The following is a 57,671-nucleotide window of genomic DNA, read 5'->3' on the forward strand; positions in this document are numbered from 1 at the left end:
GTAATAAGCGTTCGGCTAAATTAGACTTTAAAATATGCACCGGTGATAAGTTTAAAGATAGATAAAACCGCGGATTAGCTTTAAATAATGGTGCGAGATCTTCAAGTGCACGGGTCAGCGCTTGTTCGGTTAGTACATCGATTAAACCAGTTTCTTCCGCAATAGGAATAAACACTGCTGGGGATATCAATTCAGCCTGATGCTGCCAACGCATTAAGAGCTCTACACCTTTGATTTTTTTACTTTTATTGTTAACAATTGGCTGGTAATTATTAAAAAACAAATCGTCCTTGTAGGCGTCTTTTAAAGCATTTTCGAGCAGCAGCTTTTGGGTGATTTGGTTATTCATTTGTTCAGTGAAAAACTTAAAGCCGTTGCGGCCCGATTGTTTAGCATGCATCATCGCTATATCGGCATTACGAATAAGCTCATCGGTGGTATCGGCATCAAATGGGTAGAGTGCAACACCGATACTGGCAGAGATATTAATTGCAAAATCGTTGATCACCACCCGTTTTGCAAGCTCTGCAGTTAGGCTACGTACTAAGTTACTTAAACTTTGTGGTGAGTCTAAGTTTTTAATCAATAACAAAAATTCGTCACCACTTTGACGCCCGACAATGGCATTATTATCAAGCATGCTATTCATTCGATGGGTAATATCACATAATAGCTGATCGCCAACCGCATGACCAAACGAGTCATTCACCGGTTTGAATTTATCTAAATCTATAAACAGCAAAGCAACAAGGCTCGCGCGCGTATCGGCATCTTTGATCGCATGCGATATCTTTTGATACATTAATGTTCTGTTTGGCAGCTTAGTTAATGGATCATAGTTTGCCAGATAACGAAGCTCATTTTCAGCACGTTTTTGCTCAGTTAAATCAGAAATAACTACCACATAATAGCTCACCACATTACTGTCTTTTGCCACTGCGGTAATACTGATATGAATGGGGTGCGACGGATTTATCTTAGTTTTTATATATGCGTCACCGCGCCAGTTCTGCTTTGGCTGCAATGATTTTAGAATATTGATGAAGTCGACATATTGTTTTTTACCCAGTGCCGCTAAAAACCTTTTTAGCTCAAGCTTTGCTGGTTTTTTTTGCATTGAGAAGGCTTCAGCAAAGCTATTATTAACAGAAAATGGAATGAGTTGACTGTCTAAAATAAGTAGCCAATCGTTTATTTGACTAAAGGCTTCACCTAATACCGCAGCTTGATGTGCTGTAGCACGCTGCTCTGTAATATTAGTATAAATTCCAGCTAATCTTGTAGGATAGCCTTGCTCATTCGTTTCTATCACTTTACCTATGTCGTGGTACCAAAGCCAGTTTCCATTAGCATGTTGAAGCCGATACGTGACCTGCCATTGTTGAGCATTTTTTTGAGTGATGAATATATGCCAATCATGCAGTATTTTGCGCTTATCATCAGGGTGTATTAATGCGCAAAAATCGTCAAAATTAAACTTCTGAGGCAAAGTTTGATAGCCTAGTTCGTGTTTTAAGCGCTGCTGTTTTATCCAATGTGCGCCAATATCAACTTCCCATACACCGCTTTTACTACTGTTTAAAGCAAGCTCAGTTTGTTGTTGTGATTGCAGTATTTCATCATGAGTATGCTTAATAATGCGCTGACGAGAGCGGTATTGCCAAAAAATAACAAATAGCACTAAAAACGTAAGTAATAGATAAAGACTTATTGCAAGAGGAGAACGCCACGGGGCATAAGCAACGTTAAAGTTAAGCGTTTTTTCATCACCGAGGCCTGAGTCATTTAAGTTATATGCTGCGATTGTAAGTTGGTAATCACCAGCAGGAAGCTTAGTAAAAAAGACTTTATTGTTATTTAGCTTTTCATAGCTTAATTTACTTGGGCCAGTTAATGACACCTTATAGCGTGTTCTATCAACATTTTGAAAATCAAAGTTGGAAAAACTAACTTCTAAACCCATGTCTTCATCAGTCAGTTGTAAAGGCTGGTTGGCGTATTGCAATGGATGATAATTAAGTGAGCGTGAGAGTAACGATATATCGGTGATTTCAGTCACAGTGCTGTCACGATCATTAGGGACGGATAAAAAGTCTTGTGGGGCGAGTGTTAGCACGCCACGTGTGCTGCCAAAGGCTAAGCGGCCATCGTTTAACAGTGTATGTGAGTCGATATTAAATTCATTCACAGTTAAGCCATCTTTAACAGTATATGCATTGAGTTGCATTGAACTTAAATCGAGCCGATAAAGGCCATTTTTACTGCTGATCCATAAAAAGCCAAATTGGTCGATTTGCAAAGCGACAATTGTTTTAGTTTTAATGCCATTACTGAGGTTTATACGGTGTTTTACTTCATAGCTGTTGGCGTCAAGACCAATTAGCCCTTCTTGGGAAGAGGCAAGCCATAGCGTATTGTTATAATCGATCACCCAGTCATCAATAGTGACATAATTTATTGGGTTATAATTTTCAACTTTGTATATTAAGGTGAGTTTTTGGCTAGACTCATTATAACGATATAACGCCCCAGATACGCTGATCAAATAGTCATCGGGTTTATTCGGTAACGGTTTTAAAAAGGTGTGCACGTTGACGGGATCTAACTGCTCTTTGAGTCCTTTAATTACGTTAGTCTGACCACTGTTTCCATCATACAGGAAATAATCATTCTCGCTAAAAAATGCAAAGGTATCAGTCGTGATTTGGTGATAGCCATAAGCTGGGCCGCTGTCGATAATGGCTTGTGTATTGCCTTGCATTGGTAGAGCTATTTTTTGTTCGGTTTTTTTGTCAAATAAAGCAAGACCATCATAAAGTAGTAACCACAAATAACGATCTGGCTCATTTAAGTGTGCCGAGGCAATGCCATACACAGCAAATTGGCCATAAAACGCTTTAGTGTCATTGCTGACTAAGTAAGTTTTCTCTGTTGTCCCATCTTGGCGCATTTTGGCAAGACCATTATCGGTGCCCAGCCAAACGTTATGATTGTCTTGGTAAACAGCAAAGATCACATTACTGTGCAATTTATCATTACTGGTGATTTGAATATTGCCAAAACGCCTTGCTAAAGTTGACCAAGTAAAAACACCTTGTGAGCGCGAGGCAAGCCACATAAGCCCTGTTTTATCGACCATTACATCTAAAATCGTGTTGTCGGTCATGTTGAATTTACTTTGATCAAAACGAAAAAGAAACTCATTGTGATCAGTATGGCGATGGTATTCATACAGACCATCCTCGGTGACTATAAATTCACCATAAGGGGTATTAACGTAGTCCCAAATATTATGTTCTGCAAGCAGCGTTTTTACGTTGTTGAAGTCTAATAACTCATTGTTATTAAATGCAATAGAATAAAAACCTTCGACCGTGCCAACCAGCAGGCCAAGCTGCGAGTCGACGGTTAAAAACTTGATATTATTGTTATCGAGGTTGAGCTTATCCTTGGCAACTAAAGGTATTTTAGTTATATGTTCATCAATTAATGATTTAGAGTACAACCCATCAGTGGTGGCAATATACAAAAAGTCATTATGAACAGTAATTGCGCGGACAAAATTATCATCTTTACTGATTGAAAACTCATGGGTATAGGTATTTTTTTGTGGATCAAAGGCATACACATGTTGGTTAATGGCGTAATAAAACAGCTGCTGATGTTCAGCGATGGCAAAAATAGGAGAAAAGTGTTTATCTTCAGCGTTTAACTTACCTGAATAAACTTTACTGACTTTAAGTGTCACAGGATCTATAAGAAACGCACCAGAATATTCAGTTGATACAAAAATATCGCCATTGCTTGTTTCAAACAACAGAATAATCGAGAGTTGATCCAGTGTGTATTCACCAGAGAATATTTTTACTTCGTAGCCATCAAACCGGTTTAAACCTTGCATCGTTCCGATCCAAATAAACCCTAGTTTATCTTGCAGTGTGCTAGTAACGTGGCCTTGTGATAACCCTTCATCAGTGGACAAGCGTTGTAATTGCTGAGCATAGCTTTGAGCACTGGAATTAACACTAAACAAAGTGCATAAAATACTAAATAAAATGAAAAAAAAGTTATTCAACCGCACTTATGATACAGCTCCCCTGAGGTAAAATAGTTGTTATCCGTTAGTAAATATAGCATAACAACTTACAGTTTAATTAAAGAATTAACTTTATATAACAAATCACTTATGCTGTTAGCTATGTTTAGATTACAGGATGTTCACATTGCCTCATTCATTTAATACTCACACCATGCAAAGTCTGCTGTTAGTTGTCGATATTCAAGACAAATTAAGTCCGGCGATGCCTCGTTATGAACAAGTAAAACAGGTCACAGTGCAATTAGTAAAAGCCGCACAATTGTTGCATATTCCTATCTTAGTCACCGAACAATATAAACAAGGGCTTGGCGAAACTGATCAGCAATTAAAAGCTCAGATTGGGCAGGCTGAATACTTTGATAAAACCCACTTTAGCGCGTGTAAAGAGGACGGTTTTTTAGAGCTTATTGCTAGCTATAAGCGCCCGCAAATCATTGTAGTTGGTATGGAAGCGCATGTATGCGTATTACAAACTTGTTTAGATTTATTGGCGCAAGGTTATCAGGTGTTTTTAGTCATGGATGCGATTAGTTCGCGTAATGATCTGCACCGCGATTTAGCCATCGCTCAGTTAAGACAAGCCGGTGCTGTGATCAGCTGCGCTGAAAGTGTGATTTTTCAATGGACCGAAGTGGCAGCGACACCTGTATTTAAAGAGATTTTAAAGATTGTTAAATAAGCTTGGCAACAAGAAGAGAATAATTCCACTTCAGCATTGTAAATGATAGTGGTTTTTATTATCATGCCGTAAATTATTTTGATTGCTGTATAAATATCAATGAAACCTTCTTTAATAGCATTAGCCCTAAGTTATATTACCATTGCGCCTGTTGTCGTTGCTGCGCAAACAACAGCAGCAGGATTTGCAACTGATGAGTCTACTGTTGTAAAAAACGACATAGAAACCATTTCAGTCGTTGGACGAGCGTTTTCACTGTATCGCCCAACAGAATCAACGTTTGGTACTCGTACCGATACGCCGCTAGAGAAAATTCCACAGTCAATCCAGGTTATTCCGCAAGCGTTAATCAGCGATCAGGCTGCACGTCAAGTAACTGATCTATACAGTAATATCGCGGGTGTTAATGGCTTTAGTTACTCAGGTGTTACGTTTCGTGGTTTTCGCCAAGATGAAATTTTATACGATGGTGTAAAAGGTGACCCATTTAGTGGTTTTGCGGTACCACAGTTGTTTAATATTGAGCAAGTGGCTGTTTTAAAAGGCCCTAGTGGCGCTGTGTACGGCAGTGGTAACCCTGGCGGGATCATTAATTATATGACCAAAAAGCCCAGCTATGATAGTAAAACAACCGTTGCAGTTGAACTGGGTAATGATGATTTTTTTAGTGCCGCAGTCGAATCAACGGGCAGTGCCAATGACGCACAGACCCAAGCCTACCGTGTTGGTGTTTATAAAGATTCAGATAAACCGTTTCGTGAAAATACCAGTGAAGATAATACCATTATTGATTTAGGCTATCGATTTGATTTTAATAACGACACTAATCTGGTATTGCAATATACCCATGTTGATCAAGATTTAGGCGGCGCTAGATTACGTGGCGTGCCAGTGGATAAAAACGGTAACTTCATTGCTGACATTAGCTGGAATCATAATGAAGCAACGGATTATCAAACCGTTATTGCTGACGTGTTTCAAGCAAGTTTTCAGCACCAATTTAATGAGGTATTTCGCAGTGATATCACTGCGCGTTATTTTAGTAACGATGCCAATCAAAACTATCATGAGCCGCGTGGACTAAGTGACACAGATGGCGATGGAGTACTGGATTGGAGCGAGCGCGAATTTCGTGATCAACAACGCGAAAATACCGGGCTTAGTTTTACTGCCAATTTAATTGCTGACACTGAGCTTGCCGCTATGCAACATGTGATGCTGGTGGGTGTAGATTGGTATAAGCATGAGTTTGAATCAGCATATAGAACAGCTGTACAAGCCAGCAAAGGCGGCCCAGTCCCAGGGATCTCAATATTAAATCCTGTGTATGGACTGACTTCAAAAGATGATTATGATTTAGCAAACGTAACACCGCGTTTAGCAAGTACTGAGTCAACACGTATTGGCCTGTATGCACAAGACCAAGTTGATGTTACCGATAAATGGAATGTTACGGTTGGCTTACGGTACGATCGTTTTGAAGACACCGATGTCCTTAATAACACCGAGTTTTCAGACAGCGATGTGACGTATCGTATTGGCACAAGTTATAACTTAAACGATACCTTTTTCCCTTATGCGCTGTATGGCACAGGCTTTATGCCACAGTCGGCTAGTAACCAAAATCAAGATGTAGGCGGGCCATTTAAACCAGAGCACAGCAATATTCGTGAACTTGGTTTACGTACTAAGTTACTTGATGACTCGTTGGCTGTGAACATGGCAACTTATCGCATTATCCGTAACAATATTTTACAAGCCAGCACTGAGTTATCAGACACCGGCGTTGATCAAATGGAAGCGTTAGGCGAAGTTGATAGCCGAGGCTTTGAACTTGAGATTGTTGGCGATGTCACCGAACGTTTAGTGATCACAGCAAGTTACGCATACAACGACACGCGTATTGTTGAGCAAAGTGAAAAATTTTCCGCGCAAGCAAAAGGCAGCGATAAATTTGCCAATGCGCCACAAAATACCGCAGGGTTGTGGACGCGTTATGAGTTACCTCAGTTGCACTCATCAATCGCGGCAGGTCTTGATTATGTTGATGAACAAGTCAGTTTAGACGGTGATAAAGTACAGCCGTATACCGTTTATAACATGGCTTGGAAGACTGAATATCAACAATGGGTTTGGCAGCTCTCAGTTAAAAACGTGTTTGATAAAGAGTATGCATCAAGTGGCTTTATAACTCGTGCTGGGCATTTCCCGGGCGAGCCACGCCGCGTCTATTTGTCGGCTAAGTACACATTCTAAACTGACAATTTCGTACTATGAAAGCAAAGCAGTGGTTTAACTTACATGCTTGGGCAGGGCTCTTGGTTGGCAGCTTGTTATTGATAACGTGTTTATCTGGCACGTTGGCAACCTTGAGCCACGAAATTGAATATCTTAGTGATAGTAAATTTCGTGCCCTCTCGCATTCCCCTAATACTGACTTTGCTGCAATTGAGAATACACTTGCCCAGCGTTATCCTGGCAGCCAAATCATTAGCATATTGCGCCATCAGCAACCTTACTTAGCAACCGAAGTGTCGCTTAAGTGGCAGCAACAGTTTTTGTTTGTGTATGTTGATGGTGCGACGGGGCAATGGCTTGGCGAAGGTCAGTGGGGGCGAGTATCGCGCTTTTTACGTAACTGGCACATGAATCTATCGATGGGTTGGACTGGTAAGTTGATCGTCACGAGTTTAGCCATTCTCTTGGTTATTTTAGTGCTTACTAGTCCGATTGTTTATCGCCAGTGGTGGCGACATTTTTTAAAAAAGCCACGGCAATTAAAAACAACCAATCGTAGCAGCTGGGCTGATTGGCATAAATTACTGGGGCTTTGGAGTTACTGGTTTATTGTGGTCATGGCCATTACTGGCGTGTGGTACTTAGTTGAACACACCCTACAAACAGCCAAAATTAACCATTATATAAAACCCCCCGCAGAGGTTACGGATCTACAAACTGACGCCGCGCATCCGCCAGTGATATGTGCCATGGTAAACGCGGCGCAATCAGCGTTTCCAAGTTTACAGATTCGCGCTATACAATACCCAAGCAAAGCAAATAAACCGGTTGTGGTACTGGGCGATAATGATGACGTTGTAGTACGTTTACGAGCTAATAAAGTGTATTTAGATCCAGCTTCAGCAGATGTACTGGCAATTCAAAAAGCCGCAGATTTACCTATTGTCGCGCGCATTAAAGATACCGCAGATCCTTTGCATTTTGGCAACTTTGCAGGGCTAGGTACGAAGTTAATTTGGGCTGTATTTGGTTGTTTAATGACCTGTATATGTATGGCTGGATTGTATATGAATTGGCTGAGAGTAAAGCGTAAGCAGCGTTCATTATTGCAATGGTTTGGTATCATGGGTGCAGTAAGTGTTTTATTAGTATGTTGTTCGCTACTTCTCACAACGCAAACATTTAGTGTACGCCAAGCACCAGCAAAACTATATTCGCCGGTGCTGTAACGTGCAGATAAAGTTAGCTAGTAACTAGGCCGTAACAACCCAAAGCAACAAACACTATTGCAGCAAGCATTCTTACTTTTGCCATTGGAATACGTTTTAGCAAGGCATTGCCAGCATAAATAACCGGCACATTGGCAAGTAACATACCTACAGTGGTTCCTATGGTTACCCACAACACTGATTGATATTGAGCGCCAAGCAATACTGTTGCTATTTGGGTTTTATCGCCAATTTCGGCAATGAAAAACAGCACCAAGGCAACTAAAAAAGCCCCGTATTGATCGTACTTATTGCTTACTTCTTCATCTTTATCTGGGATCAGAAGCCATAAGCCAACGACAATAAAACAGCCGTTCACAATCCAAGGCAGGTACGAAGAGGTAAAGCTTTGCGATAAATAATCACCCAACCATGCAGATAAACCATGATTGATAATAGTAGCGACTAAAATACCTAAAATAAGTGCAGGTTTATTGGCAAAGCGGGCAGCTAACAGCAGGGATAAAAGTTGCGTTTTATCGCCTATTTCAGCTAAAGCAACGGTGACGGTTGATGTGATAAATGTATCCATTTTACTTCTATAAGGCGGGAACATTAAACCAAGGTAAACGCCTATCTCCCGCCATGAGGATAGTGTTTACCCAGGTCTTGCCGATAATGCTTGCTACATTACAAACTTACCATGCACATGAGGTGCAATTATGTTGATAAGTTTACTTGCTGCGCTTTAAGTTAAAAGGCATCAAGCAGGCTACTCCCCCGAGAAGTGCGCACTTTGCCACATTTCTTTTTTAGAGTAAAGGTACAACAACAGGTTTTGTGGTGCGGCTGAGGGTGAACTCTGTAATTGAATATAAACGTATGCTTAAAACCATGCTTTTACTTTTTGCATATTATTCCTACTTACCAACACTTTATCATCATTGCTCATGAGTAGTGTTGCTTGGCGACCTTTACTTTTTACACTGCGAATATACGCCCGATTGACCCAATAACTACGGTGAGTTTGACTCATTGTATGCTGTTCATCAGCTTCGGCCAAAGCCGATATGGCATCTTTTAAATTAAATAAGATCAGTTTTTCGAAATCATGTGCAACGACTTTTAAATAATGTAGCTCGGCTTTTAAATAGACTATTTCATCTACGCTATTTACAGTAGCGAGCTGTAAAAAGGCGGTAAGCTTTTTTGTTTCTGGTTCTATTACTTCTGTAGCTTTGAGTGGCGCTAAGGGTGGGGATATCGGTATTGTGCGAGCAATTGCTAAAGTTGGCGTGTCGGGCGGCGTTTCTGGTAAAGGTATTCTTCTTTGCAAAGAAAGCCCAGTTAACCAAGGTAGATTTACAACTAACCAAGAAAACATTGCCGTGGGGATCATATCACTGCATTCTTGGACTAAAGCTGCGAGGGTATAATCAGTATCATGTAGCCAATAAACATCAAATAGCAGTGAGACGGGGGCATAAAATAGAGAGGCAATAAATGCGCTCACTAGCAACTTTAAAGCACTGTTAAGTCCTGATAATTGGCTAGTTAAAAATAGGTGAGTGGCGATAAAAAATAATGATCCGCTATGAACTTGAAGCTGCCACTGTAAAAAAACTTCAACAACATGACGTGTTTCATCATCGTTAACGAGGGTAAATAGGCTTGCTAAAATAAACCCCAAGATAAAAAAATATCGCCAAGGATTTATCTCACCTAACGGAAAATGCCCATTCATACAAAAAGCTGCCCATTCGTTCAAAATCAACAAACTTAATTAAAGCAAATTCAATCCATGGCGTAAATTGTTGTCATCACAATTTATACAAGGAATGGATACTATGAATAAAATGACACGATTATTACCTTTAACAATCTGTGCTTTGGCAGTCATTAACGCTCAGGCTAGTGATGAAAAAGAGCTCGAAGAAATAACGGTGATCGCAGTAAAACCAGATGGTTTAAAGATCAGTTCAGATAAGCTCTTATCATTACCAGGCACCGGGAATGATCCATTAAAGGGCTTAGAAGCACTGCCGGGGGTTGTACTTGCAACTCCCGCCACCGGAGGCCCGGTTGCGCAGCCTGCAATACGTGGTAGCTCGAGCAATGACAACTTATATCTTACCGATGGCTTGGAGATGGGGTATGTTTTTCATAATGACGGGTTAAGTGTTTATAACCCACTTCTCGTTGAGAGTTTTGAGTTAAAAACGGGGTCTTGGAGCAGTCAATACGCAAATGCGAATGGCGGAGTGATATTAACCAATTTAAGAGATCCCAATGGTGTGGAGCCGGCACGAGTGATCGACTTAAGCTTTTTTAGAAGTGGGTTTTTATATGAACAGGCCTTATCAAGCAACGCAGCGTTCTATGTTTCTTTTCGAGAAAGCTTAGTTCATACTTATGTTGATAATTTTATAGAAGACGAAGACTTTTCTTTCGCGGTACCACCGAGAAATCGAGACTATCAGGCAAAATTTATTTGGGATTTTGACGCAAACAATATTATTCGATTCTCCGCCAGTGGCGCAAAAGATTATATCGAAATAGCGTTTGATCAAGACGGTAGAGATATTGCTAAAAATCCTGATCTAGCCAGCGGCGAAAGATATCAAACTTACTACCACAGTCAAGCGGTGAGTTTGCAACATTTTGGCGATGTAATAGAGGCTAATTTTAGTGTTAATTTATTGACTCAAAATCAGCAAGAGCGTGAAGGGGAGGTTTTTAGATGGGATGCAGATATCACAAAATTGATTTTCAAAACTGAAAACCAATACGTAGCAGAATCCTTTACGTTAAATTTTGGTGCCACCTATAGAGACACGTCGGTAGACTATCTAGCCAGTGGCCGGTTGATGCCGTGTAATACCGAATTTGAAATGTGCCCACCTAGCTACTTTAGTCCTAAATTTAATGAGCAAGGGACTTTAACTATTTCAGATTATCATGCTTACACCCATCTTACGGGGCAAATCACTGCTAAACTTGATTATCAAATCGGCATTGCTGTTGTTGGCACAGACAATAACAGCCAAAGTTATGTTGAACCAAGATTAGGGATTGGCTTCGACCTCGATGACAATCACACGCTCAGACTAAACTACGGGATCCATCATACCTTTATAGATGACTATCAATTTTTAACCGCTCAATATGGAGAGCCAAGCCTTGAGGCGAGTAATTCATCGCAATGGGTTTTAGGCCTTGATTCACAATTAGCTGATGGAATAGCTCTACGAACAGAGCTTTTTTACAAAGAATTGAAAAACCTCGTTGTTGCAAACCCGCAAGCACAAGCTCGCAGCGAAAACGATGTAGCACTCAGTGATCTGCTTTTTGATGATGTTGCCAGTGGCGAAGCGTATGGGATTGAAATACTTGTAAATAAGCAACTGTCGAACGACTGGTTTGGCTGGGCAAGTATTGCTTATAGTAAAACAGAGCGAAAGAACCCATTAACAGCAGAGGCGTTTAATTCTGAATTTGACCTGCCTTGGGTTGCAAACTTGGTTTTAGATTATAAATGGAATGATCACTGGCAAGTCGGTGCAAAATGGCGATTTCAAAGTGGCAGGCGCTATACGCCAGTATTATCTGCACAGCCTTATAAAGAAACTGGCAGTCAAAATGCGCTCTTTTATATTCCAAAATACAGTGAATTTAACAGTTCACAATGGAGCAATTACCACCGTTTAGACATTCGTGCAGATTATAAAACACAGCTCTATGGCTTTGATGCTAATTTATATTTTGAAGTGTTAAATGTTTATGCTTCACGCGCAGTACAGGAGCTAGAATACAATCAAGACTACAGCGAGTTTGAAAAAGACTACCAGTTCCCTGATATGCCTTTACCATCTATTGGCATCACAATTAACTTTTAAAGATGATAACCCTCTTACTTTAAGTGTGAGAGGGTTGAGCATCTGAAATATAAATTTAGCGTTTTATGGTTGATAAAAAATTTAGAAAATCTAGCACTAAATGAAATTATAGGGGTTTAGAATTTTCGATAAATTGAAATTTGCCAGCAGTTATTAGCGTTTAAAACCCAACCAGAAAATAAGCTGCAAAGACTAAGACTACATAGGCCCTCTTTTTACAGTTGGCTGCGTTCGGATAGCGGTCGTTCATTGATAACTATTTTATCTGACTTGACTAAACCTCTATCTTGCAGGCCTTCCTAATACGCTTTTAAGTACCGATACAAATTCTATATTTAAACCTTTTCGTCTTTTGTCTCGTCTAAATAATAGTTTAATTATTTATAAAGGAAAAAAATGAAACTCTTATCTATTATTTTACTAACAGGCGCTTTGTTAGCCACAAATGCAATAGCAGAGCCTAAAAAGAAGGTACTGATAGTGGCATCTAATATGATAAATATGGGGGATCCTGAACAGCATGACGCAAGAAATAATTTATGGGAATTTGCACCTCCGTATCACATTTTTTTTAGCCACGGCTTTGAAGTTGACTTTGTATCACCTAATGGTGGAGAAGTTAAGTTTATGTTGGAGCCTTTAGGTATAAGTAGTTACACCATCAAATATGAAGGTTTCTTAGAAAAAGCAAACAGCTCATTCAAACCTGCTCAAATTGACCCAAATGACTATTGGGGCGTATTCATAGGTGGTGGCTATGGAGTAATGTTTGACGTTACAGATAACAAACAAATCCAATCCATTATCAGTAGTATTTATGAGTCAGGTGGTATTTTAGGTGTTGGTGGTCATGGCTCAGCGGGCATTGTAAACGTGAAATTATCTAATGGGGAGTTTTTGGTGAAAGGAAAAAAAATAGCTGGTTTTCCTAACTCTACTGAAACATCGAAACCATGGGCAAAACAAGGAACACTTTTACCTTTTCTTATTGAAAATCAACTTAATAAGAATGGTGCTATTGCTCAAAATAAAAAAACATTAAAAGATAAACACGCTGTGATTGCAGATCAACGTATTATCTCAACAATGTTTTTGCCTTCAGCTGCACTTGTAGCAAAAGAAATGATAACCTTAAGACAGTAATAACGGCGCTTAATAAGCTAATTAAGGCGGAACTGCTAAAGTTTGACTCGGTTTCGCTCAGCTACGCACTTTACTTTTTAAGGCGTTACCACCGTCCGCTAAATGCACTTTTGAGTAGTTCGGCTTTGAGCGTGAAGGAAAAATTAGCGGCTTCACTCCATCATAATATAAAAGAGAAGTGAAAATGGAAAATATGAGGCATTATATATTTTGATTTTATGAAAAATGACGTTTTATTTTACCTACACTCAACACATTACTAATGGCTTAACTACTATGAACTCAGCGTTAAAGAATACAATGCGAACATTTATACATTCGGTCTCAGTTATGTGTGCTGCGCTGTTACTGACAAGTTGTGTGAGTTGGATTGCACCAACTGTTAAATCTGAGTTGATAGCGCTTCAAGCGGGCGAATATCAGCTAGACAGTCAACATGCTGCATTAATATTTAAAATCCAACATTTAGGGTTATCAACCTATGTAGGGCGTTTTAATAAATTTGATGCACAACTCAACTTTGATCCTAATAATATGACTGCCGCGTCATTAAACGCAGTGGTGGATATTAGCTCTATTGATATTAATAATGCTGACTTAGCAGAAACCTTACAAAATGACACTTGGTTTAACAGTGAGCGTTTTGCGCAGGCATCATTTACTAGCAACACTGTTACAGTTATATCTGATAACGGTTTTAATTTCTCAGGTGATTTAACTCTTAGAGGTGTTACCAAACCTGTGACGTTTAAAGCCACATTTCACGGTGGAGCAGACAACTGGATGATAGGAAAATACACCATTGGTTTTAGCGCGGTAGGTCAAATCAAACGTTCTGACTTTGGCATGGACAGTTATATACCGATTGTTGGGGATCAAATTGACTTAGAAGTTTATGCGGAATTTCTTAATGTTGGTAAGCAATAAGAAGTAAGTAGATAGCTACTAAATCGTCAATGAGTGACATTTGCAGATAGAATATAATCCCTGAATGACCGCTAGGGCACATATCAGTTAACCGGATTGCGGTGATCATCTAAAACTATATGAAATTAAGCAAATAAAAATAATTCTCAATTTTATGCGATTATTAATTGCGAACCGTTTACGTTTAGATTAATATACAAGCTCGAATGTAATTGAGAGTGGTTTGTATTCATGTATATCTGTTTATGTCACGGTGTGACAGATAAAAAAATTGAACAAACAATCGACGAAGGCGCGACTACAATGCGCGAGCTTTCTAAAGAGCTTAAAGTCGGTAGCCAGTGCGGCAAATGCTGCGGCTGTACTAAAAAGATCCTCAACCGTAAGCTTATTCAAATTGCTGATATTACTGAGCAAGTGGCGTAGCTATTGCTTATTGGTAATCGTTTAAACTCAGTGACATTTATCTGTATTATAAAAACTAAAAAAGCAGCCTAAGCTGCTTTTTTGGTATTAACCAAACGTTACATTTGCGACTGCAGGTAGTTTTCAATACCGGTGCTTTTAATTAACTGTTGTTGTGTTTCTAGCCAGTCAATTTGCTCTTCTTGCTCAGATAAAATGTTATCGAGCGCTTCGCGGCTAATATAATCTTTTTTACTTTCAGCAAGTTTGATCGCATCTTTTAGATCAACCAATGAATCTAGTTCAAAACTCATGTTGCAGGCAATCATTTCTTCGCTGTTTTCGCCAATGCGTAAACGGCCAAGATCTTGAAGATTAGGTAAGCCTTCTAAAAATAAAATACGCTCAATTAAACGGTCAGCGTTTTTCATTTTTTGAATCGAGGTTTTGTAATCGGCTTTGTCTAATGCGCTAAAACCAAAATCTTTAAACATACGGGCATGCAAAAAATATTGGTTAATGGCTACTAATTCATTTGCCAGTATTTTATTTAATGCAACAAGAACGTCTTTATCGCCTTTCATAATTTAGCTCCTATTCGCCCATTTGTGATTGGTGATAGTTTTGGCTACCAATTTTATCAATCAAACCAAGTTGTTGTTCAAGCCAGTAAACGTGATCTTCTTCGGTATCGAATAATAGCTTTTCAAGGATCTCACGTGACTGATAGTCTTTTTCTTGCTCACAGACTGCAATTACTTCTTTAACACACTCAACGACTTCAAGCTCTAGGGTTAAGTCATTTTGCATCATTGATTTAACATCATGACCAATAATTAGATCACGACGTTTAGTCATGTTCGGTACGCCTTCGAGGAATAAAATACGCTTAATTAACCAATCAGCGTGATCTTTTTCTTCTTCCATTTCATGATTAAGGCGTACATAAAGTTTATCTAAACCCCAATCATCGTACATACGTGAGTGGATGAAATATTGATCGATTGCTGCAAGTTCATTTGCAAGCAATGTGTTAAAGCTGTCGATAACTTTTTGATTACCTTTCATAACGGCCTACCTTGAAATTCATAATTGCGACAAGTTTAGTGTAAAACCACAAAATTGCAAGTATTTTCCTTTTAAATCATATGGTTAATATTGCGTGTGATTCTCGTTTAAGTTTGCATTGTTGGTTGCTTTATGAACAGATTGCTATTTATATTTAAGGTTAAAGGTTAAAGGTTAAATTAAGAAAGGCTCGTTCATTGCACCGCGCAATGAACGAGTTTAATGATGCTTAAAATTTATATTTAACGCCAACAGTTGCTGTTGTTCCTAAACCTTTGATGTTATAGCCGCCGAATGTATATGACTGAGCGCGGGCTGGAAAGTAATCTTCGTTAAATAAGTTTTCAATACCTGCAAACCCTTGCCAGTTATCAGCAAATTGGTATTGGCCAGTTAAGTTAAAAATATTATAACTTTCGACAGGGCCCTGATCGCCCACATATTTGCCATCGTCATTTGCTGCAAAGCGTTTTCTATCGCCGACATACAGGTAACTTAATGTTAGTGACATAGCATCACTGGGTTGCCAGTTTAGGTTAGCTGTCGCTTTTGGTGGGCTGATCTGTTTAGAACCTAAATAAACATCTGCTTCGGTGTTTTTACCTTCAACATAGCTATACGTTGCCAGTAATTTTAGGTTTGCAGAAATTGTATAATCTACCAGTGTTTCGTAGCCCCAAATTTCCTGTGGTGCTCGTACTGGTTCATATACGCCGGTCACTTCATTAAATTTATTGGTTGTGCCAAGTTCAGAGGTACTACGATAGGCGGCAACTTCAATACGTACATTATCAAATTGTGAATTAAAACCAATTTCATAGTTGTCGATGATCGAGGCTTCAGTTTGGATCTGTCCAATATCGTTTACCGTGGCAGCACGCAACAAACGGCCAATGTCTGAAATATCGGAGCCTTGTGAGTAACTTAAAAATGGGCTGAATTTTTCATCAAGGTTGTACTTAATACCAATATTATAGGTTGTCGCATCGTAATCTATAGTGTCGCCTTTAACGTTAATAGGTACTGAGCACTGAGTTGGCGTTTTACATAGTTTAAGTGTGCGGTAATCGTCTACAGTTAAATCAATGCTTTCTTTGCGAACACCGGCTTTGACAATAAGGTCATCAGCAATCACCCATTTGGTTTGTAAAAAGCCAGCAACACTTTGCATATCCATCTCTGGAACCCAGATACGGCCATCAACAAGTGGCTGCGAAGTCACATCGGTTAATGCATCGATACCATAAATAAATGAGGCTTCGATAGAATCAAAATCTATTTGGGTATTAAATGTTGCCCGTGCGCCTTTTTTCTCTGATCTGATAATTGACTGGCCGCCGTCATAATTTTCGTCTTGATTAGCAAGATTGGGGGAGAAGAAAAACACGTTTTCTATATCTTGCATATAAAGATCTAAGGTCATTTGGGTGTTATCAAATAGCGCGTAGTCTATGTACTTTAGGGTGATATTTTCGTTGCCTTCGGGGCCTTGTGGTTTACCTTGTTTTTGTAATTCAGATGGTACATGGATTGCGTAGGTTTTTTCGCCTAAGCTGATATCGCCAGCAACATCGCCAAGGTCAGTTTTTTGCTGCGAACTGAAGTAGTTATAACTAAATTGTAGCTGTTTTTCGTCATCAAAATCATAGCCCAATTTAGTAAAGTAGTTTTGTGTAACTGCGTCGGATAAACCATATTGTAAACCGAGTATGTCACCCTGGGCATCACGTTGTACGCCATTTTCTTCATAGCTGGCAGTAACTAAATAGCTAAATTTGTCAGCACGGCCATTAATGGCTGCTGATAGCCTTGCACCGGCACTTTCCTCAAGTTTTACCGCACTAAAGCGACTCGATAAACTTATTTCACCTTCGGTTTTACCATCACTTTTTGCTTGTTTAGTGATGTAATTAATAATACCGCCTGATGCACCGTTACCGTAAATAGAGGTGGCACCTTTGATCACTTCAATGCGGCCGATGGCACTTGGGTCGAGGCTCTTTATACCTAAAGAGCCATTACGCAGTGGGGTTGATTGCGGCACGCCGTCAATCATTATAAGTGGTGCGCGACCACGCAGCGTTTGCCCGGTATTACTCGAACTACCTGTATCAGGAGCAAGGCCAGGCACCATTTGCGCAAGTAAGCTTTGTAGCTCAGGATTTACTTTTAAATGCTCTTCGATTTGCTGTTGATTGATAATAGTAATTGATGCGGGAACCTCATCAATGCTTTCAAAAACACGGCTACCAGAGACAATCACACGATCCATTTGCGTATCGGTTAATTGGTTTTTATTGATTGCTTCATCGGCAAAAGTGGCAGTGCTTACAGCGAGGGCTAATAAAGTGAAAGAGGTTTTAAACATGAAGATCCTTTACGACTATGTAATTATGAGATATTGCTGTTTTTATTGGCGCAATAATAAGTGTAAAGAAGTGTAAAGGCAAGGATATTGATAGTTATTATCAATTGCATTTTGTTTTTGCTATTCAAAAAAGTTAAACATCAGCATTATGCTTGCAAAAAATGCCAACCAAAGCGGCGCACTTGCTTGATATTTTCCGACATTAAAAAGTTGATAACAAAAACCAATAAGCAGTAGTACCTCAATAAGTAGCTGGAGTGGAAAACCCACAAAGGCATAAATGATTCCTATCACTGAGAGAAAGCTATTACCTGATAGTTTGCTCAAGGTGCCAGTAAAAAACTCGGCTGCTATAAAAAAACACAGGTGGTTGATTAGAAATAATAATAGAACACTTTTCATAGCTCTCGTCCTTAAGCTTTTTTCCTGATGCGCTAATAAGTGATTAATTTAATGTAATTGGTACGATTAATTTTAGGAGCTAAAATAGGAAAAATAAAGCAACATCACTTGTTTAAAGTATGAGTTGCTACAAGGCTAAAAAGTACATTTACATCGAGTCAGGAACGGCAGTTATTTGAAAGGTAAGGGTGGCATGAGTTGATCTGACAGTGTTACTGGTGGTGTGAACTTAAAGTTATTGTTCAACATCACCAGTGCGAGCTGATTTATTAAAACGTTATAATGCTGAGTTATCTATAATGGCGCTTATACCAAAAGTAACCCCCGCTGATAGTAAAAAAAGCAGGCAGTAGTGCAACCAATAGCCATAACATTTGCACCAGAAAGCCGGCAAAATCGCCAATATGAAATTTGTATTTAAAATTCCACGCGCGAGTTGTGAGGTTGGCTTTTGAGGCATCGTAAGATTGCAGTACTTGACCGGTGTATTGATCGGCCCATACCCAACTATAAGCATGACTTTCATCAGGATTTCTTACTCTAAGGGCAACTGGGTCGCTGGCTTTTTTAGGTAAATAGATACGAAATAATTCAGCCTCAGGAAATACGGCTAATGCGTTTTGTATAGCCACTGCAAAGTTATCGCCATTGATTATATTTGGCACCTCGAGTTCCGGCGCTTTAGGGCGTGCCTCTACATTATTTTGTGTTACAAACTCAAGCACTGCTTTGGTCTCGTCTTTCCAGTGAAATGCCATACCAGTAAAGGCAATTAAAATAAGAGGGATAAACAGATACATGCCAATCACTGTATGGAGTTGGTAAAGCAAAATACGTAATTTAGCCTTGGGTTTTATTACTAAACGTTTTAGGCGATTTTTAGGTTTAAGCCACATGTATACGCCAACGAATATATTGATAATAAAAATTAACGCACAGATAGAGACCCAATTGCGCAGCGGCTTTTTGCCATCTGCATCTTGGTATAATAGCCAACGATGAACGGCCATGGTAAAGCCATACACTGTACTGTAATAATCATATTTGAGCAGTACTTGTCCGGTATATGGGTTAACGCTGATATAGTTTTTATCAGCAAGCTGGGCTTGCCATGCAACAGTGGGCTGCTGCTCTGGCATAAGTAAAGTGACATTTTGTTTGGAGTGAATAGCCAGCGTATTGATAAGCACCGGATAGGCCAGTGGTGTTGATTGCGGGGTTACTGTCCAATATTGCGGGTTAATGATTTGCTGAATGTCTTTTGCGTAAATTAAAATAGCGCCGGTGATGCTTAAACAGATCAAAAACAGCCCACTAACTAATGTCAGTATTAAATGAGTACGGCGTAACCACAGCTTTAACAACACAGATATCCTATGATATTTATAAAAATAAAGATGCGATGATAAATGAGAACGCGAGCTGTTTTCAATAAAAATCCGATTAAATGCAATTATGAGTTCGCATCATGGTTTGTTATTGTGGCTGTTTATATTCAATAATACATTGCTCAATAGCAAATTCATGGTGTAAATAGTCTTTAATTGCGTCAATATCAAGTGGCTGAGTAGCTATGATCACCAGTTCACAACAGGTCGTTTTCTCATCAATTTGCCAGGCTTTAATGCTGTGTACTTGGCTAATTGTAAAGTGCTTTTGTAACGCATTAGTGATTGCTTCACGATTAAAGTTATTGGGCGCAGCTTGCATAAGAATTTTGCAACTTTCAATCAGTAGTAATACCCCGTGATAAATTACATATGCCGAAATGAATACTGTGGCAATCAAATCAACAATATACCATTGATAGAGAATAATTAAGGTACCAGCCACAATTACCACGATCGAGGCCATAGCATCAGACACATTATGAATAAATGCAGCGCGAATATTCATGCTATTTTTTGCCCCCGCACGAAAGGTCAACACCGCCGTCGCAACATCAATTACTAGTGCTAATGCTGCCACCCACACTACAATCCAGCCATCGATTGGGGTTGGGTTAAAATAGCTGTCAATGGCTTCTAGTATTAAAAATCCACCAATAATGATTAAGGTGCTGCTGTTTAACAATGTGGCTAAAATTTCTGCACGTTTATAACCAAAATGATAGTGCTCGTTAGCGGGTTTATTACCAATTCTACGGGCGATTAATGCGATAAAAATAGCCGCTGCATCACTGAGATTATGCAATGCATCGGCAATTAAAGACAGACTGCCAGAGATAAGACCGCCAACAACTTGGGCAATAGTAAGTAGCACATTGATAAAAACAGCGAAGCCTAGCTGGCGATCACTTTGGTCGTCATTGTGATGACTATGAGAATGTTGATGAGCCATATTGAGTATTGCCTAAGTTGTTATTATATTGATACTACAATACTAAATGAGCATTGCTGAATTAGCCAGCGGCATAAAGTTGGCATCTGTCGCGAGCGGTTAAGCACTTTTCAGTAACGAAAAGATGTGTTAAGTTAGCTTGGAAATCGTTCAAAGGATATATTGCTTGAAGCAATTAGTGTTGTTAATCTTAGCGTTTGTACTACTTCAGCCTGTGCTGGATAGTTTTGACGTGGCTGATCATAACACTGCTATTAACGTAACCTCGCAATTATTACATCAACAAAGTCAATTAGACGAACACTGCTCTGTCAATAACGATCATGATATTCACCAACTGCAACATCAGCAATTAAGCCAAGCCTTAGCTGATAACGCCGATGATGCGCATTGTCATGTATGTCATATCCCCGCATTTTTTACTGAGCCGTGGCAGCAGCATGTCAATTTACCAAGCTACGACATTATTAGTTTGAACGCCCCTGCATTTAATTCGCGTCTACTTATTCCTGATCTACGCCCTCCAATTACTCACTCACTAAGTTAATTTTTAGCTGGCCAATATTATGGTCACCGATTTATTTAGTAAGAGTATATGTTATGAATTTATACAAACCATTTGGGTTTGCTTGTCTGTGTGCGACTGTATTAGCTGCACCACCCGCATTGGCTGCGCCAACGCATAATACCGCCGATTTAACCTGGTTGTTGTCGCAATTAAAACAACACCCAAATTTACAGGCTGATTTTCAGCAGCTGCAAAGTGCCACTGCATCCGTGCGAGCCGCAGGGCAATCTCTATATAATCCAAACCTTGAGTCGAGTATTGAAAAAGAAGGCGATGCTAATAATTTTAGTATTGGGCTGAGCCAAACATTTGATATTAATGATCAACAACAGGCACAACACAGTGCGGCGCTACTGACACTGGTTGCACAGCAGCAGCGTTTGCAATTAACGTATTTACAATTAGTTGAACAAACCCTGATTGCGCTTATCAATTGGCGCAGTAGTAAAGCAGCTTTTCAGTTAGCGCAACAGCAAGAGCAGCAATTAGAGCGTTTAGTTACCGTGGTTAAGCGCCGTCGAGCGGCCGGAGAAGTCGGGTTGCTGGATGAACAATTAGCATTGTACTCACTATCAGAAATTTTGAATCAAACCGCCCAACAAGCCAGTGCTTATGCAGATGCTAAATTAGCTGTGCAGGCACTGTTACCAACGTGGCACGAAGATGGACAGCTGACACCTGAACAGTTACTCAGTGGTATTAAACTCACTACAGATACTGAAAATGTGGTCCAACATCCACAACTTTTGCTGGTGAAATCACAATGGCAACAACAGCGTCAGCAAGTAAAGGTGATCAAAGCAGAGCGAGCCGTCAAACCAACCATTGGGCTTGTAGCAGGTAAAAATGGTGATGATAACCTTGTCTCTGTGAGTTTTTCTATGCCGCTGAATATAGTGAATAATTTTAGCGATGAATATCAAGCTGCAGAATTTATGGTGATGTCAAAAGAAGCCGAATATCAAGCTTTAAAGCGCACTATGACGTTTCAAGCGCAAGCCAGTAAAGAGGTGATGCAAGCGTACGCTCAGCGCGTTAAGCGTTGGCAGTCGATTAACCAAGCAAATGCAGATAGCAGCCTTACGTTGATAGAGCAACAATGGCAAAGCGGTGATATCAGTACCGCTGAGTACCTAACCATGCGCCAACAGCGTATTTCAGGATTACTTGCTGGCATTGAAATTGTTCAGCAAAGCCAACTGGCGAGTGTGAATTGGTTAACGCAAAGTGGTCAACTTAGCCATTATATTTCTACCTTTACGGATCCCCTAACTGATGGAGCTGCACTATGACGCGCTTAAAAATTATTCTTTCTGCTGTGCTATTTATTTTTAGCAATTTAGGGCAGGCAACCACTGTTGCACAACAAAAGTTTGATGATACAAAAACAGGTCATCAACACAGTGAAGAAGCACCGCACGCTCATACACCAGATGCAGCCCTTGATCATAGTGCTACCACAGCAGTACAACCGAGTGAGAATGTTGAACATGATCAAGCCGGCGGGGTACGTTTAACCCCGACACAAATGCGTTTAGCAAATGTGCAGATCAGCCCATTAGTGAAGCGCACTTATCAAGCGCAGTTGTATGCCCCTGGTGAAATCAAAGCTAATGGTTATAGCAGTTATGTGTTGTCGCCACGGGTAGATTCAATTGTGGTGAAACGTCACGCAACCTTAGGACAACATATTCAAGTAGGCGCACCGTTAGTGACTTTATTTAGTGCCGAGGTCGCCAGTGCACAAACCACTTATCGATTAGCTAAAGCACAGTGGCAGCGGGTGCAAAAAATGGGCAAAGGTACGGTGAGCGAAAAACGCTTACTCACAGCCAAGGCAGAATATGAAGTGGCTCACAGTCAACTTGTGGCGTTTGGTTTATCGGCTAAAGCAATTGCGCAAAGTGCGGTCAGCCCAGCCGATAAACTGGGGGAGTACACATTATTCGCTGGTACGTCAGGGGCTGTGCTCAGTGATAATTTTGCACAAGGGCAGCGGGTCGATGCGGGAATTGAACTGATGCTGATTGCTGATGAAAGTCTACTATGGGTTGAAGCGCAATTGTCGGCAAATCAAACCATTAATATTGATACAGGCACAATAGCGCAAGTGAAAGTGAATCAATTCACATACCCAGCCAAGGTGATCCAAGAAGCACACACTATAGATCAGATCACTCGCTCACGGATTGTGCGTTTAAGTGTACAAAACAGCCAGCATCAATTACACCCGGGGATGTTTAGTGACGTGTATTTTGAATTTTCAACTGAGCAACAAGTGTTGGCAGTACCAGAGCAAGCTCTACTTAGGAACCCAGATGGTGATTGGGCGGTATATGTGCAAGATGAAGACGGTGAACTTATAGCAACTGAAATTGAACGTGGCCGACGGTTTGGTCAGCTTCGTGAAATTAAAGGATTAGCTGAGGGCACTAAAGTCGTTACTCAAGGAGCATTTTTTGTCGCATCAGAACAAGCTAAAGGCGGTTTTGATCCGCACAACCATTAGGAGCTAACACTATGTTTAATAATATAATAGATAGTGCGATTGCTAATCGACTACTGGTTTTGCTGACTCTTTGTGTATTAATTGTCACCAGTGTTGTGGTGATCCCAAAACTCAACCTTGATGCTTTTCCAGATGTTACCAATGTGCAAGTGGCTGTTAATACCGAAGCACCAGGTTTGGCTGCCGTTGAAGTTGAGCAGCTGATCACTTACCCAATTGAAGCGGTCATGTATGCATTACCTGATGTAGAGCAAGTTCGTTCGATTTCTAAAACGGGGCTTTCTGGTGTTACCGTGGTGTTTAAAGAAGGGGTGGATATCTATTTTGCCCGCCAACTGGTATTTGAGCGTTTGCAAGCAGCGAAAGAACTGATCCCGGACGGGATTGGTTTGCCAGAAATGGGCCCGAATACGTCAGGGCTCGGGCAGGTTTACCAATACTTATTAGCGGCATCACCTGAATCTGGCTTGGATAGTATGGCGCTGCGCAGCTTAAACGATTGGATTGTGAAGTTACTCATCTTACCCGTTGATGGGGTTACCGAAGTACTGTCGTTCGGTGGTGATGTGCGTCAATACCAAGTAAATCTTAACCCAAATAAGTTATTGGCTTATCAGCTCGAGCAACAACAAGTGGTCACTGCACTGGAAGAAAACAACACCAATGTAGGTGGCTGGTATATGAACCGCGGCCAAGAGCAGTTAGTTATTCGTGGAACAGGTTGGTTTAATGCCGGCACACTAGGGCTGCAAGAAATAGCACAAACACCATTGAAAACCATCAATGGCACAGTGATCACCATTGCCGATGTGGCAGAGGTGACGCTTGGCAGTGAAATTCGCCAAGGTGCCGCTACGATGAGTAAAAAAGATGGTCAAGGTAATGTGCAATCATTAGGTGAAGTGGTGACAGGGGTGGTATTAAAACGCATTGGTGCAAATACCAAGCAAACCATTGATGGTATTAGCGCGCGGATTGCGATGATCAATCAAGCACTACCAGAGGGGGTAACGTTTGAACCGTTATATGACCAAGCTGATTTGATCACCAAAGCGGTTGATACTGTCGTAGATGCCTTGCTATTAGCGTTTGTATTTATTGTGGTTGTGCTGGCGTTATTTTTAATGAATTTACGCGCCACATTATTGGTTTTATTGTCTATACCAATCTCCATTAGTATGGCTTTATGTGTCATGTCGTGGTTAGGGCTCTCGGCTAATTTGATGTCACTCGGTGGTATTGCTGTAGCAATTGGTATGCTGGTGGATGGCTCGGTGGTGATGGTGGAAAATATTTTTCGTCACTTAACTAACAATACTCATGCTGATCACTCACCGGCTAAATTGATTTCTATGGCGGCTAAAGAAGTTGCCAGGCCGGTATTTTTTGCTGCACTAATTATTTTAGTCGTGTTTATGCCGCTGTTTAGTTTTGAAGGTGTAGAAGCTAAATTATTCCAGCCAATGGCTATAAGTATCATGTTAGCTATTATTTCTGCTGTGATTGTTGCGCTAGTAATCGTGCCAGCAATGGCAGTGTATTTATTTTCTAAAGGTGTCACAGTTAGGCGCAGTGTATTACTTGAGCCGTTAGATAAAACTTATCAAATATGTTTACGCTGGGCAATGGACGCACGTAAAACGGTGATCTCGCTGGCGGGAATATTAGTGGTGATTGCTGGTATCTTATTGCCGCAACTAGGCACTGAGTTTGTGCCAGAGCTTGAAGAAGGCACTATTAACTTACGGGTAACACTGGCACCTTCGGCAAGCTTGGATACAGCATTAATGGTCGCTCCTAAGTTGGAAGCGATATTATTGGCCTTTCCTGAAGTTGAGTATGCACTTAGCCGAATTGGTCGCCCAGAAGTCGGGGGGGATCCAGAGCCAGTTAATAATATTGAAATTTACTTAGGTTTAAAGCCGGTGAGTGAATGGCAATCAGCTGCTAATCGTGCACAACTGCAAGTGTTAATGGAACAAAAATTAGCGCAGTTTCCTGGTTTATTGTTTAACTTTTCACAGCCGATAGCCACGCGGGTGGATGAGCTACTATCAGGGGTGAAAGCGCAACTAGCGATTAAGCTGTTTGGTGCTGATTTAGATGTGTTAGTCGCTAAAGGGCAGCAAATTGAGCAAGCTGTAAAAAGTGTTGCTGGCGCTAAAGATGTGGCAATGGAACAAATTGCTGGTGAAGCACAATTAGTGATCAAACCGAACCGCTTAGCACTTTCTCGCTATGGTTTATCTGTGGGTGATTTAATGTCGATAGTGCAAGATGGCATTGGCGGCACTGCGGCAGGGCAAATTATTAATGCCAATGAGCGGTATGATATTTATGTGCGCATTGGTGCAGAGTTTCGTGACAGCCCAGAAGCCATTGCAGACCTACGTTTATCCTCACCGACAGGTGCCGTGGTTAGGGTTGGAGATGTCGCAACGGTTAATATTGAATCTGGTCCGCCACAAGTGCGCCGTGATGACGTTCAGCGCCGAGTAGTGATCCAAGCCAATGTACAAGGGCGCGATATGGGCTCAGTCGTCGCGGATATTCGCCTTGCCATAGCTGAGCAAGTTGATTTACCCGCAGGTTATGGTGTGAATATCGGCGGTCAATTTGAAAACCAACAACGGGCGCAGCAGCGTTTATCTATCGTGGTGCCTATTTCGCTGGCTTTGATTGCATTACTTTTGTATTTTGCATTTGGCTCAATAGGCCAAGCATTGCTGATTTTAGTCAATGTGCCGTTAGCAGTTATTGGTGGTGTGGTTGCACTTTACGTATCAGGGCAATATTTATCAGTGCCAAGCTCTGTGGGTTTTATTACCTTGTTTGGGGTGGCAGTGCTTAACGGCGTGGTGATGGTTGAGAGTATCAATAATCGCGTTAAAGCGGGAGATAGTCTACAAAGCGCGGCATTTAATGGCGCACTATCTCGGCTGCGACCGGTACTAATGACAGCGTTAACCTCAGCGCTTGGTTTGATACCCATGTTGATATCAACAGGCATCGGCGCTGAAATTCAAAAACCATTAGCAACGGTTATTGTTGGCGGATTATTTACCGCAACCTTTCTTACTTTATTTGTATTGCCGGTACTCTACGCTCAATTTAGTCAGCAGTTTTATCGTGTCAATGGGAATAAAAACTAGCTTTACTGCAGTACCTTACACAAGGCGCATAAACTTGCGTCTTGTGTTATTTAGTGCATTAATATATGTAAGTAAGTGTCTAAAACAATAAAAAGTTGATTATGGAAATACAATGCTGAATAGCCTGTTAAAAAATAAAAGCCAATCTATACGGACGAAACTGATTGTTACTTTTATTGTCATTGCGCTAGCGCCATTGTGTTTACTGTCGTGGTTTAGTTTACAACATGTTATTGATTCTCTGGAGCAAAGTGCTGAGGTGCAACTAGTTGAATTGAGTAGTATAGGTAAGCAATTTGCTGATATTTGGTTTGCAGATCATATTAAAGATTTGTACCTGTTAAATGATCAACTCAGCCATAAGCAGTTGGATAAACAATCACTAATCAACGAATTTGTTGCGCGCTATGACTTTGTAAATGACATTGATATTATTATTGACCCTCTTAATCGTACTAATTTAGTTAATAATGCTGCATTCTCTGAGTTAGATAGCGAACAGCTAAACGCTATGCTTATCGATTTAGAGCGAGGCGCAGCGAGTGTATTTATCTCAACGCAAGCAAAGCCGCAACGACACTTTGTAGTGTTGCCAGTAACCAATACCCAACAGATATTAAACTCTATTATTTTGGTTGAGGTTAATTTTCAAGGGTTGCTCGAAAACTTAGCTCATGTTCATGAAAATAATGAAGAGTTGACCTTTCATATTATCAAAAGTGGCGTTGTACAAGATGCAACGCACTCCTCACTTTCTGCGATGTTAAGTAAGCATTTAGCAAAGTTTGATCATGTCTTTACTTATCATAAAAGTGATAATACCAAGCACTACGCGATACTTACACAGTTAAACTTTGCTAGTGCAACTGATTGGCAACTACTGGTGGAAAAGCCTGCGGTGGTTATGCTCAAAGGCGCCACTACTTATAAAAAAGCGGCGATGTTAGTTAATATTATTGCTTTATTAGTCATTCTGGTGCTGTCGTGGTGGTTCGCTCGGCGGCTATCACGGCCACTTATTTCGCTTGCTAGGGCATCGACTGAGATTAGCAATGGTTCGCGAAGCCGCATACCTATTTTAGCGGATAGCAGTGAACTGCAGCAGTTGTCGATTGACCTCGATCATCTGGTTAGTAGTAAATTACAGCAGCAATCAAGGTTGCAAATGCAAAGTGAAGCACTGCAATTAGCACTTAAGCAACTAGCGGAACAAAAAAGCGCACTTGATGAACATGCAATTGTTGCAGTGACCGATATCAAGGGCACGATCACCTTTGTTAATAAGAAATTTTGTGAGATCAGCGGTTACTGCGAAAGTGAATTGTTAGGAAAAAATCACCGTATTTTAAACTCCGGGACTCACCCTAAAGATTTTTTTAAAGGCATGTATAAAACCTTAATCGCAGGCAATGTATGGCATGACCAAATCTGTAATCGAGCAAAAAATGGTGACTTTTATTGGGTCGATACCACCGTAGCGCCTTTTTTAGATGAGCATGGGCAACCGCAAAGTTATATTGCTATACGCACAGACATTACCGCATTGAAATTACAAGAATTTGAACTCGAACAGCATAAAACACAATTGCAATTAGTGCTGGACAGCACTGCAGTAGGGATCTGGGACTGGTATGTAGATACCGGCAAAGCATATTTTAATAACCGCTGGGCGAGTATTATCGGCTATAAATTAGAAGAACTACAACCAACTGATTTTAATACATGGAACAAATATACTCATCCAGATGATCTTGTTACTTCAGGGCAGCTTTTAGAACAGCATTTTGCGGGTGAGAGCGATTATTATGTCTGCGAAGTTCGTATGTTGCATCGTCTCGGACATTGGGTGTGGGTTCTGACCACAGGACGTATCGTTGAGCGCAATAGTGATGGCTCTGCAAAACGAATGATAGGTACTCATCTTGATATTACAGAGCGAAAAGAAACAGAAGCACAATTGCAATTGAGTCGCGACCGATTTGTGTCTCTGGTTGGCAATATTCCAGGCATTGTGTATCGATGTAAATACGATGCCCAATGGAGTATGCTCTATCTGAGTGAACAAACAAAAGTTATTACCGGCTATGAACCAAGTGATTTAGTTGATAATCATAAGCTGAGCTTCATTGAATTAATTCACCCGGATGATGTCTCAAGCGTGGCAGAGAAAGTGAGAGTCGATGTTGATGCTCGTCAGCCATGGTCATTAGAATACCGTTTGGTCGCTTCTGACGGCAGTATTCATTGGGTACATGAAAAAGGTCAAGCAGTGTATGATCAGGCTGGCAAAGTATTGTATTTAGATGGTTTTATTCATGATATAACCGAACGTTATCATACTCAATCAACACTTTACCGCCAACAAAACTTACTTGAAGCAATGAGTAAACAAGGTCAAATTGGTGCTTGGGAAGTTGATTTAGAAGCACAGACTATGTACTGGTCTGATGAAGTCAAAGCAATTCATGAAGTCGCTGACGACTATCAGCCAGTAATAGGGCAAGCTCTTGATTTTTATAAGCAAGGTGAACATCGTAATAAAATTAGCGAACTGTTCGAAGATGCTGTTATTAATGGTAACAGCTGGGAAATAGAGTTAATCCTTGTCACAGCGTTAGGCAATGAAAGATGGGTTAAGTCGATAGGCCAAGTTGAATTTAAAAATGAACGTTGTGTGCGTGTGTATGGTTCATTTCAAAATATTGATACTTACAAACACCTCGAATTAGAGAGTAAAAAAGCCAATCAGTACAATAAAAACCTGGCTAGTTTAACAGTTTCTCCTGAGGTACAGGCTGGTAATTTCGATGCAGTAAAAAATTTAGTTGCGCAGTCAATGTGTGAGGTACTAGATGTGCAACGCGCAGCAGTTTGGTTGTTTGATGAAGCTAGCGATGAAATGACGTGCGTGAGTTTATTTATTGATGAACAAGGCTTTGTCGAGCAGCCTTTAGTGTTTAAAGCGAGTCAATTTCCCGTTTATTACCAAGCAATATTTGCACAAGGTTTAGTGGCAATTAATGATGTTAATAGCCATCCTGCAACTGTAGAATTTATTGATACTTACACAACGCCATTAAATATTAATTCGATGCTCGATGCGGTGATATCTACCGGTGAGGGCATTTTAGGGGTGCTATGTGCGGAAAGTGTCGATAGCTATCGCTGTTGGAGCCAAAATGAAGAAACCTATTTACGCTCTTTAGCGACATTAGTGGGCAGCGTGTTAATGTCGCAAAGGCGCAAGCAAACCGCTCAAGAGCTGAAACTTGCATTAGTTAAAGCTAATGCTGCAGCAACAGCAAAAAGCCAATTTTTAGCAACCATGAGCCATGAAATACGCACCCCAATGAATGGGGTGTTGGGTATGCTTGAGCTTATCGAACTTGAGGCCTTGACCAAGCCGGTGCGAACGAAAGTCGCTATTGCTAAAAATAGTGCGCATTCTTTATTATCGGTAATTAATGATATTTTAGATTTTTCGAAAGTTGAAGCTGGTAAAATCGAGCTAGAAAGCATCAACTTCAATGTCTGTAATTTACTTGGCGAAATAGCTGAATCTCAAGCGTTATCAGCGCAAGAGAAAAATATTGAAATCATTCTCGATTTAGTGGCTGTGACACCGGTGCAATTTAAAGGCGATCCGGGGCGTATTCGCCAAGTGTTGACCAATTTACTGAGTAACGCTGTTAAGTTTACTGCGCAGGGGGAGATATTGATCCGCGCATCAGTAACCGCCATTGAACAGCAATATCAGCTCAGTATTAGTGTAAAAGACTCCGGCATCGGAATTGATCTAACCAAGCAAAAAGATTTATTTAGCCCTTTTTCACAAGTTGATGCGTCGACTACGCGCGAATATGGCGGTACTGGCTTAGGTTTAGCAATTTGTATGCAGCTGTGTGAGCTGATGGGCGGAACTGTCACTTTAACCAGCGAAGTTGGCCAAGGCTGTGAATTCACAGCGACGATTATGCTACAAGAGGGGAGCGAAACCGAACGCAGTATACCGACCATAGATCTGACCAAGCTCACTATATTGGTGGTTGATGATAACGAAACCAACCGGATAGTGATAAGCCAACAGCTTGCTCATTGGGGAGCTAAAGTAGAGCTTGCATGCAATGCAAGGCAGGCGCTTGAGCTGTGTGAAAAGCGTATAGCTGCTCAACAGAGTTTATATGATATAGCGTTATTAGACATGCAAATGCCAGAAATGGATGGCTTAGCGCTGTGTCGAAAATTAAAAGCTGATGATGATTTTAAAGCTATGCCATTAGTAATGATGACCAGTATTGCGGGGATGGAAGGCGCGCAGCGGTTTAATGATGCTGGATTTCAAGCGTACTTTCCAAAACCGATTACCACTGCTGATTTGATTTCAACAATAGCAGTGATCGCTGATGAACAGTGTTCGACAGACTTACCTTTAGTGACATCAAGTTATATATCCTCACTGCGTAGTGATCAGCATAGAGCAAATAGCCATATTTTATTGGTTGAAGACAATCCGATTAACCAGCAAGTATCTAAACTAATGTTAAGTAAACTGAATTTTACCGTAACGCTAGCGGAGAATGGTCAGCAAGCTCTTGATATTTTAGCGAAAGTACCTGCAGAACACTTTAATTTAGTGCTCATGGACTGCCAAATGCCGGTGATGGATGGATTTGACGCTACTCGCGCAATTCGTGCCGGTGAGGCGGGTGCTAAACATCAACAGATCACGATTATTGCACTCACAGCCAATGCAATGGATGAAGACAAACAGTTGTGTTTAGCATCTGGAATGGATGACTACTTGGCTAAACCAATTCAACTACAAATATTAAAAGATAAACTAGATCAGTATTAAACAATGCAGTAATAAATAAGAGAGCTTATGACAGACCAAAAAACGATTACCTTAAGAGATGCGCAGCCTTCGGATGCTGCTACTATTTTGCATTTTATTACCGAATTGGCAATTTATGAAAAAGAGCCCGATGCAGTTAAAACCGATGAACAGGCGATTTTAAAAACCCTGTTTAGTGAAGGTGCAACAGCGCATAGTTTGATTTGTTTTGAAGGCGATACGCCAATTGGCTTTGCGGTGTACTTTTACAATTACTCGACTTGGCTTGGCAAGAATGGCTTGTACCTTGAAGACTTATATGTCAGCCCAGATAGCCGAGGTAATGGTGCGGGTAAACTGATTATGCAACATTTGGCACGCCAAGCTATCGCAAAAGATTGTGGCCGTTTTGAATGGGTGGTACTTGACTGGAATCAACCTGCGATCGATTTTTACAATAGTATGGGGGCAGAGCCACAAAATGAGTGGATCATTTATCGACTTACAGGACAAGCATTAATTGATTTTGCCGAGAAATAAAAATACGCAAACATAAATAAAAATCATTTGCATTAAGTTGTTTGGCTGTGTAAATTAATCACATCATTTAATTTTGTGCAGGTGATTTTTATGTCACACCCACAGTTTCACAGCAGTAATAAATTGTCTCAGGTTGAGCAAGTATTAAGTCCTTGGCAAGCCAACATTATTGCTGGAAATACAGCGTTTGAACGCGGTGCTTTAATTGAAGCTCGCGATAAATACACGACAGCACACACCCTCGCAGCTCGTTTATTAAGCCAATTTAGCCAAGCAAAAATATGCCAGTCAGTTATTAGCGCAATTGAACATTGCTGCCCCGCATTCGTTGTTGCCGCTCATAATTTAGCGGATACATATCGAGCGATGAATCAAGCAGAGCAAGCGTGTCAGTGTTTGTGTGATGTGCATATAAGTTTAAGTCATTTGCTCCAGCATCCATGCGATACGGTGCGTACAGTGGTTGTGCACCATCATCACAAAACCTACACAGAGTTAGTACAGTTTGCCAAATTGCACAGTCATTACCCGCAATTAATAGAACAAATCAATCAGACGTTAAGTTACACCCCAGATCAAACTGCCACTGTGCATTGATCACTTATTCTTAATCCGACAAGGAACAATTATGGCGTTTACATTACCCCCATTACCATATGAGTACGATGCGTTAGAGCCACATTTAGATGCTAAAACTATGGAGATCCACCATACTTTGCATCATCAAACATATATCAATAAAGCCAATGCGGCACTTGAAAATACCCAGTATAGCGATACTGATGTACATGAGTTACTCGCAAAGACAGACACGTTGCCAACTGAGCTGCAAAAAGTAGTGCAAGAGCATGGTGGCGGACATGCAAACCATTCATTGTTTTGGACAGTAATGAGCCCCAATGGTAGGGATCAGCCAAAAGGGAGCTTATTAGATGCGATCACAGAGCAGCTTGGCGGCTTTGATAACTTTAAAGAGTCATTTACAGCGGCAGCTGTTAGTCGCTTCGGCAGTGGCTGGGCGTGGCTAAGTGTTAATAAAGATAACCAGCTTGTGGTGGAAAGTAGTTTAAATCAAGACAGTCCATTAATGCACGGCAACACGCCGATTTTAGGTTTAGATGTGTGGGAGCACGCCTATTATCTGAAATACCAAAACCGCCGCCCGGAGTATATCGCAGCATTTTATAATGTGATTAATTGGGCTGAAGTTGAGCGTCGTTATTTAGCTGCTACCAGTAAATCAATCAGCGAATAAAGGTTGAGTGCCGAAAATGGCTAGTAAACTGTGTTTTTTCACGTACTCTATTAGCAGATGTATAGTTAAGAGCACCTTATGGATACTAGCCATTGGCAACTTGCCAGACAAAGCCGCGACCATCGTTTTGATGGACTCTTTTTCATCGGTGTTAAAAGCACCGGTATTTATTGTCGGCCAATTTGTCCTGCCCCTACTGCAAAAGAGCAAAACGTAGAATACTTTCAATATGCCCATAATGCTGCCCAGGCTGGATTTCGCCCGTGCATTCGTTGTCGCCCAGATAGCGCCCCTGGAAGTAGCGCATGGCAAGGAACAAAAACCACAGCGCTGCGAGCCAAACATCTGATAGACAGTGACTTAACAACACAACAAAGCTGTGAACGGTTAGCTGAGCGACTAGGCGTGAGTAGCCGCTATTTAAGGCAGTTATTTCAGCAACATTTTGGTATCTCAGTAACTCAATATCGGTTATTTAATCAATGCCATTTCGCTAAAAAATTATTACAAGAAACAAGCCTGTCGGTATCCCAAGTTGCTTTTGCAGCGGGCTTTAATAGTATTCGTCGCTTTAATGATGCTTTTTTACAGCAGTTACATATTTGCCCGTCAAAAATGCGTGGTGAGCGCAGTACATCACGTGCGATGTTGACGCTTAAATTACCTTTTCGGCCCCCTTATAATTGGGCTGCGTTACAGCAATTTTTAGCTAAGCGGTTAATTTCACCTCTTGAGTGGCTTGGTGAGACATATTATGGTCGCAGCTTTAAAAACCAGCATTGCCAAGGCCAGTTTACGGCTGAGTTTGTAGAGCACAAACATCATTTTTTAGTCAGCATTGATATTGATCAGCCACGCTTTTTACAGCCTATTTTAAGTGAAATTCGCAGGGTGCTCGATTTAGATGCCGATACTGCGCAAATCGAACAATACCTAACAACTCAACTTCAAGGGGCAATTGTGTTAACCCAAGGGCTGCGGTTACCGGGTATTTGGTCGGTATTTGAGGCTGGTATTCGTGCGGTACTTGGCCAACAAGTCAGTGTGACTGCTGCGCATAACTTAGTGACTCAGCTTGTGGATGAACTGGGCGAACAAGATGGCGAGCGAGTGTATTTTCCAACCCCTGAGGTAGTGGCAAACAGTGAGCTGGCATTTTTTAAAATGCCTCAAGCGAGAAAGAATGCGCTGCGTAATTTAGCGCAATTCTGCGCCGATCACCCTGATTGTCAACAGCTTGATCAATGGCTGCCACTCAAAGGGATTGGACCTTGGACAGTAAACTATGCAAAATTACGCGGCCAAAGTCAGCCCGATATTTTATTAGCAGGAGATTTAGGTGTAAAGAAAGCACAGGCGGGGGCAAAACCATTTAATGATGAGATGTGCGCGCCATTTCGCTCCTATTTAACCTTTCAACTATGGCAGCAGCTAACATGACTATTATTCAAACCCGCATACCCAGCCCAATTGATGAGATTATTATTCAAGGTAACCAACACGGGGTGAGTTATGTGGGCTTTTATCCAGTTATAGAGTGCTCAGAAACCCCATTTTCAGAGGTTGAGCAGCCACATATTTTAAATTGTGCTGCGCAGCTTAAAGACTACTTTACAGGCAAGCGAACAACCTTTGATGTCACTCTAGCCACCCATGGTACTGCTTTTCAACAAGCGGTATGGCAAGCGCTCACCGCGGTGCCATTTGGACAAACACAGAGTTATTCAGATATTGCTCATGCACTCAATAATCCCAAGGCAGTTCGCGCAGTGGGGGCTGCTAATGGTAAAAACCCAATCAGTATTATTGTGCCGTGTCACCGTATTATTGGTGCCAACGGTAAATTGACCGGCTATGCGGGTGGGCTAGAGCGCAAGCAGTGGTTACTTGAGCACGAAGGGCTGATTTAATCTTCAAAAAAGGGTCAATAGACTCCAGGAATTAGTTTTAGCACGGGTAAAAAAGGTGATGTTCAATCAAGATTAAGGTAGCATTAGCGCACTTTTTTCAGGGTAGGCATTTTCATGGCTCAGCTGTACTTTTATTATTCTGCAATGAACGCAGGTAAATCTACCACGCTTTTACAATCGGCATTTAACTATCGCGAACGCGGCATGGAGCCTGTTATTTTAACGGCTGCATTGGATGATCGTGCTGGTGTTGGTAAGGTATCTTCTCGAATTGGTTTACAAGCTGATGCACATATTTTTGATGCTGACAAAGATGTTTTTGAACTGATCAAACAGCTTAATAGTGAACAAAAACGTCACTGTGTGCTGGTGGATGAATGTCAATTTTTATCACGTCAGCAAGTAATGCAACTGACCGATGTGGTGGATGAATTAGGCATTCCGGTGTTGTGCTATGGCTTGCGTAATGACTTTAGAGGCGAGTTATTTAGCGGCTCGCAGTACTTACTAGCGTGGGCTGATAAACTGGTTGAACTTAAAACGGTGTGTCATTGCGGTCGCAAAGCGAACCATGTATTGCGTACGGATGAGCAAGGCAAAGCGATTGCCGATGGTAATCAAGTGGAAATTGGCGGCAACGACCGTTATGTGTCGGTGTGCCGCAAACACTATAAAGCTGCGTTAAACATGCAGCGCCGAAGTTAACGCTGCTATAAATTGATCAATATCGGCTCGAGTGATCTGTAAATGAGTTACTAAACGCAAAGTTTTGCTTGGGCTGAATACTATCCCTTGTGCTTTTAGTTGCTGTGCAATGGCATTAATATCAACACTATCAGCAACATTTGCATAGACCATATTGGTTGTATCGCGCGACAAGTCAACGTTAAAGCCTTCAATGGCACTGAGCTGCTGCGCTAAGTAACGCGCATTGCTGTGATCGTCGGCTAAACGACTAACATTGTGCTCAAGTGCATAGTGGCCAGCGGCTGCCAGCATACCAGCTTGGCGCATAGCGCCGCCAAGTACTTTACGCCAACGCCTTGCTTTATTGATCAGTTCAACAGAGCCAAGTAGCAATGAGCCGACTGGTGCGCCTAAGCCTTTTGATAAGCAAATAGACACGGAGTCAAAGTGTTTGGTTATCTCGGTAATATCTACCTCAAGCGCAACCGCAGCGTTATAAACGCGAGCACCATCCAAATGCAGTGCTAATTGATGGCTGTGAGTGAACTCACGCGCTTGGGCTAAATAACTTAATGGCAGCACTTTACCGCCAATGGTGTTTTCTAAACTGAGTAAGCGGGTATTAGCAAAGTGAAAGTCTTTGGGTTTGATAGCGGCGCGTATTTTGTCAAAGCAGAGGCTGCCATCATTTTCATTCTCGATAGGTTGCGGTTGGATTGATCCAAGCACTGCCGCGCCACCGCCTTCAAATTTATAATTGTGTGCATTTTGCCCGCAAATATATTCATCACCACGTTCGCAATGAGCCATTAACGCTAATAAGTTTGCTTGGGTGCCGGAGCTACAAAACAATGCACTGGCAAAGCCATGACGCTGTGCTGCAACGCTTTCTAATTTATTAATACTGGGATCATCACCATATACATCATCACCTAAAGGGGCGTTGAACATAATTTCGCGTATTTTAGCGCAGGGCTTAGTGACAGTATCAGAACGAAAATCAATCATGATATCTCCGGTTGTGTAAATTGCTGGCTTATCTCTTGGCGAGTTTGTTGATCAAAATAACTCCACGCAATAAAGCGACTCACTTTTTGCCCTTGCGCCATTTCAATGATTTTAACTTCAGCCACAGGGTGTGTTTTTAATTGTGCTTGTAACGTGGCTAAGTTTTCTTTTTTTGAAACTAAAGAGGTAAACCACATACACTGCTCAGCAAATAGGGCACTTTCATCGATCATGGTACAAATGAATTGCGCTTCGCCACCTTCACACCAAAGCTCATTATGTTGCCCGCCAAAATTTAAAGCCGATTTAGGGGCTTTGCCTAAGTTTTTCCATTTCCGCTCGCTACTTTGAGCTGCTTGTTGTTCACTGGCATGAAAAGGAGGGTTACACAATGTAATATGAAAAAGCTCTTTTGCATTTATTACCCCCTGAAAAATATGCTGCGACTGCTTTTGTAGCTTGACGGTAATTTTGCGATTATTAAATTGTACGATTTGTTTGGCTAATTTTACAGCGCTCGGATCTATATCTGAGCCTGTGACGCTCCAGTTATATTCATAGCTTGCTAGTAACGGGTAAATTATGTTCGCACCAGTACCTATATCCAACACTTTAACTTGTCTGCCTTGAGGTATAACGCCTTGATTATCGTTTGCTAGTAAATCTGCCAAGTAGTGAATGTAATCAACGCGTCCTGGAATCGGTGGGCAAAGGTTGTGTTCAGGTATATCCCAAAAATCAACGTTATAGTACGCTTGCAAAAGTGCTTGATTAAGCGTTTTTACTGCTTTGTTATCACTAAAATCAATACTTTTAGTACCATTGGGAGTAAGCACGATATATGGTTTTAAAGTGGGCACTTTAATACTTAGGTAGTCTAAATCATAGCCTTTGTTATGGCGATTTCGAGGGTGTAGTTTTGATTTTAATGGTGTTGATTTCATAACAAATAATTAGCTTAACAAACAAAAAAGTTATTTTACCAGAGAAACACATTGACGTGTGATCTTGTTTAAATTACTGGTAGGATGAGTTGCGGTTCATAACAATGACAACAAGGAACTGAAATGGCGATCGTACAAGAATCAGTATTTATTAAACTAACTGAGCTACAAACATTACATTTGCGCCGCATAGCAGATAACAGCAAAGCCGCTGGGCCAGCTGTGTTGTTTATGCATGGTGCTGTTGAAAATGGCAAAATATTTTATACGCATTCAAATAAGGGTTTAGCACCTTTTTTAGCTGAGCAAGGATATGTGTGTTATGTGGCTGATCTACGAGGTCGTGGTGACAGCAAACCGGCTATCTCAAAGCATGCTCACTATGGCCAAACCGAAGCTATTATTGAAGATATTCCCGCTTTTATTGCTAAAATTACCGAGCGTGAAGGTAGACCACCAGCGTATTGGGTAGCCCATTCCTGGGGTGGTGTATTAATGAATAGTGTGTTTGCGCGTTTCCCACAGTATATCAATGATGTAAAAGCATGTGCTTACTTTGGTACTAAACGCTCGCTTTATAATCATCATCCACAAAAATACCTTCAAGGAAATTTGATTTGGTATTTTTTAGCGCCAATACTGGCTAAAAAACATGGTTATTTACCCGCCAAAAGACTCAAGTGGGGCAGTGATGATGAAACTAAAAAGTCGCATTATCAAAGTATGCAATGGGCTAAACGTAAACCATGGTTAGATAGCGACGACGGGTTTGATTACGCGCAAGCTGTGGCTGGCTTAAGTTTGCCACCGACCTTACACATAGGGGGGGTGAAAGACAAAGCGCTTGCACAACAAATTGATATTGAAAAATTTATTGCCGAGTCAGGTACTGGTATTCAACACCTGCAAATGTACGGGAAAAAACACGGCCATCAATATGATTACGATCATATTAATATGTTAACGCACGCTAGTGCTAAAGCAGATCAATTTAAGGATCTAGTGACGTGGTTTGAGCGTCATTCAGCAACGCCCTGAGTGGCGTTTCAAAACGTTTCCAGTGTTCTATTGCACGGTTATGTAGCGGTTTTCGTACAGCTGCTTTGCTAAGCGTGGTAACTGGTTTTTTTGATTTATAAAAGTCTAAACATTGTGCTTCAAATGCGGTACCTAAAAATGTAAATACGCTTTTTAACGTATCGCGCGGCTCGCTGATCAGTTGCTCATAATGAACATCTAAGATAGCCGAAGGTATTGCTTGTTGCCAATGCTTCATCAAACCTTGGTATAAATCATAGTAACGTTTAAATTCAGGTAATGAGCAAAAATAAGGTTCATTTTCTGCAAAGTAATTACTATAAACGGACCAAGCTGTGGCATTAAAATCGCGCTGCAAGTTAATAAACTTAGCATTTGGAAACAATAAATAGATAAGCCCTAACGATTGATAATTAGCGGGCAATTTGTTGATCATGAACGCGCGAATAGGTTTTGCTTGTTTTAACCGTGCGGTATAAAGAGCCCGCGCTTGCTCAATCAGTTGCGGTGTTAGTGCGCTGATACATTCAGGGTAGGACAACTTGGTTTGTTGCTCTATGAATGCAACAACTTGCGAGCTAATACAGCGATCTTCCCCAAGGCTTGCAAATTCACTATGTGAAGCTAACATTTGTTCTAATAATGTTGAGCCACTGCGTGGCATGCCAATAATAAAAACGGGCGTAACAGTACCAGTAAATCCAGGCTTGATAGTGGCAAATAAACTTTTTGGGTTATAACGCATAATACTTTGATAAAACGGCGTTAATTGTTCAGTGTTGAAGCTACTCAATTGCAGCTGCAATTTATTGGCTAGTTTATAATAATTTACAGCTTGTTCTATATCATTGAGTTGATCATAACTTTTTGCCAAGGCGTAATAACAAACCATTTTTAAACGTAAATTATTGGTTTGTGTGAGTAAATGATGCAAGTTACTGATGTAGTTATGCTGTTGATCAAAGCGGCCAAGTTGTACCAGTTCAAATAAAATATAAGCAGTGACCGGATATAAACCAATACTTAGTGCTTGTGCAAAGGTGGTATGTGCTTTATCTAATTCGCCATGGGTTAAATAATGTTGTGCGAGATAATAGTGTGGCTCTGGGTTATGACTAGCAATGCTTTTTGCATACTCCAGTACGGTTAATGCATCATTTGGCGAATTAACGCCATTAAATGCATCCGCTAACGCGTGCAGTGGCTCCAACATATTAGGTAGACGTTCACAGCTTCTTTGTAATAAATAAACTGCAGCATCAAAGCGCTCTAAGCGCAGTGCAATACGGCCCAAACCAAATAGCGCTTCGCCATTTTGGGGATCACTTTCAAGCAAGGTTTTATAGTGAAACTCCGCTTCTTGGAGTTTGTTTTCGGCAAGTAGTTGGTTAGCTTTTTTTAGCAACATACATCACTTTTTTTATTTTTTAATTACTATATTTATTATTTGGGTATAGCACGAAAAAGGCGAAATGTCTTGAGCATTTCGCCTTTCTTTTCAACGCTTAATTATGATTAAAACGTATAAGTTGCTTTGGCATAATAGAAGCCGCCGTTTATACCATATGGCGAAGTTTCATAGTATTTACCACCCCAGTTATTATTAGGTGCCACGGTAAAATCAAGTTTCTCTGCTTCTTGGTCGAGCAGGTTTTGTGCGCCGACTGAGAAACTAATCGAATCATTCAAAAAGTAAGTTACTTCAGCGTCGAGCGTAATTGCCGCATCTGCCATTTTTGCTGTATCGTCATAATCTACATGCACACCTTGGTATTCACCAAAATAATTTGCACGAGTAAACATTGAGAAACTTTCCCATTGTTGTGACCAACTAAGCGTACCACGGTGATTTGGTAAGTCATTTTCTAAACGGCTTACTTTAAACACCCCAGTAATATTAGTTGAGCGAGTAACCTCAGTTTCATTCCAGTTGTAAGCTAAACTAAATGTTGAGCTACCACCGAGTAAATCTGTGGCATAGTTTGCTACAAAGTCTATACCTTGAGTTGTGGTATCAAAGTCATTAGTAAAGAAGCTTACTTGCGCTAAGCTTTGCACGTTTGGCACACCAGCGGCTTCAAGCGTATCTTTATCAGCTTGACTCAGCTCGATTTTATCAGATTGACTAATACGGTCATCAACTTGAATATTGTAATAATCAATGGTTAGAAATACTTCACCGATGGTGTATACCGCGCCAAAGGTATAACTTTGCGACTCTTCAGGCTCAAGCTCTGTACCGCCTAACTGTACCGCAATTGGATTGGTCGGTGGTAGTAAAGCAGAGTCGACCAATACGCCACTGCTTAGGTTTGTTTGCACGTTACTGACATTGGCTTGGCCAACTGTAGGCGCGCGAAAGCCTGAACTGATTGAACCACGAACATTTAAATCATCGGTTAAGTGATATTGAGCCATCAATTTATAGTTAACAGTAGAGCCAAAGGTATCATAGTCTTCATAGCGTAGGGCTAAACCCATTAAGAACTCTTCAGTAAATGGGGCTTCAATATCAAGATAAGCCGCGTAGTTGCGACGAGTATATTCACCAGCGTCAGATGGTTTAAAGCCAGGGAAACCATTTGAACCGATACCAAAACCTTGATCCGTTAGTGGGCCTGCTGTAAATGATGCTACATCGCCAGAGGTAACTGTAAATGTTTCCTCGTGCCATTCAAGGCCACCGGCTATGTTCACATCGTATGCTAGATCAAAATCAAAGCCTTTTGATAAATCAAAATTAAAGTTTTTCTCTAATTGTGAGTATTTACCTGGGCTAAAATCACGCGGGCTATCAGGGCCTAATGACGCATTAATAGTGTCGTAAATAAAGTAACGAGATTCATTAAAGCCGACCGTACCACTTAAGTCGTAGTACGCACCTTCTAACATACCACCAGTGAACTCGCCTTTAGTACCTATTGTAAGCGAGGTATCTGTAATGTTGCCACCAAAGTTAGGCGTAAAACCGCCAGGTAACATTTCATTGAAGGCAAAACAGTCTGGATTATTAGCTACTTGGTTGATGTAAACTGGGTTATCTAATACGTTGTCATCAATCATGATGTTAGTAGGGCAGTTACCACTCATATCGCCAGTTAAATCGCCAACTAACAATGTTTCACCACCATCGTTTGAATAGACCCCAGGGCGAGTGTGAGGATTACGATAGTAAAAACCACCGCGTACATCACGCTCTGAATAGTTACCAAACATGTAAAATTCGGAGTTTTTAGTCAGCTCAAGGCCGACATTACCAAAAATAGAGATATCGTCATCAACTTCTGGTGCGCCCCATATTTGTGTAATCGGGGCAATGTCAGGAACACCAGCCTCAATTAAGTTTGCTGCATCAAAACGTTGCACTGAACGGCTAGTTGCGTCAGCCGTTTTGTATTGGAAACTTAAATTTGCGAAGCCATTGTCGGTAAATGGTAGACCAATGTTACCGGAAATCTGTGTTGTATCACCGTCGCCTTCATAGTACTGACCTTGGCGTACTTCGAAACTGCCGCCTTCTGAGGCATCTTTTAGTACAAAGTTGATAACCCCAGCAATCGCATCTGAGCCGTACTGAGCGGCTGCGCCATCTCTTAGTACTTCAACTTGTTTTAGAGCGATACTTGGAATAACTGAAATGTCCGCACCTTGTGCGCCATCGTTTATGCCGCCACCTAAAAAGGCAATAACAGAGGCACGATGACGACGTTTACCATTGAGTAATATCAATGTACTGTCAGAAGGTAAGCCACGTAAGTTAGCTGGACGAACCAAAGATGCTGCGTCACTAATAGGCATTGAATGCACGTTTAATGATGGAATTGAGCCTTTTAATAGCTCGAGCATATCCGTATTACCTGATTTACCAAGTTCTTCACCACCGATGATATCGATAGGTACCGGTGAATCACCAATAGAACGCGGTGCAGAGCGAGTACCCACTACGGCTATTTTTTCTACATTTTTATTTACTTTAGTTACTTCAGCTTGTTCATCTGCAGCTAAGGCAGTCCCCGAAATAAATAAGCCTGCGGTGGTTGTCGTTAATGCAAGTTTAACTGCATGATTTAATATGTTATTTCTAAATTTCATTCTAATTTCCCCAGTTAGAATTATTGTAATTTCGTAACTATATGATTTTTAAAAAGCCAAATAGTCTATTAAAGTTATACAACTTGTTAAATAATTGTGCAAGGTGTTAAATGATTTGGTTTTTTTTGGTTTTTCTATAGAGGAAATTAGAGGTTTACATACCTATATGAAAAGTAATGATATTTTGAAAAGGGAAATTAGAAATAAAGTAATAAGTGGGATTTTTTTATAAGTAAATGAAATAATAATTTTGTAAATAAATCTTTAGACTAAGTAAAATTCAATAAAGTTCAATAATTATTAATGATCAGTTTGTTCAGGATTTTGTTGTCGCCAAACTTTTAACGCTTCTCGGTATTCATCCCAAACACATGGGCAACAACTGCCACCACCGCAGCACTGATCAGCAGCCGGTCTGGTTGGTTTTGTGTCGTCAACTCGGTATGGTATATCGGCTGTGTTTTGCGGCATTTTATCCATTATTTACAGATTTAATAGCATGGGCTGTTTATTGGCCCGTGATTATACTTAATCATGGCTTTTTTGCTAGTTGAGAAATGATGTTGATCTGTTAATCGGTGATTGTATTAAATTATGCTTTGTGAAGTGTTAAGGCTATGTGAGAATAGCGTTATGCGACTATATAAAGTTATTCATCGTGCCCCAATTCGAGTGGCAAAAATTAGTACAAAACGCCAACAGTTGCGTTTTAAGCGCGCTATGGTAGCACTTAAAATTGCACTGGCGCAGGAAAAGCAAGAAACCAAAGAAATGCTCACAATTTATCGTCGCTACACCAAAGGAGATGTGAGTAAAGAGGATCTGCAAAAAGCGAATGCCCAGTTTGTTGATATTCTCAAAGGATTGGGTTTAGGTGTTTTTGCTGTTTTACCTTTTGCACCTGTGACTATTCCACTGGTTGTTAAGTTGGGTCAATGGGTTGGAGTTGATGTACTGCCAAGTTCATTTAATATAAATAAATCACTTAAAGATATTGACCAGCAGATCGCTGATGAAGAGCAGCAACACCACCACGCTGAAAAAACGGCAAAATCAGACGTAAAACCACCTGTAAAAAAATAATGCCATGCAGTTTAAAGGATAGTCTTTGTGCTATACCTTTTATGCTGAGTTATTGATATGCTTGATCATCATATAATTTTAAACGAGTCATTTAATGAGTACATTAATTCGTCATAGTTCTACGGGTATTCCTTTATCTTTTATTGTTAAAAATGACTTAGCTACATGGCAAGCACAGCAGCCAATTTTTTTACAAAACTGGCTAAATAGCTGTGATTTTGCAAAACAAGGTTTAGCCTTGGTGGTCAATCCACAAAGTGGAGCGCTAAGTCAGGTGTATTGTTTAGTTAATAGCGTTGATGACTTTTGGCTCGCGGGTGAATTAGCCAGCAAACTGCCAGCAGGAATTTACCAAGTTCAAGAGTGTGAACAACAATTAGAACAGATTGCTCTGGGTTTTATACTTGGTGGTTATGAATTTAGCGAATATAAAGCCAAAGGTGCTGTAAAAGCACAATTAGCAATTGCCGATGAAGCATTGTTTGCGCGTATTACACGCCAAGCAAATGCGATTAACTTAGTTAGAGATCTAGTTAATACTCCCGCCGTAGACATGATGCCACAGCACTTATCACAAGTGATGGCTGATTTAGCACACACTTACAATGGTCAATTCAATGAATGGATAGGGGATGAATTATTAGAACAAAACTATCCAACTATCCACATGGTAGGCCGCGCCAGTGAAAATAAACCGCGTTTACTTGATTTACACTGGGGCGCTGCAGATGCTCCTTTGATCACCTTAGTCGGCAAAGGTGTTTGTTTTGATTCTGGTGGTTTAGATCTTAAACCAAGCTCAGGTATGCGCAATATGAAAAAAGACATGGGCGGCGCAGCTCATGTAATTGGTTTAGCGCAGTTAATTATGGCGGCAAATTTACCAATTCGTTTACGCGTGTTGGTACCCGCTGTTGAGAATGCGGTATCGCGCAATGCATTTCGCCCTGGCGATGTAATTAAAACACGTAAAGGCATTATGGTCGAAATCGATAACACCGACGCAGAGGGGCGTTTAGTGTTATGTGATGCACTCACTGAAGCACAAAATGACAATCCTGAGTTGATCATTGATTTTGCAACCTTAACCGGTGCTTGTCGTATTGCGTTAGGCACTGAGTTACCAGGGTTTTTCTCAACTGAGCGTGATGTTGCCAATGGCATTATTGACGCCGGTATTGCAGTAAGCGACCCTGTTTGGCAATTACCGCTTTTTGAGCAATATAAAAGTTTATTAAAAAGTGATGTTGCTGATATGGCTAACTGTGCAAGTACCCCATTCGGCGGGGCAATTACTGCTGCACTTTATTTAAAAGAATTTGTAGAGCCAACCACACCATGGGTACATTTTGATGTAATGGCATGGAATATCCGCTCATTACCAGGTCGTCCAGTCGGTGGTGAAGCACTCGGTATTCGTGCCGTATTTAACTACTTACAAAGTCGTTTTAAATAAATTTATTGAGCTTTGTGAGGTTATGCCTCATAAAGCTCAAGCGGTAACCCATCAGGATCTGCAAAAAAGGTAAATTGTTTACCTGTGTATTCATCAGTTCGAATCTCTTCTACTGCCACACCTTGGCTTTGCAAATACACTTTACTTTGCTCAATATTGGCCACTTTAAATGCTAAATGTCGTAAACCTTGTGCTTCTGGGTAACTAGGTCGCTTTGGTGCATTATCAAATGAAAATAGCTCTATTTGGCTACCATCAGGCAAGGCTAAATCTAATTTGTATGAGTGGCGATGTTGGCGAAAATGCTCTGTAATTATGGGCAGCTGTAAGATCTGATGATAAAAATGTTTTGAGCGGGTGTAATCGCTGCATATAATTGCAGCGTGGTGAATTCCTAGCAATTGCATCATTTTTAGCTATCTGTGGTAAATGGCGCAGTATAGCTGCGCCATATTGAGTATGTTATTGATCACTGCCTTTGCAAGCTGCTACTGCGGGGGCCACTAACTCTAAACCGGTTTTATCACACGGTGGTAGTGCTGCATCGCTAACGCTGATTGGCGTGACGCGTTCGCCCCATTTTATGTAACTAGCAGCCCAAGTTAATCCTGCACCAAATGCTGCAGACATGATATTAGCATGTGGTTTAATTAATCCTTGCTCAACAGCTTCGCATAATGCGATTGCAATAGTTGCTGCCGATGTATTGCCGTATTCGCTAATGTTAACCATTACTTTTTCATCTGGTACTTTTAAGCGATGTTGAATGGCTTGAATGATACGTAAATTTGCTTGGTGTGGCACAAGTACATCGATATCATCAAGGCTCAAATTTGCCTGTGTGAGCACATCGTCACAGGCTTCACTCATGCCCTTTACTGCGCGCTTAAAGATTTCGCGACCTTCAAATAATAAATCAGATGGCCCAATAGGCACATATTTATTTAAGTCACTACCAAAGTTAGTGATATGCAAGATATCACGGTCTTCGCTATCACAGCCTGTTTTTGTCGCGAGTAAACCCGCTGGCGTGTCTGCTGCTTCAAGTACTACGGCACCGGCGCCATCACCAAATAACACCGCACTGTCACGGCGATCCCAGTTTACATACCAGGTCATACGTTCAGCAGCAATTACTACAGCTTTTTTGATCATACCGGCTTGAATTTGTGCAGTCGCTGCTTGTATTGCATATAAAAAACCAGAGCAAGCTGCATTGGTGTCCATAGCGGCAGCGCCAACTGCACCAATGTTTTTTTGTACTAACGAAGCTGTGTTTGCAACCATAGTAGAGGGCGTACATGTTGCTAATAACACTAAGTCAATGTCTTTAGCATCAATGCCAGCACAGGCTATTGCATGTTTAGCTGCTACAGTGGCAAGCTCTGCAGTACTAACGTGGCTTACTCTACGTGCTTTTATACCAGTGCGGGATGTGATCCATTCATCATTGGTATCAACTAATTGGCTAATTTCATCGTTGCTAATACGCGCTGGTGGGATACATTTACCCCAACCCGTTATGTGTGCGTAGGTCATAGTGTGCTCTCTTTAAGTGGTCAGACATGTGTCATCTATGTTTGATTTATACCAAAAATCCAGTTCTAAGACTAGTTTATAACTTAGCTTACGTCGTAAATAGTGGTAATTAAACGTAATTTAGGCTAATGGTAGTAGAAAAATGAGGTAAACATGAAACAAAAATTAATTACTATCTTGGCTGCATTGGGTACGACGGTATATTCTGCGGCGAGTTTTGCAACACAAACTCAGGTTATTTACGCAGGATCAATGTTAGCAGGTGCTGAACAAATACTAGAAAAGCAACGCACTATTGTTATAGAAGACGCTATCATCACGCGCATCGAAAAAGGCTATGTGAGTGTTATTGATCTAGCATTGCCCGATGCAAAGATCATTGATTTAAAAAATCAATTTGTTATGCCTGGATTAATTGATATGCACGTACATGTTACATTTGAGCGTGACGCAAACGCAAACCCTCATCAATGGCTTACAGAGTATGAAGCGGACTATGCTCTGCGCTCAATTAAATATTTACAGCGTAGTCTTGATGCCGGTTTTACCTCGGTACGTGATTTAGGTAGCAGTTATAAAGTGATCTTTCCACTACAGCGTGCCGTTGAGCGTGGAGATATTCAAGGGCCACGTATTTTTGCTGCAGGAGATACAATTACCCCAACGGGCGGGCATGCTGATCTGCACGGTTACCGTAAAGATATTAGTGATGTGATAAGTGGAGGGTTAGGGGTGTGTGATGGTGCTGATGATTGTCGCCGCGCGGTTCGTGAAGTAATTAAATCAGGTGCTGATGTAATTAAAATTACCGCAACGGGTGGGGTGTTAAGTAATACCGCAGCGGGTGTCAATCAGCAGTTCACAGATCAAGAGTTGATGGCGATTGTTGATACTGCACATAACTTAGGGCGCAGCGTAACAGCCCATGCTCATGGTACATCAGGGATCAAAGCGGCATTACGTGCAGGTGTTGATTCAATTGAACATGGGTCTTACCTAGACAAAGAGACTGTAAAGTTATTTAAGCAATATAACGCTTATTTAGTGCCCACGTTATTGGCAGGCCAAACGGTCAGTCAAGAAGTACTCAGTAACCCAAATATGCCAACAGCTATTGCTGATAAAGTACGCACCGTTGTACCAAATGTTGCAGCTTCATTTAAGCTGGCATTAAAAAACAATGTTAATATTGCTTTTGGTACAGATTCTGGCGTATCACGCCATGGTAATAATGCTGATGAGTTTTTATGGTTAGTTAAATATGGCATGACTGAAAAGCAGGCTATTATGTCAGCAACAGTTAATGCCGCTAAGTTACTCGGCCAACAAGACCGACTAGGGCAGTTGAGTGTTGGTAAACAAGCAGATATCATCAGCGTTAATGGCTCTCCTCTTGATGATATAACGACATTGCAAAATGTACAATTTGTGATGAAAGCAGGGCAAATATATAAACACCAATTGTAGGATACAGTATGGGCAGCAAAATCAAGGCATCATTGTTTAATCATTTGATTGACGCTGAGCGCCAGTTATTAGATCCTGAGATCCGTCAATCTGAGCAGGCATTGGATGCTTTGCTCGATGATGATTTTATTGAAATTGCCGCTAATGGTACTGTATTTAATAAATATCAAGTATTAACGCGGTTACCTACCGAAGTCGTGCCGCAGTTTTACAATCAGCATTTTAAAGGCCGAATGCTTAGTGATGATATTGCCCAACTAAGTTATCAAGCGGCATATCGGCGCTCTGCGCGCGCTGAGTTTAACTATTCGTTACGGATGTCGCTGTGGCGATTAACCGAAGGCCAGTGGAAAATGGTGTTTCATCAAGGAACGCCGTGTGCTGTGTTTAGTATCTCTATGGATGATGATTAGGTTAACCTTCTTTAATTAGGCATTTTTTATTAGGTAGTTATGTATGGCGTTTTTAATGCGCACTGATCCTGCGATTAGCCGTTTACTGATGTTACGCAGTGGTGCAATTGCAATTCAACTATTGGCCGTTGTAGCAGTCTATTTTTTACTTGAGCACCAAATCCCTTTATTGCCTCTACTGGTAGTGATCTCCCTTGAAGCCGTATTCCAAATTTTAAGCGTGATTGCTTATCGTAATGTCAGTAAAGCGAAAGAACTTGGGATGTTAATGCAGCTTACGGCCGATGTGCTTTTTTTATCGGTATTGCTGTCTTTGAGTGGTGGTGCGACCAATGCATTTGTGTCGTTACTGTTGTTACCAATAATGATTGCTGCGGTGAGTGTCAGTGCTCGCGGCTTAGCTTATATTGCTGTATTAGCGATCACCGCCTATAGCGTGCTGCTATTTAAAATGCCTCAGCACAGCATGCATCATATGCAAATGACCAGTCACTTTGTGGGTATGTGGGTTAACTTTGTGATCAGTGCTAGCGTTATAGCATTCGTTATCGGCACTATGAACCGTGCACTGCATTCGCGAGAGCGCACAATTGCAACTGTGCGAGAAAAACAATTACGAGCAGAGCAGTTAGTCACGCTTGATGGTGCTGCGGCACAAATTACTCATCAATTAGCCAGCCCAATCGCCAATTTACAATTATTGTATGAAGAGCTTCTTGAAGAGCAGCCCGATAATGAGATTGTGAAAGACATGCAGCAGCCCTTGTTGCAATGCGCACAGCAGTTAAAACAGTTTCGTACCCTGTCATCTGAACTACGCACACAAACGGTTGCAGCGACTGTATCGTTAAACGCATTAGCTCAACAAATTAGCGATACAATGCTATTACAGTATCCCGATCAACAGCTTAATTGGCTAAATGCAGCGCCTGCTAGCTCGGTTACTAATGATGCTATGTTACTGCCAGCGATATTAAACTTGTTGCAAAATGCTGCTTTTGCCAATCAACAGGCACAGCAACAAACACTGGAATTGAACTGGCAACAGACTCCAGATAACCCTAAAACAGTGAGTTTAGTTATACGTGATTTTGGTAAAGGATTTAGCGCAGCACAATTGGCAGAGTTAGGGGGTCAGTTAATGCCTAGTGAAACGGGGATGGGGCTTGCAGTTATGCTTTCAAATGTAACATTTGAACGTTTACAAGGCTCTTTAACATTATTTAATCACCCACAAGGTGGCGCGGTTGCCAAAGTACAATTAACCATTGATGAGCCACAAGTTGAGCCTGTATGAAGCTATTAATTATTGAAGATGATATTAATCTTGCCAATACGTTAGCGCGGCGCTTAAACAAACACGGTTTTGCATGTCAGCTGGCACATGATAAAGCCGAGGCTATTGGCATAGCTAAAAACTTCGCGCCGACACATATTCTGTTAGATATGAAATTAGCTGACGATAACGGTTTAGCTCTTATCGCACCACTGAGAGCCTTACTAACAGACGCACATATTGTATTATTAACAGGCTATGCCAGTATTGCCACAGCGGTAGAGGCTATGCGCCTAGGTGCAAATGATTATTTAACAAAACCCGTTGATATGCTCACGTTATTACGAGCCTTAACAGGCACATGCGAGCCAACTACTGAGTTAATTGCAGATGATATTGTAACTATGTCGCCAGAGCGTCTTGAGTGGGAACATATTCAGCAAGTGCTGCATACCAATCAAGGCAATATTTCAGCAACTGCTCGGCAACTTAATATGCATCGGCGGACTTTACAGCGTAAGCTACAAAAAAAACCAGTTCAGCAGTAAATCCTAGCGCAATAGTGAGCGTTATTTCGGATCACGGTTTCCGGTTTAGTAATGCTCAGTAAGTTTATTGTTGCCTTTTAGGCAATAAGTTTTACCCGGTCAACTAAGTAATACAGTCGCCTGTAGTCACTTGAAATGAAGCTCAGGTTACTTTAGTGCATTTATATTTGGGCACCAGCCACGCATCATAGATAGTTTTGCAGTTTAGATAGTTGCTGCAATGGCGTTCATTAACTACAGTAAAAATATCATTGTATTTTTTGCAATCAGCATAAGTAGTCATTATGGATTTATCACAACTGGATTTTGTAGCCGTATTATTAGCTGCCATGTCTTCTTTTATGTTAGGAGGCGTTTGGTATTCACCTTGGTTGTTTCAACGAGCCTGGTTAGAAGGCTGTGGATTAACGGAGCTGGATTTAAAAGCAACAAATCCAAAATGGGTATTTGGTGGCGGTTTTGTTTTATCTTTATTTATCGCTTTTGGCTTATCACTGTTTTTAGGACCACATCCACATTTAGGGGTTGCGGTAGGCGTTGGCTTTGCGGTTGGACTATGTTGGGTAAGCAGTGCCTTAGGAATGAGCTATATTTATGAACAACGACCACTAAAGCTGTTTTTAATCAATAGCGGTTACCATATTTTACAGTTTACTTTAATGGGCTTAATCTTTGGACTTTGGCCATAAGCTGTTAATCTATTCGCGTGTTTGTAGTAAAAGTAACAAAATAATGGCAAAACCGAATAAAAAAGGCCCTACTAAAACGGTCGATATTTTTTGTAGTCAATGTAAAGCTCCCCTATTCAAATATCGTAAAGGCGGCAAAGGGGCATTGGTTAAATGTTTTATCGAACGGATCAGTCAAGATTTCACCACAATTCCTTGCGTATGCCCCAACTGCTCACGCCCTTTTGCTCGAGAAGCAATTATCCGAGGCGCACCCGCGTATAAAATGATCGGCGGCAAAGTTACGTTTAAGTAGTCATTTAATTTGAGCGTATATTCATATTTTATTGATTTAATCATTTTTTAGTCTGATTGTTCCTGTATCTGATTTAACTATAAATAAACTGTAACTCTTTAATTTAATACGACTTTAAATAGTAATTGCACAGTTTTTTTATGATATTGATGGTATCCGAGGTTGGTCTACTTCGGAAATTGAAACAATAGGAGCTGCATTTTTGAGAGGGTTTAAGAAGTACAGCGCAAAGATACACGGAGCTGCGTATGCAATTGAGCATCGTCTAGATTCATTTTCTATAGATGCACTCGGAGCTTCTTACGAAGTTGGATATGGGGTAATGTATATGCAAGGAACAAAGAAAACATACTCTAGCTATGTCGCGTTTTGTAAATAGTTTTAGAATCAATAAGGAATAAAAATGATTAAAAAAGTAATTTTTATTTTTATTATATTTCAATTTTTATTGGTGATTAGTTTAAATCACCACTATGGGATAGCCATAGCGTTAACCACTTGTATTTTTTATATTTTCCGTTCTAAATCCAATTTCTTTTCTTTGAGCTTTCTTTTTGAAGATGTAAAAGAAAATGCATTTACTTTACTATGTGTGTTTTCAATAGTTGCATTGACAATTTGCCAAATCTCTTATAGTGCAAATGATTGGGGGTTGTTGACAATAATAGTACCATTGTCGTTATTGTTTTATTTCTTCCTTACACTTTTTAGTTATACTGCTGATTGTATATATAAAATATTCGGAAAGTTTTTTAGAAGGAAGTAAGTGCTCGTAAAGTAAAATAGGAAAGGCACAAATTTTTCGATAGTGCATCAAGGAAATATAATGTCAAAATATAGATTTTTAACTTTATTATTTTTAATAGTTAATTCACAGGTATGCTTTTAAAATGCGATTGAAAAACCACCTAAAGCTATTGAAGCCGTAGTATATACTATTTGCGATTTGGTATATTGCAATACGAGTGTTGTTTTAAGAAATAATACGGCATTTGAAATTAAAGTAATTTCAAATTATTTCGATGAAACTCATTTTACTGAGCATGCTTTTAAGTTTTATAGAGCAAAAGACGTGTATGCAACGAGTAACCCGTTTGACAACCCATTATCGTTTAAAAATGTAGAGTTTTCGCCACTTGAAGGAGATGTAATATTTAAACCTCTTGAAGTCAAAACTTACACTACGCTAATAAAAAGAGATAGATTGAATTTTGAAAAAGGCATTGAGTACGTTGTTTTTTCGGTAGTTATGGATGCGCAATATGTGATAGATAAAAAAAAGTCAAGATTCATTTCATTGCTTAGTAAGTTAGGAATAGTTGATGATTTACTTACCTTGCCTGATGATTAAACTAACAGAAAAGTAAACAGAGTCACCCTTTAGTAACAAAGTGAATAGGGTCAGGTCTTTCTTTTTGTCTTTATGTAATTAGTGGCAAAAAACAAGATCTGACCCCGATAGTGATCCCGATAGTTATATGACCCCGATAGTTATAAACCAGAGGAGAAATCATGGTGGTCGCGATAGGTCCGACGATTCTAGCTATTGCAAGTGTTGTTAGTACTAGTAATTTGCATGTTAGCTGTGGAGAAAGCGTTCTAAATAACCAGCATAAGCTAATGGTAATGAAGAAATTAAATGGCGCAAGGGGCAAATTCCATTTTAAATGTGGTGATACAATATTTGTAGAAGAGCCTTCGAATACTGATGGCATTTGCTACAAAAAACATTATGGCGTGGTTGGCGGATATAAAGTTGAGCCCTATGTTGCCACATTGGAAGTCGCTGTGACTAATCAAAGTTGTAACTTTGATGGAGCCATCCGTTTAGAGCCTACCGTTGCTATAGAAGATTATGGGGTTATCTGGAGGTTTATGGAAGAGTTGAGAAATAACAAAGAGAACGCCATTAAAAAAAGGGTGAATATGTTTGACTGGTTTTTTGACAGTCAATTAAATAAATTCACCAGTATTCCTGGCGCTGTTTCAATGAGTCCAGTAGTAACAGGCTTATTTGAAAAGAATGCATACTCTATAAAAGTTTATATAAATTCTCAATTGTGGAAAGCTAATATTCATTTGAAAGATAATAAAGTTGAAGTTACCTCCATATATTCAGTAGAGTAAAAAATAATGGGGTCAGGTCTCAGGGTAAGATCACGAACTTTATCTTGACTTAAAAGTATGATCTTATACTCCTTTTTAAGGAGCCCTGTAGTGGTATAGTTTTAATGCCAGTGTGGTGGAATTGGTAGACACGCTAGATTCAAAATCTGGTTTCTTCGGGATTGATGGTTCGAGTACGTCCACTGGTACCATTAAAACTTTTTAACTTGAACGAGCTTAAATCTGTAGAACACTACCATATTATGAAAAACCGCCTTTGATGGGCGGTTTTTTGCTTTCTTACATTTGAAAAATAATTATTGCCTAGCCTAGCCTAGCCTAGCTTTGCCTTGCCTTGCTATTAGTATAAAATGCCGTCCCTGTATTATAATTTGTTGAGTACTGTGTTTTGCAATTCAGAAAAGATATAAATGGACTTAGAGCTATTGCAGTTATAGCTGTTGTGCTATTTCACTTTAATGCCTCTTGGATGCCCGGCGGTTTTGCGGGGGTTGACGTGTTTTTTGTTATCTCTGGTTTTTTAATGACTGGAATAATATTCAGAGGAATAGAACAAGAAAACTTTTCTATTTTAAGGTTTTACGTTGCAAGAGCAAATAGGATCATTCCTGCGTTAGCTATGCTTTGCTTAGTCTTGCTTGTTTTCGGTTGGTTTTATCTTACACCATTTGATTACAAAACTCTGGGCAAACATATTGGCAGCAGTATGAGCTTTTTATCTAATGTTGTTTATTGGAGAGAGTCAGGGTATTTTGATGCGGCTTCACACGAAAAATGGCTATTGCATACTTGGTCATTATCCGCTGAATGGCAATTCTATATAATCTATCCATTAATGCTCGTTGCTATTCGAAAGTTTATGTCTGTTAAGGTGATGAAAGCAGCTGTTCTCTTTGGAACATTATTGGGCTTTGTTTTTTGTGTTATCGCTACCTATAAGTGGCCAGACTCTTCATATTATCTATTACCTACCAGAGCTTGGGAAATGATGATTGGTGGCGTTGCTTATCTTTTCCCTTTTACATTACAAGATAAAAGAAAAAAATTAGTAGAGTGGTTTGGTTTAACTCTAATTGTTTGTTCATATTTTTTTATATCAAAAGAAAACCCTTGGCCTGGATATCTTGCAATATTCCCTGTTTTGGGCTCGTTCCTCATTATCCAAGCACAACATAACGATAGCCTTATTACAAGTAATATAGTATTCCAGAAATTAGGCGCTTGGTCATACTCTATTTATCTATGGCACTGGCCTTTAGTTGTCGCAATTTACTATTTTTCGTTAAATGATAAGTTCATTTACATTGGTATTGCAGTATCAGTATTACTTGGTTATTTGAGTAATAAATATATTGAAAAAATTAGGTTTAGAAATGATTTTCGAGGCCTGCTTCAATATTGGAAATGCAAACCTATTTATCTTGTATTATTCATTGGTTTTTTAGGGAGTTATGTTTTTATATCAAAAGGAGTAGATAAAAGATTTAACCTAAATCTCGAACTTCAACAAATATCTAATCAATTGATAATGCCATTAAGAAGTAATGGATACTGCTTTTATTCCTTCAATGATGGTCAGGAAAATGTAGATCAGAAAATTGGCACCGATTGTTATTTGGGGGAGAAGTTAAACAAATCAGCTACATTATTATTTGGAGACTCTTTTGCTGGTCATTCGGAACCTTTCTTTGATGAGATATTTAAAGCTAATCATAAATCTTTCCAATCTATAACCACCAACTGGTGTATTGCATCTTTTACGGATAATTTTACTGGCCCAAAATCGCATCTTGCATATAAACAATGCTTAATTAATAGGGGGTACTTAAAAGTTAATATGCATAAATATAAAAACATAATATTTGCAGGTCAATGGAGTGCTTTATCTAAAAAGCAACTTGATGATTTTGAAATTGTAATAAAACAAGCGGCTAAGATGAAGATCAATGTATTTATTATAGCAGCACCACATAGTTACACGCAAAACCCGTTGAACTTTTTTTACAGGAGTGTTTATTTTAAACATCCTTTTGATATTAATAAAATAATTAGTAATGATGTATTTATGGCGAAGGCTAACTTGTATTTAAAAGAGTTTTCTAGTAATTATACTAATATTCACTTTGTAAGTAGAGAGTTGCTTTATAATAAAGAAAACACCTTCGAAATTAATAATCTTACTTTGCCATACAGCCTTGATGGCGGACATATATCAATTCTTGGTTCAAAATATTCGGCAAAGCACTTTATGAATAAAGATGAATATAGTGCAATTATGAAACTCTTCGATCTTGAATGATTTCAATTTAAAATATGCTGTGGTGTTTATTGATTTAATAAAAATCTAGAGTGTCAGGAAGATCTTAAATTATTTATTTAAGCTTAAGGTCTTCCATTTTAAATTATAATATTCTTTTTTATCATAGTTATAGCTTTTTATAAAATGGTATTTTGATAGTGTCGCTTCAATCAGTTGCGAAATAGCAAGTTGTTATGATGGTGTTGATAAAGCTCTTCCAAATAAGCTCGTTACTAATTTTTCTAAGGATAACTTTGGATTAGATTATCTCAGAGATTTAGACATTCAACTTAAGAATAAGTTTTTGTGATTAACCTAACGTATTTACATAAACACTTTAAAAAAATAGTAATCCTCCGAAAAACAATAAAAGCCAACTATATCCTGTGTTGGCTAGAACAACTGAGAATGGAACAATTACTTATTCAAAAATTGTTCATGTTAGTGGTGGCAGACCAAAAATACCTCGTGGTAAGGCTGCCAGAGTGACTCAAATTAATGGTGGCTAATGTAATGCGGGATTACCCAAATCGTGAAGGAAAATTAAAACAATTCTATGCGAATAGAATGGGCATGTTAGCGCATGGTGAAAATGTTATTGAATCGAAAATGCTTGGATCGCAACAGCTTGAATATGAACAATTGGAAAGAATATCAGATAGTTTAATAAACGTTGGGATAGAATTATCAATCTGTCAGTTTTCACTCGGTCATAGTATTGACACAATAAGAGAAACAGTCGAGCGGACTATCACTTACTATCTTAAAACAGACAATGAGTGGAGTAGCTATCCACATAGTGTATATACATTAGTCAAACTTATTTCATTGGCTATTTTGGTTGATGTTAGTGATAAAGCGTGGGCATTATTGGCTGAAAAATGGCAAAGTAGCGGCAGTAATGGCTATATATTGGCAAAACTGTTGAGTTATCGTTCAAACAATATACAACTAGGTCAAGATGTTCGCCTTAAAAAAATCGGTCAAATTTTGACTATCTCAAATATTAGTGACGATTGTGAATTTTTAGAAGAACTGAAAAAGTATTCTAAAAAATGGTACATTCGTTATAAAGGCTTACATTGGTACAATAGCCACAATGATGATTATCATATAGGTTATTTTGGGTACTGGGCAGTAGAAGCCGCTGCTGTCGCAAAAATGCGTGG

The 57,671-nt window shown here is 40.2% G+C and carries 46 protein-coding genes and 1 tRNA gene (2 of these 47 running past the window's edge); 32 read left to right on the forward strand and 15 right to left on the reverse strand.

Annotation, left to right across the window (positions count from 1 at the left end; translation table 11 throughout):
- A protein-coding gene (locus H5182_RS02620) for an EAL domain-containing protein (RefSeq protein ID WP_404936099.1) crosses the window boundary here: on the reverse strand, positions 1–4,081 show its 5' portion. 458 nt of this gene lie to the left of the window's left edge; 4,081 of the gene's 4,539 nt are visible here — the first part of the coding sequence; its start codon is at positions 4,079–4,081; its stop codon lies off the left edge, out of view.
- A gap of 133 nt (positions 4,082–4,214) precedes the next feature.
- On the opposite strand from H5182_RS02620, the gene H5182_RS02625 reads away from it, so the two are divergent.
- From H5182_RS02625 to H5182_RS02635, 3 genes are all read left to right on the forward strand, one after another.
- The gene (locus tag H5182_RS02625) at positions 4,215–4,778 is read left to right on the forward strand and encodes a hydrolase (RefSeq protein WP_182759462.1); all 564 of its coding nucleotides are present in this window, start codon (positions 4,215–4,217) and stop codon (positions 4,776–4,778) included.
- 99 nt (positions 4,779–4,877) lie between these two features.
- Positions 4,878–7,034 carry a TonB-dependent siderophore receptor gene (locus H5182_RS02630; protein ID WP_182759463.1) on the forward strand — a complete coding sequence of 719 codons (2,157 nt, stop codon included), beginning with the start codon at positions 4,878–4,880 and terminating at the stop codon, positions 7,032–7,034.
- 17 nt (positions 7,035–7,051) lie between these two features.
- Complete coding sequence (locus tag H5182_RS02635) at positions 7,052–8,245, forward strand: PepSY domain-containing protein (RefSeq protein ID WP_182759464.1); 1,194 nt, start codon at positions 7,052–7,054, stop codon at positions 8,243–8,245.
- Positions 8,246–8,258: 13 nt separating this feature from the next.
- Here H5182_RS02635 and H5182_RS02640 read toward each other — a convergent pair whose 3' ends face one another.
- Positions 8,259–8,816: a TMEM165/GDT1 family protein gene (locus H5182_RS02640; protein WP_145236272.1), complete on the reverse strand. Its 558-nt coding sequence runs from the start codon at positions 8,814–8,816 to the stop codon at positions 8,259–8,261.
- A 294-nt stretch (positions 8,817–9,110) separates the two neighbouring features.
- Positions 9,111–9,968, reverse strand: a complete 858-nt coding sequence (locus H5182_RS02645; RefSeq protein WP_182759465.1) for a LytTR family DNA-binding domain-containing protein — start codon at positions 9,966–9,968, stop codon at positions 9,111–9,113.
- Positions 9,969–10,071: 103 nt separating this feature from the next.
- Here H5182_RS02645 and H5182_RS02650 point away from each other — a divergent pair, with 103 nt between their 5' ends.
- The 4 genes from H5182_RS02650 (at position 10,072) to H5182_RS02665 (ending at position 14,616) form a co-directional block, all read left to right on the forward strand.
- Positions 10,072–12,120 (forward strand): TonB-dependent siderophore receptor, encoded by a 2,049-nt coding sequence (locus H5182_RS02650; RefSeq protein WP_182759466.1) that lies wholly within the window; start codon positions 10,072–10,074, stop codon positions 12,118–12,120.
- 396 nt (positions 12,121–12,516) lie between these two features.
- Positions 12,517–13,263, forward strand: a complete 747-nt coding sequence (locus H5182_RS02655) for a type 1 glutamine amidotransferase domain-containing protein (RefSeq protein WP_145236262.1) — start codon at positions 12,517–12,519, stop codon at positions 13,261–13,263.
- 300 nt (positions 13,264–13,563) lie between these two features.
- Positions 13,564–14,190, forward strand: a complete 627-nt coding sequence (locus H5182_RS02660; protein WP_259398222.1) for a YceI family protein — start codon at positions 13,564–13,566, stop codon at positions 14,188–14,190.
- A 231-nt stretch (positions 14,191–14,421) separates the two neighbouring features.
- Complete coding sequence (locus tag H5182_RS02665; protein ID WP_145236256.1) at positions 14,422–14,616, forward strand: (2Fe-2S)-binding protein; 195 nt, start codon at positions 14,422–14,424, stop codon at positions 14,614–14,616.
- 98 nt (positions 14,617–14,714) lie between these two features.
- On the opposite strand, the gene bfr (H5182_RS02670) is transcribed toward H5182_RS02665, so the two are convergent.
- From bfr (H5182_RS02670) to H5182_RS02690, 5 genes are all read right to left on the reverse strand, one after another.
- On the reverse strand, positions 14,715–15,179 hold the full coding sequence (gene bfr, locus H5182_RS02670) for a bacterioferritin (protein ID WP_145236253.1): 465 nt from the start codon (positions 15,177–15,179) through the stop codon (positions 14,715–14,717).
- Between the two features lie 10 nt (positions 15,180–15,189).
- Positions 15,190–15,663, reverse strand: a complete 474-nt coding sequence (gene bfr / locus H5182_RS02675; protein ID WP_149980077.1) for a bacterioferritin — start codon at positions 15,661–15,663, stop codon at positions 15,190–15,192.
- A 229-nt stretch (positions 15,664–15,892) separates the two neighbouring features.
- The gene (locus H5182_RS02680) at positions 15,893–18,031 is read right to left on the reverse strand and encodes a TonB-dependent receptor (RefSeq protein WP_182759468.1); all 2,139 of its coding nucleotides are present in this window, start codon (positions 18,029–18,031) and stop codon (positions 15,893–15,895) included.
- Between the two features lie 692 nt (positions 18,032–18,723).
- Positions 18,724–19,797 carry a PepSY domain-containing protein gene (locus H5182_RS02685; RefSeq protein WP_182734208.1) on the reverse strand — a complete coding sequence of 358 codons (1,074 nt, stop codon included), beginning with the start codon at positions 19,795–19,797 and terminating at the stop codon, positions 18,724–18,726.
- A 112-nt stretch (positions 19,798–19,909) separates the two neighbouring features.
- The gene (locus tag H5182_RS02690) at positions 19,910–20,773 is read right to left on the reverse strand and encodes a cation diffusion facilitator family transporter (RefSeq protein ID WP_145236243.1); all 864 of its coding nucleotides are present in this window, start codon (positions 20,771–20,773) and stop codon (positions 19,910–19,912) included.
- A 166-nt stretch (positions 20,774–20,939) separates the two neighbouring features.
- Between H5182_RS02690 and H5182_RS02695 the strand changes: the two genes are divergently transcribed.
- The 11 genes from H5182_RS02695 to H5182_RS02745 all read left to right on the forward strand — a co-directional run bounded on the left by H5182_RS02695 (position 20,940) and on the right by H5182_RS02745 (position 36,246).
- Positions 20,940–21,320, forward strand: coding sequence for a hypothetical protein (locus H5182_RS02695; RefSeq protein WP_182759469.1), 381 nt, complete (start codon positions 20,940–20,942; stop codon positions 21,318–21,320).
- A gap of 53 nt (positions 21,321–21,373) precedes the next feature.
- Positions 21,374–22,633 carry a TolC family protein gene (locus tag H5182_RS02700; protein WP_182759470.1) on the forward strand — a complete coding sequence of 420 codons (1,260 nt, stop codon included), beginning with the start codon at positions 21,374–21,376 and terminating at the stop codon, positions 22,631–22,633.
- On the forward strand, positions 22,630–23,850 hold the full coding sequence (locus H5182_RS02705; RefSeq protein WP_182759471.1) for an efflux RND transporter periplasmic adaptor subunit: 1,221 nt from the start codon (positions 22,630–22,632) through the stop codon (positions 23,848–23,850). Before H5182_RS02700 ends, H5182_RS02705 begins: the two co-directional genes overlap by 4 nt.
- Before the next feature lie 11 nt (positions 23,851–23,861).
- On the forward strand, positions 23,862–27,002 hold the full coding sequence (locus tag H5182_RS02710) for an efflux RND transporter permease subunit (RefSeq protein WP_182734077.1): 3,141 nt from the start codon (positions 23,862–23,864) through the stop codon (positions 27,000–27,002).
- Positions 27,003–27,114: 112 nt separating this feature from the next.
- A complete protein-coding gene (locus H5182_RS02715; RefSeq protein ID WP_182759472.1) occupies positions 27,115–31,857 on the forward strand; it encodes a PAS domain-containing protein in 4,743 nt (1,580 codons plus the stop codon).
- Positions 31,858–31,884: 27 nt separating this feature from the next.
- Complete coding sequence (locus tag H5182_RS02720; protein WP_149980086.1) at positions 31,885–32,376, forward strand: GNAT family N-acetyltransferase; 492 nt, start codon at positions 31,885–31,887, stop codon at positions 32,374–32,376.
- A 90-nt stretch (positions 32,377–32,466) separates the two neighbouring features.
- The gene (locus H5182_RS02725) at positions 32,467–32,973 is read left to right on the forward strand and encodes a hypothetical protein (RefSeq protein ID WP_149980087.1); all 507 of its coding nucleotides are present in this window, start codon (positions 32,467–32,469) and stop codon (positions 32,971–32,973) included.
- 31 nt (positions 32,974–33,004) lie between these two features.
- The gene (locus tag H5182_RS02730) at positions 33,005–33,631 is read left to right on the forward strand and encodes a superoxide dismutase (protein WP_182759473.1); all 627 of its coding nucleotides are present in this window, start codon (positions 33,005–33,007) and stop codon (positions 33,629–33,631) included.
- Positions 33,632–33,709: 78 nt separating this feature from the next.
- Entirely contained in the window at positions 33,710–35,071 is a 1,362-nt protein-coding gene (locus H5182_RS02735) for a DNA-3-methyladenine glycosylase 2 family protein (RefSeq protein WP_182759474.1), read from the forward strand.
- Positions 35,068–35,541: a methylated-DNA--[protein]-cysteine S-methyltransferase gene (locus tag H5182_RS02740; protein WP_182759475.1), complete on the forward strand. Its 474-nt coding sequence runs from the start codon at positions 35,068–35,070 to the stop codon at positions 35,539–35,541. Before H5182_RS02735 ends, H5182_RS02740 begins: the two co-directional genes overlap by 4 nt.
- Positions 35,542–35,655: 114 nt before the next feature.
- A complete protein-coding gene (locus H5182_RS02745; protein ID WP_145236208.1) occupies positions 35,656–36,246 on the forward strand; it encodes a thymidine kinase in 591 nt (196 codons plus the stop codon).
- On the opposite strand, the gene ltaE is transcribed toward H5182_RS02745, so the two are convergent.
- Positions 36,223–37,236 carry a low-specificity L-threonine aldolase gene (gene ltaE, locus H5182_RS02750; protein ID WP_182759476.1) on the reverse strand — a complete coding sequence of 338 codons (1,014 nt, stop codon included), beginning with the start codon at positions 37,234–37,236 and terminating at the stop codon, positions 36,223–36,225. The genes H5182_RS02745 and ltaE overlap by 24 nt on opposite strands.
- The gene (gene rlmF, locus H5182_RS02755) at positions 37,233–38,180 is read right to left on the reverse strand and encodes a 23S rRNA (adenine(1618)-N(6))-methyltransferase RlmF (RefSeq protein WP_182759477.1); all 948 of its coding nucleotides are present in this window, start codon (positions 38,178–38,180) and stop codon (positions 37,233–37,235) included. Before rlmF ends, ltaE begins: the two co-directional genes overlap by 4 nt.
- A 123-nt stretch (positions 38,181–38,303) precedes the next feature.
- On the opposite strand from rlmF, the gene H5182_RS02760 reads away from it, so the two are divergent.
- Positions 38,304–39,218, forward strand: a complete 915-nt coding sequence (locus H5182_RS02760; RefSeq protein ID WP_145236199.1) for an alpha/beta hydrolase — start codon at positions 38,304–38,306, stop codon at positions 39,216–39,218.
- Here the strand turns inward: H5182_RS02760 and H5182_RS02765 are convergent.
- The 3 genes from H5182_RS02765 to H5182_RS02775 form a co-directional block, all read right to left on the reverse strand.
- Positions 39,172–40,626: a sulfotransferase gene (locus H5182_RS02765; protein WP_182759478.1), complete on the reverse strand. Its 1,455-nt coding sequence runs from the start codon at positions 40,624–40,626 to the stop codon at positions 39,172–39,174. The two genes, H5182_RS02760 and H5182_RS02765, sit on opposite strands and share 47 nt — an antisense overlap.
- A 107-nt stretch (positions 40,627–40,733) precedes the next feature.
- Positions 40,734–43,310, reverse strand: coding sequence for a TonB-dependent siderophore receptor (locus H5182_RS02770; RefSeq protein WP_145236193.1), 2,577 nt, complete (start codon positions 43,308–43,310; stop codon positions 40,734–40,736).
- Between the two features lie 300 nt (positions 43,311–43,610).
- Positions 43,611–43,781 (reverse strand): oxidoreductase-like domain-containing protein, encoded by a 171-nt coding sequence (locus H5182_RS02775; RefSeq protein WP_182730848.1) that lies wholly within the window; start codon positions 43,779–43,781, stop codon positions 43,611–43,613.
- Positions 43,782–43,943: 162 nt separating this feature from the next.
- On the opposite strand from H5182_RS02775, the gene H5182_RS02780 reads away from it, so the two are divergent.
- Together H5182_RS02780 and H5182_RS02785 are read left to right on the forward strand one after the other, a co-directional pair.
- Positions 43,944–44,393 (forward strand): hypothetical protein, encoded by a 450-nt coding sequence (locus tag H5182_RS02780; protein WP_182759479.1) that lies wholly within the window; start codon positions 43,944–43,946, stop codon positions 44,391–44,393.
- A 94-nt stretch (positions 44,394–44,487) separates the two neighbouring features.
- Positions 44,488–45,849, forward strand: a complete 1,362-nt coding sequence (locus H5182_RS02785; protein WP_145236183.1) for a M17 family metallopeptidase — start codon at positions 44,488–44,490, stop codon at positions 45,847–45,849.
- Between the two features lie 20 nt (positions 45,850–45,869).
- Here H5182_RS02785 and H5182_RS02790 read toward each other — a convergent pair whose 3' ends face one another.
- Together H5182_RS02790 and H5182_RS02795 are read right to left on the reverse strand one after the other, a co-directional pair.
- Positions 45,870–46,256, reverse strand: a complete 387-nt coding sequence (locus tag H5182_RS02790; RefSeq protein WP_182759487.1) for a VOC family protein — start codon at positions 46,254–46,256, stop codon at positions 45,870–45,872.
- Between the two features lie 55 nt (positions 46,257–46,311).
- Positions 46,312–47,388: a ketoacyl-ACP synthase III gene (locus H5182_RS02795; RefSeq protein ID WP_182759480.1), complete on the reverse strand. Its 1,077-nt coding sequence runs from the start codon at positions 47,386–47,388 to the stop codon at positions 46,312–46,314.
- 153 nt (positions 47,389–47,541) lie between these two features.
- Here H5182_RS02795 and H5182_RS02800 point away from each other — a divergent pair, with 153 nt between their 5' ends.
- From H5182_RS02800 to H5182_RS02850, 11 genes are all read left to right on the forward strand, one after another.
- Positions 47,542–48,855 (forward strand): amidohydrolase family protein, encoded by a 1,314-nt coding sequence (locus H5182_RS02800; protein ID WP_145236178.1) that lies wholly within the window; start codon positions 47,542–47,544, stop codon positions 48,853–48,855.
- A gap of 8 nt (positions 48,856–48,863) precedes the next feature.
- Positions 48,864–49,268 (forward strand): DUF4440 domain-containing protein, encoded by a 405-nt coding sequence (locus H5182_RS02805; RefSeq protein WP_145236175.1) that lies wholly within the window; start codon positions 48,864–48,866, stop codon positions 49,266–49,268.
- Positions 49,269–49,323: 55 nt separating this feature from the next.
- Positions 49,324–50,565 (forward strand): ATP-binding protein, encoded by a 1,242-nt coding sequence (locus tag H5182_RS02810; RefSeq protein ID WP_145236312.1) that lies wholly within the window; start codon positions 49,324–49,326, stop codon positions 50,563–50,565.
- Positions 50,562–51,092, forward strand: coding sequence for a response regulator transcription factor (locus H5182_RS02815; RefSeq protein ID WP_182734090.1), 531 nt, complete (start codon positions 50,562–50,564; stop codon positions 51,090–51,092). Before H5182_RS02810 ends, H5182_RS02815 begins: the two co-directional genes overlap by 4 nt.
- Positions 51,093–51,376: 284 nt before the next feature.
- A complete protein-coding gene (locus H5182_RS02820) occupies positions 51,377–51,781 on the forward strand; it encodes a DUF1761 domain-containing protein (RefSeq protein ID WP_145236169.1) in 405 nt (134 codons plus the stop codon).
- Positions 51,782–51,824: 43 nt separating this feature from the next.
- Positions 51,825–52,076: a hypothetical protein gene (locus H5182_RS02825; RefSeq protein ID WP_149980101.1), complete on the forward strand. Its 252-nt coding sequence runs from the start codon at positions 51,825–51,827 to the stop codon at positions 52,074–52,076.
- 1,072 nt (positions 52,077–53,148) lie between these two features.
- Positions 53,149–53,427 carry a hypothetical protein gene (locus H5182_RS02830; protein ID WP_182734091.1) on the forward strand — a complete coding sequence of 93 codons (279 nt, stop codon included), beginning with the start codon at positions 53,149–53,151 and terminating at the stop codon, positions 53,425–53,427.
- A gap of 161 nt (positions 53,428–53,588) precedes the next feature.
- Positions 53,589–54,203 carry a hypothetical protein gene (locus H5182_RS02835; RefSeq protein ID WP_182717833.1) on the forward strand — a complete coding sequence of 205 codons (615 nt, stop codon included), beginning with the start codon at positions 53,589–53,591 and terminating at the stop codon, positions 54,201–54,203.
- 106 nt (positions 54,204–54,309) lie between these two features.
- Positions 54,310–54,394, forward strand: a tRNA-Leu gene (locus tag H5182_RS02840).
- A gap of 197 nt (positions 54,395–54,591) precedes the next feature.
- Positions 54,592–56,502 (forward strand): acyltransferase family protein, encoded by a 1,911-nt coding sequence (locus H5182_RS02845; RefSeq protein ID WP_182759481.1) that lies wholly within the window; start codon positions 54,592–54,594, stop codon positions 56,500–56,502.
- Between the two features lie 513 nt (positions 56,503–57,015).
- Positions 57,016–57,671: part of a PoNe immunity protein domain-containing protein coding region (locus H5182_RS02850; protein ID WP_182759482.1), annotated on the forward strand (this coding region is incomplete at its 3' end). Its footprint extends 304 nt past the window's final position; the window shows 656 of its 960 annotated nt.

The organism is Pseudoalteromonas sp. SG44-17 (assembly GCF_014164235.1).
Taxonomy (GTDB): domain Bacteria; phylum Pseudomonadota; class Gammaproteobacteria; order Enterobacterales; family Alteromonadaceae; genus Pseudoalteromonas; species Pseudoalteromonas rhizosphaerae.

Coding starts and splice junctions, on each gene's coding strand:
- H5182_RS02770 (WP_145236193.1), bottom strand. CDS start 43,310: ATGAAATTTAGAAATAACATATTAAATCATGCAGTTAAACTTGCATTA.
- H5182_RS02765 (WP_182759478.1), bottom strand. CDS start 40,626: ATGTTGCTAAAAAAAGCTAACCAACTACTTGCCGAAAACAAACTCCAA.
- H5182_RS02785 (WP_145236183.1), top strand. CDS start 44,488: ATGAGTACATTAATTCGTCATAGTTCTACGGGTATTCCTTTATCTTTT.
- bfr (WP_149980077.1), bottom strand. CDS start 15,663: ATGAAAGGTAATCAAAAAGTTATCGACAGCTTTAACACATTGCTTGCA.
- H5182_RS02775 (WP_182730848.1), bottom strand. CDS start 43,781: ATGCCGCAAAACACAGCCGATATACCATACCGAGTTGACGACACAAAA.
- H5182_RS02715 (WP_182759472.1), top strand. CDS start 27,115: ATGCTGAATAGCCTGTTAAAAAATAAAAGCCAATCTATACGGACGAAA.
- H5182_RS02760 (WP_145236199.1), top strand. CDS start 38,304: ATGGCGATCGTACAAGAATCAGTATTTATTAAACTAACTGAGCTACAA.
- H5182_RS02690 (WP_145236243.1), bottom strand. CDS start 20,773: ATGGCTCATCAACATTCTCATAGTCATCACAATGACGACCAAAGTGAT.
- H5182_RS02740 (WP_182759475.1), top strand. CDS start 35,068: ATGACTATTATTCAAACCCGCATACCCAGCCCAATTGATGAGATTATT.
- H5182_RS02630 (WP_182759463.1), top strand. CDS start 4,878: ATGAAACCTTCTTTAATAGCATTAGCCCTAAGTTATATTACCATTGCG.
- H5182_RS02805 (WP_145236175.1), top strand. CDS start 48,864: ATGGGCAGCAAAATCAAGGCATCATTGTTTAATCATTTGATTGACGCT.
- H5182_RS02825 (WP_149980101.1), top strand. CDS start 51,825: ATGGCAAAACCGAATAAAAAAGGCCCTACTAAAACGGTCGATATTTTT.
- H5182_RS02650 (WP_182759466.1), top strand. CDS start 10,072: ATGAATAAAATGACACGATTATTACCTTTAACAATCTGTGCTTTGGCA.
- H5182_RS02820 (WP_145236169.1), top strand. CDS start 51,377: ATGGATTTATCACAACTGGATTTTGTAGCCGTATTATTAGCTGCCATG.
- H5182_RS02660 (WP_259398222.1), top strand. CDS start 13,564: ATGCGAACATTTATACATTCGGTCTCAGTTATGTGTGCTGCGCTGTTA.
- H5182_RS02640 (WP_145236272.1), bottom strand. CDS start 8,816: ATGGATACATTTATCACATCAACCGTCACCGTTGCTTTAGCTGAAATA.
- H5182_RS02745 (WP_145236208.1), top strand. CDS start 35,656: ATGGCTCAGCTGTACTTTTATTATTCTGCAATGAACGCAGGTAAATCT.
- H5182_RS02705 (WP_182759471.1), top strand. CDS start 22,630: ATGACGCGCTTAAAAATTATTCTTTCTGCTGTGCTATTTATTTTTAGC.
- ltaE (WP_182759476.1), bottom strand. CDS start 37,236: ATGATTGATTTTCGTTCTGATACTGTCACTAAGCCCTGCGCTAAAATA.
- H5182_RS02710 (WP_182734077.1), top strand. CDS start 23,862: ATGTTTAATAATATAATAGATAGTGCGATTGCTAATCGACTACTGGTT.
- H5182_RS02730 (WP_182759473.1), top strand. CDS start 33,005: ATGGCGTTTACATTACCCCCATTACCATATGAGTACGATGCGTTAGAG.
- H5182_RS02735 (WP_182759474.1), top strand. CDS start 33,710: ATGGATACTAGCCATTGGCAACTTGCCAGACAAAGCCGCGACCATCGT.
- H5182_RS02700 (WP_182759470.1), top strand. CDS start 21,374: ATGAATTTATACAAACCATTTGGGTTTGCTTGTCTGTGTGCGACTGTA.
- H5182_RS02810 (WP_145236312.1), top strand. CDS start 49,324: ATGCGCACTGATCCTGCGATTAGCCGTTTACTGATGTTACGCAGTGGT.
- H5182_RS02800 (WP_145236178.1), top strand. CDS start 47,542: ATGAAACAAAAATTAATTACTATCTTGGCTGCATTGGGTACGACGGTA.
- H5182_RS02665 (WP_145236256.1), top strand. CDS start 14,422: ATGTATATCTGTTTATGTCACGGTGTGACAGATAAAAAAATTGAACAA.
- H5182_RS02680 (WP_182759468.1), bottom strand. CDS start 18,031: ATGTTTAAAACCTCTTTCACTTTATTAGCCCTCGCTGTAAGCACTGCC.
- H5182_RS02720 (WP_149980086.1), top strand. CDS start 31,885: ATGACAGACCAAAAAACGATTACCTTAAGAGATGCGCAGCCTTCGGAT.
- H5182_RS02645 (WP_182759465.1), bottom strand. CDS start 9,968: ATGAATGGGCATTTTCCGTTAGGTGAGATAAATCCTTGGCGATATTTT.
- H5182_RS02635 (WP_182759464.1), top strand. CDS start 7,052: ATGAAAGCAAAGCAGTGGTTTAACTTACATGCTTGGGCAGGGCTCTTG.
- H5182_RS02625 (WP_182759462.1), top strand. CDS start 4,215: ATGTTCACATTGCCTCATTCATTTAATACTCACACCATGCAAAGTCTG.
- H5182_RS02790 (WP_182759487.1), bottom strand. CDS start 46,256: ATGCAATTGCTAGGAATTCACCACGCTGCAATTATATGCAGCGATTAC.
- H5182_RS02795 (WP_182759480.1), bottom strand. CDS start 47,388: ATGACCTACGCACACATAACGGGTTGGGGTAAATGTATCCCACCAGCG.
- H5182_RS02780 (WP_182759479.1), top strand. CDS start 43,944: ATGCGACTATATAAAGTTATTCATCGTGCCCCAATTCGAGTGGCAAAA.
- bfr (WP_145236253.1), bottom strand. CDS start 15,179: ATGAAAGGCGATAAAGACGTTCTTGTTGCATTAAATAAAATACTGGCA.
- rlmF (WP_182759477.1), bottom strand. CDS start 38,180: ATGAAATCAACACCATTAAAATCAAAACTACACCCTCGAAATCGCCAT.
- H5182_RS02835 (WP_182717833.1), top strand. CDS start 53,589: ATGGTGGTCGCGATAGGTCCGACGATTCTAGCTATTGCAAGTGTTGTT.
- H5182_RS02725 (WP_149980087.1), top strand. CDS start 32,467: ATGTCACACCCACAGTTTCACAGCAGTAATAAATTGTCTCAGGTTGAG.
- H5182_RS02815 (WP_182734090.1), top strand. CDS start 50,562: ATGAAGCTATTAATTATTGAAGATGATATTAATCTTGCCAATACGTTA.
- H5182_RS02655 (WP_145236262.1), top strand. CDS start 12,517: ATGAAACTCTTATCTATTATTTTACTAACAGGCGCTTTGTTAGCCACA.